Source organism: Thiomicrorhabdus immobilis (genome assembly GCF_021654855.1).
Taxonomy (GTDB): Bacteria; Pseudomonadota; Gammaproteobacteria; order Thiomicrospirales; family Thiomicrospiraceae; genus Thiomicrorhabdus; species Thiomicrorhabdus immobilis.
In genome coordinates, this window is sequence record NZ_AP024202.1 from 807,399 (window position 1) to 865,069 (window position 57,671).

At 41.7% G+C, this 57,671-nt stretch carries 49 protein-coding genes and 2 tRNA genes (2 of these 51 cut by a window edge); 35 read left to right on the plus strand and 16 right to left on the minus strand.

Annotated elements, in window-relative coordinates; all coding sequences use genetic code 11:
- Positions 1-2,620, minus strand: the 5' portion of a protein-coding gene (gene mutS, locus L6421_RS03530; protein ID WP_237263391.1) for a DNA mismatch repair protein MutS. The gene continues 5 nt to the left of window position 1, outside the view; only the first 2,620 of its 2,625 coding nucleotides appear in the window; the start codon lies at positions 2,618-2,620; its stop codon lies beyond the left edge, outside the window.
- A 175-nt stretch (positions 2,621-2,795) separates the two neighbouring features.
- Between mutS and L6421_RS03535 the strand changes: the two genes are divergently transcribed.
- From L6421_RS03535 to L6421_RS03580, 10 genes are all read left to right on the plus strand, one after another.
- On the plus strand, positions 2,796-3,278 hold the full coding sequence (locus tag L6421_RS03535) for a CinA family protein (RefSeq protein ID WP_237263405.1): 483 nt from the start codon (positions 2,796-2,798) through the stop codon (positions 3,276-3,278).
- 528 nt (positions 3,279-3,806) lie between these two features.
- Positions 3,807-4,835 (plus strand): recombinase RecA, encoded by a 1,029-nt coding sequence (gene recA / locus L6421_RS03540; RefSeq protein WP_237263417.1) that lies wholly within the window; start codon positions 3,807-3,809, stop codon positions 4,833-4,835.
- Positions 4,836-4,863: 28 nt separating this feature from the next.
- On the plus strand, positions 4,864-5,508 hold the full coding sequence (locus L6421_RS03545) for a regulatory protein RecX (protein WP_237263429.1): 645 nt from the start codon (positions 4,864-4,866) through the stop codon (positions 5,506-5,508).
- A gap of 130 nt (positions 5,509-5,638) precedes the next feature.
- Positions 5,639-8,230, plus strand: coding sequence for an alanine--tRNA ligase (alaS, locus tag L6421_RS03550; RefSeq protein WP_237263442.1), 2,592 nt, complete (start codon positions 5,639-5,641; stop codon positions 8,228-8,230).
- A 49-nt stretch (positions 8,231-8,279) separates the two neighbouring features.
- Entirely contained in the window at positions 8,280-9,506 is a 1,227-nt protein-coding gene (locus L6421_RS03555) for an aspartate kinase (protein ID WP_237263445.1), read from the plus strand.
- Positions 9,507-9,793: 287 nt separating this feature from the next.
- Positions 9,794-12,796, plus strand: coding sequence for an LVIVD repeat-containing protein (locus L6421_RS03560; RefSeq protein WP_237263455.1), 3,003 nt, complete (start codon positions 9,794-9,796; stop codon positions 12,794-12,796).
- A gap of 219 nt (positions 12,797-13,015) precedes the next feature.
- Positions 13,016-13,222, plus strand: a complete 207-nt coding sequence (csrA, locus tag L6421_RS03565; RefSeq protein ID WP_237263473.1) for a carbon storage regulator CsrA — start codon at positions 13,016-13,018, stop codon at positions 13,220-13,222.
- 187 nt (positions 13,223-13,409) lie between these two features.
- Positions 13,410-13,502: transfer RNA gene (locus tag L6421_RS03570), tRNA-Ser, on the plus strand.
- Between the two features lie 91 nt (positions 13,503-13,593).
- A tRNA-Arg gene (locus L6421_RS03575) sits at positions 13,594-13,670 on the plus strand.
- A gap of 170 nt (positions 13,671-13,840) precedes the next feature.
- Positions 13,841-14,662, plus strand: a complete 822-nt coding sequence (locus L6421_RS03580) for an amidohydrolase family protein (protein ID WP_237263492.1) — start codon at positions 13,841-13,843, stop codon at positions 14,660-14,662.
- Between the two features lie 118 nt (positions 14,663-14,780).
- On the opposite strand, the gene trpS is transcribed toward L6421_RS03580, so the two are convergent.
- The 5 genes from trpS to L6421_RS03605 all read right to left on the minus strand — a co-directional run bounded on the left by trpS (position 14,781) and on the right by L6421_RS03605 (position 18,630).
- Positions 14,781-15,791, minus strand: a complete 1,011-nt coding sequence (gene trpS / locus L6421_RS03585) for a tryptophan--tRNA ligase (protein ID WP_237263512.1) — start codon at positions 15,789-15,791, stop codon at positions 14,781-14,783.
- A gap of 139 nt (positions 15,792-15,930) precedes the next feature.
- Positions 15,931-16,377 carry a methyltransferase family protein gene (locus L6421_RS03590; protein WP_237263532.1) on the minus strand — a complete coding sequence of 149 codons (447 nt, stop codon included), beginning with the start codon at positions 16,375-16,377 and terminating at the stop codon, positions 15,931-15,933.
- A gap of 110 nt (positions 16,378-16,487) precedes the next feature.
- Positions 16,488-17,591 (minus strand): MBL fold metallo-hydrolase, encoded by a 1,104-nt coding sequence (locus L6421_RS03595; protein ID WP_237263542.1) that lies wholly within the window; start codon positions 17,589-17,591, stop codon positions 16,488-16,490.
- A gap of 19 nt (positions 17,592-17,610) precedes the next feature.
- Positions 17,611-18,021, minus strand: coding sequence for a hypothetical protein (locus tag L6421_RS03600; protein ID WP_237263544.1), 411 nt, complete (start codon positions 18,019-18,021; stop codon positions 17,611-17,613).
- Positions 18,022-18,039: 18 nt separating this feature from the next.
- On the minus strand, positions 18,040-18,630 hold the full coding sequence (locus tag L6421_RS03605; protein WP_237263555.1) for a TetR/AcrR family transcriptional regulator: 591 nt from the start codon (positions 18,628-18,630) through the stop codon (positions 18,040-18,042).
- A 296-nt stretch (positions 18,631-18,926) separates the two neighbouring features.
- On the opposite strand from L6421_RS03605, the gene pcnB reads away from it, so the two are divergent.
- The 6 genes from pcnB to L6421_RS03635 all read left to right on the plus strand — a co-directional run bounded on the left by pcnB (position 18,927) and on the right by L6421_RS03635 (position 24,412).
- Positions 18,927-20,360, plus strand: coding sequence for a polynucleotide adenylyltransferase PcnB (gene pcnB / locus L6421_RS03610; protein ID WP_237263565.1), 1,434 nt, complete (start codon positions 18,927-18,929; stop codon positions 20,358-20,360).
- 39 nt (positions 20,361-20,399) lie between these two features.
- Positions 20,400-20,885, plus strand: coding sequence for a 2-amino-4-hydroxy-6-hydroxymethyldihydropteridine diphosphokinase (gene folK, locus L6421_RS03615; RefSeq protein ID WP_237263584.1), 486 nt, complete (start codon positions 20,400-20,402; stop codon positions 20,883-20,885).
- A gap of 110 nt (positions 20,886-20,995) precedes the next feature.
- A complete protein-coding gene (gene panB, locus L6421_RS03620; RefSeq protein WP_237263596.1) occupies positions 20,996-21,787 on the plus strand; it encodes a 3-methyl-2-oxobutanoate hydroxymethyltransferase in 792 nt (263 codons plus the stop codon).
- Positions 21,788-21,932: 145 nt separating this feature from the next.
- Positions 21,933-22,778: a pantoate--beta-alanine ligase gene (gene panC, locus L6421_RS03625; protein ID WP_237263606.1), complete on the plus strand. Its 846-nt coding sequence runs from the start codon at positions 21,933-21,935 to the stop codon at positions 22,776-22,778.
- Positions 22,779-22,911: 133 nt separating this feature from the next.
- Positions 22,912-23,685, plus strand: a complete 774-nt coding sequence (locus tag L6421_RS03630; RefSeq protein WP_237263616.1) for a motility protein A — start codon at positions 22,912-22,914, stop codon at positions 23,683-23,685.
- Positions 23,669-24,412, plus strand: a complete 744-nt coding sequence (locus tag L6421_RS03635; RefSeq protein ID WP_237263632.1) for an OmpA/MotB family protein — start codon at positions 23,669-23,671, stop codon at positions 24,410-24,412. Before L6421_RS03630 ends, L6421_RS03635 begins: the two co-directional genes overlap by 17 nt.
- An 86-nt stretch (positions 24,413-24,498) precedes the next feature.
- On the opposite strand, the gene panD is transcribed toward L6421_RS03635, so the two are convergent.
- The 4 genes from panD to L6421_RS03655 form a co-directional block, all read right to left on the minus strand.
- Positions 24,499-24,897, minus strand: a complete 399-nt coding sequence (gene panD, locus L6421_RS03640) for an aspartate 1-decarboxylase (protein ID WP_237263642.1) — start codon at positions 24,895-24,897, stop codon at positions 24,499-24,501.
- Between the two features lie 227 nt (positions 24,898-25,124).
- Positions 25,125-27,914 (minus strand): phosphoenolpyruvate carboxylase, encoded by a 2,790-nt coding sequence (gene ppc / locus L6421_RS03645; protein ID WP_237263653.1) that lies wholly within the window; start codon positions 27,912-27,914, stop codon positions 25,125-25,127.
- A 203-nt stretch (positions 27,915-28,117) separates the two neighbouring features.
- Complete coding sequence (ppa, locus tag L6421_RS03650) at positions 28,118-28,645, minus strand: inorganic diphosphatase (protein WP_237263671.1); 528 nt, start codon at positions 28,643-28,645, stop codon at positions 28,118-28,120.
- Positions 28,646-28,858: 213 nt separating this feature from the next.
- Positions 28,859-29,830 (minus strand): class 1 fructose-bisphosphatase, encoded by a 972-nt coding sequence (locus L6421_RS03655; RefSeq protein ID WP_237263690.1) that lies wholly within the window; start codon positions 29,828-29,830, stop codon positions 28,859-28,861.
- Positions 29,831-30,115: 285 nt separating this feature from the next.
- Between L6421_RS03655 and thiI the strand changes: the two genes are divergently transcribed.
- Positions 30,116-31,552 (plus strand): tRNA uracil 4-sulfurtransferase ThiI, encoded by a 1,437-nt coding sequence (thiI, locus tag L6421_RS03660; RefSeq protein WP_237263692.1) that lies wholly within the window; start codon positions 30,116-30,118, stop codon positions 31,550-31,552.
- Between the two features lie 8 nt (positions 31,553-31,560).
- On the opposite strand, the gene L6421_RS03665 is transcribed toward thiI, so the two are convergent.
- Positions 31,561-33,081 (minus strand): MltF family protein, encoded by a 1,521-nt coding sequence (locus L6421_RS03665; RefSeq protein WP_237263695.1) that lies wholly within the window; start codon positions 33,079-33,081, stop codon positions 31,561-31,563.
- A 346-nt stretch (positions 33,082-33,427) separates the two neighbouring features.
- Here L6421_RS03665 and L6421_RS03670 point away from each other — a divergent pair, with 346 nt between their 5' ends.
- From L6421_RS03670 to rlmB, 3 genes are all read left to right on the plus strand, one after another.
- Entirely contained in the window at positions 33,428-34,840 is a 1,413-nt protein-coding gene (locus L6421_RS03670; protein WP_237263696.1) for a dihydrolipoyl dehydrogenase, read from the plus strand.
- Positions 34,841-34,959: 119 nt separating this feature from the next.
- Positions 34,960-37,287 (plus strand): ribonuclease R, encoded by a 2,328-nt coding sequence (rnr, locus tag L6421_RS03675; RefSeq protein WP_237263698.1) that lies wholly within the window; start codon positions 34,960-34,962, stop codon positions 37,285-37,287.
- A gap of 13 nt (positions 37,288-37,300) precedes the next feature.
- Positions 37,301-38,038 (plus strand): 23S rRNA (guanosine(2251)-2'-O)-methyltransferase RlmB, encoded by a 738-nt coding sequence (rlmB, locus tag L6421_RS03680; protein ID WP_237263700.1) that lies wholly within the window; start codon positions 37,301-37,303, stop codon positions 38,036-38,038.
- A 147-nt stretch (positions 38,039-38,185) separates the two neighbouring features.
- Here the strand turns inward: rlmB and L6421_RS03685 are convergent, their stop codons facing one another.
- Complete coding sequence (locus L6421_RS03685; protein ID WP_237263702.1) at positions 38,186-39,379, minus strand: PfkB family carbohydrate kinase; 1,194 nt, start codon at positions 39,377-39,379, stop codon at positions 38,186-38,188.
- 539 nt (positions 39,380-39,918) lie between these two features.
- On the opposite strand from L6421_RS03685, the gene fnr reads away from it, so the two are divergent.
- From fnr to L6421_RS03725, 8 genes are all read left to right on the plus strand, one after another.
- Positions 39,919-40,698: a fumarate/nitrate reduction transcriptional regulator Fnr gene (gene fnr, locus L6421_RS03690; protein ID WP_237263704.1), complete on the plus strand. Its 780-nt coding sequence runs from the start codon at positions 39,919-39,921 to the stop codon at positions 40,696-40,698.
- Positions 40,699-41,014: 316 nt separating this feature from the next.
- On the plus strand, positions 41,015-41,554 hold the full coding sequence (pal, locus tag L6421_RS03695) for a peptidoglycan-associated lipoprotein Pal (protein WP_237263707.1): 540 nt from the start codon (positions 41,015-41,017) through the stop codon (positions 41,552-41,554).
- A 99-nt stretch (positions 41,555-41,653) separates the two neighbouring features.
- Positions 41,654-44,296: an aminopeptidase N gene (gene pepN / locus L6421_RS03700; RefSeq protein ID WP_237263709.1), complete on the plus strand. Its 2,643-nt coding sequence runs from the start codon at positions 41,654-41,656 to the stop codon at positions 44,294-44,296.
- A gap of 32 nt (positions 44,297-44,328) precedes the next feature.
- Positions 44,329-45,774 (plus strand): penicillin-binding protein activator, encoded by a 1,446-nt coding sequence (locus tag L6421_RS03705; protein ID WP_237263711.1) that lies wholly within the window; start codon positions 44,329-44,331, stop codon positions 45,772-45,774.
- A 112-nt stretch (positions 45,775-45,886) separates the two neighbouring features.
- Complete coding sequence (locus tag L6421_RS03710; RefSeq protein WP_237263713.1) at positions 45,887-47,050, plus strand: hypothetical protein; 1,164 nt, start codon at positions 45,887-45,889, stop codon at positions 47,048-47,050.
- A gap of 14 nt (positions 47,051-47,064) precedes the next feature.
- Positions 47,065-47,319, plus strand: coding sequence for a hypothetical protein (locus L6421_RS03715; RefSeq protein WP_237263715.1), 255 nt, complete (start codon positions 47,065-47,067; stop codon positions 47,317-47,319).
- 51 nt (positions 47,320-47,370) lie between these two features.
- Entirely contained in the window at positions 47,371-47,928 is a 558-nt protein-coding gene (locus L6421_RS03720; RefSeq protein ID WP_237263717.1) for an LPP20 family lipoprotein, read from the plus strand.
- 72 nt (positions 47,929-48,000) lie between these two features.
- Positions 48,001-48,288, plus strand: a complete 288-nt coding sequence (locus L6421_RS03725) for a hypothetical protein (protein ID WP_237263719.1) — start codon at positions 48,001-48,003, stop codon at positions 48,286-48,288.
- Positions 48,289-48,406: 118 nt separating this feature from the next.
- Here the strand turns inward: L6421_RS03725 and L6421_RS03730 are convergent, their stop codons facing one another.
- From L6421_RS03730 to flgA, 4 genes are all read right to left on the minus strand, one after another.
- Entirely contained in the window at positions 48,407-48,994 is a 588-nt protein-coding gene (locus L6421_RS03730; protein WP_237263721.1) for a PilZ domain-containing protein, read from the minus strand.
- 165 nt (positions 48,995-49,159) lie between these two features.
- Positions 49,160-49,654: a flagellar export chaperone FlgN gene (flgN, locus tag L6421_RS03735; RefSeq protein ID WP_237263723.1), complete on the minus strand. Its 495-nt coding sequence runs from the start codon at positions 49,652-49,654 to the stop codon at positions 49,160-49,162.
- Positions 49,655-49,662: 8 nt separating this feature from the next.
- Complete coding sequence (gene flgM, locus L6421_RS03740; RefSeq protein WP_237263724.1) at positions 49,663-49,965, minus strand: flagellar biosynthesis anti-sigma factor FlgM; 303 nt, start codon at positions 49,963-49,965, stop codon at positions 49,663-49,665.
- 170 nt (positions 49,966-50,135) lie between these two features.
- A complete protein-coding gene (gene flgA, locus L6421_RS03745) occupies positions 50,136-50,870 on the minus strand; it encodes a flagellar basal body P-ring formation chaperone FlgA (protein ID WP_237263727.1) in 735 nt (244 codons plus the stop codon).
- A gap of 132 nt (positions 50,871-51,002) precedes the next feature.
- Here flgA and L6421_RS03750 point away from each other — a divergent pair, with 132 nt between their 5' ends.
- From L6421_RS03750 to flgF, 7 genes are all read left to right on the plus strand, one after another.
- Complete coding sequence (locus tag L6421_RS03750; protein ID WP_237263729.1) at positions 51,003-51,974, plus strand: chemotaxis protein; 972 nt, start codon at positions 51,003-51,005, stop codon at positions 51,972-51,974.
- Between the two features lie 10 nt (positions 51,975-51,984).
- Positions 51,985-53,337, plus strand: coding sequence for a hypothetical protein (locus L6421_RS03755; RefSeq protein WP_237263731.1), 1,353 nt, complete (start codon positions 51,985-51,987; stop codon positions 53,335-53,337).
- A 359-nt stretch (positions 53,338-53,696) separates the two neighbouring features.
- Entirely contained in the window at positions 53,697-54,098 is a 402-nt protein-coding gene (gene flgB, locus L6421_RS03760; protein ID WP_237263733.1) for a flagellar basal body rod protein FlgB, read from the plus strand.
- Between the two features lie 22 nt (positions 54,099-54,120).
- Positions 54,121-54,531, plus strand: a complete 411-nt coding sequence (gene flgC / locus L6421_RS03765) for a flagellar basal body rod protein FlgC (protein ID WP_237263735.1) — start codon at positions 54,121-54,123, stop codon at positions 54,529-54,531.
- A gap of 10 nt (positions 54,532-54,541) precedes the next feature.
- A complete protein-coding gene (locus L6421_RS03770; protein ID WP_237263736.1) occupies positions 54,542-55,234 on the plus strand; it encodes a flagellar hook assembly protein FlgD in 693 nt (230 codons plus the stop codon).
- A gap of 106 nt (positions 55,235-55,340) precedes the next feature.
- Complete coding sequence (locus tag L6421_RS03775) at positions 55,341-56,939, plus strand: flagellar hook protein FlgE (protein WP_237263738.1); 1,599 nt, start codon at positions 55,341-55,343, stop codon at positions 56,937-56,939.
- A gap of 315 nt (positions 56,940-57,254) precedes the next feature.
- Positions 57,255-57,671, plus strand: partial view of a flagellar basal-body rod protein FlgF gene (gene flgF, locus L6421_RS03780; RefSeq protein WP_237263740.1) — the 5' portion only. Its footprint extends 327 nt past the window's final position; only the first 417 of its 744 coding nucleotides appear in the window; its start codon is at positions 57,255-57,257; the stop codon falls past the right edge of the window.

Consider the following 57,671-nt stretch of genomic DNA (forward strand, 5'->3'; position numbering starts at 1 on the left):
TGTTTTTTAATGTGGCTTTAAGTTCGTATAACGCATCCAGCGCTTTTCTTGGCGTCAGCTCATTCGGATCAATCTCTTCCAAGAGTTGCTGTACTTTTTCTAAAGCAGGATTAGGTTGTACGCTAAACATATCAAACTGTTGAATGGGTTCTGCAACTGGACTCGTTTTTGTAGCGGAAGTTGCAGGCGGTGTAGCGTTTTTTTGAGTAACCGCTTGATTCTCCAGCTGGCTTAAATGCTGTTTAGCCAATTGAATCACATTTTGCGGTACACCTGCCAATGCCGCTACTTGTAAACCATAGCTTTGTGATGCCGGCCCGTCTTGTACTTGGTGTAGAAATACAATGCTGTCTTGATGCTCTATGGCGTCTAAATGTACGTTGATTGTGTTGTCAAAGCGTTCATTCAAAGTGGTGAGCTCAAAGTAGTGGGTGGCAAACAGGCAGTAACCTTTCACATTTTGCGCAATGTGTTCCGCAATGGCCCAGGCTAAAGCCAAACCGTCAAACGTAGAGGTTCCTCGACCCACTTCATCCATCAAAATCAACGAGTTTTCAGTGGCGTGGTGCAAGATGTTAGCGGTTTCCGTCATCTCCACCATAAAGGTCGATCGCCCCGAGGTCAAATCGTCAGACGCCCCTATGCGAGTGAAGATTCGGTCGATGGGGCCAAGTTCTGCTTTGTCTGCAGGTACGTAGCTGCCCATAAACGCCATTAAGGTAATCAAAGCCGTTTGGCGCATATAGGTGGACTTACCCCCCATGTTTGGCCCGGTGATAATGTGCAGTTTACGCGTTTCGTTAAACAAGGCGTCGTTGGGAATAAACGGCTCGTTGGAAACCGCTTCAACCGTTAAATGGCGCCCCTGTTCAATCATCAGGCCTGGTGAATCGGTTAAAACCGGACGTGTCAAATTCAAGCGTACCGCTTGTTGGGCTAGGTTGACCAATACATCCAATTCAGAAAGTGCGCTGGCACAGTTTTGCAGTTCCGCCAAATGTTCGTTGAGTTTTTCCAATAAGGCCTGGTAGAGCCATTTTTCACGTGAGAGCGCTTTTTCGCCCGCGCTTAAAATCTTATCTTCAAAGGTTTTAAGTTCTGGAATGATATAGCGTTCCTGGCCTTTCAAGGTTTGGCGGCGGATATAGTCGGCGGGCACGTTTTCACTTTGCAGTTTGCTGATTTCAATGTAGTAACCATGCACACGGTTATAACCGACTTTTAAGGTGGAGATGCCGGTGCGTTCTTTTTCACGTTGCTCCAAGGCTAATAGATAATCACCGGCTTCATTTTTTAAATTCCGCAACTCATCCAGTTCGGCATCGTAACCTGGGGCGATTACACCGCCGTCACGAATCAGAATGGGCGGGTTATCAATAATCGCGCACTCCAATAGTTCCGCCAATTCTGGAAAGGTACTCATCCTTGAGGCGAGTTCAGTCAGCTTTTCGGCACTGTTCAAGTTGGCGAGTTGCTGTTGAAAATCGGGCAGGGCGTTTAAGGTTCTGCCCAGGTGTAAACAATCACGTGGTCGAGCCGAACCTAAGGCCACACGGCTAAGAATACGTTCCATATCGCCGACTTGTTTCAAAGTGGTGCGCAATTCGTCGTCTTGGTGATTGGCTAAGATGGTTTCAATCGCATCTAGGCGTTGGTTGATGATCACGCGGTTACGTAATGGCTGGTTAAGCCAGCGTTTGAGTAATCGGCTACCCATCGCGGTGGCAGTGTGATCCAGAATCGCGGCCAAGGTGTTGCTGGTGCCTCCGGACAGGTTGGTGTCAATTTCTAGGTTGCGCCGACTGATCGCATCCAGCACCAAGGTGTCGGTGGTTTGATAAGTATGAAGGCTGGAAATATAAGTCAGGTCACTTTGCAACATGCTTTGTGCATAATGCAAAATCACGCCAGAAGCGCTGATAGAAGCCGTTTGGGTGTCGCAACCATAAGCCACTAAATCTTGGGTTTGAAAATGGGCGATTAAACGTTTACGGCAACTGGAAACATCAAAATGCCAGCTTGGATATCTCACCAGGCCTGGTCGTTTTAAAATGGCTTCTGGCAATTGCTCTCTAAATAAATCATCATCAGGCACTAACAGTTCAGAAGGTTTCAAACGCTCCACTTCCGCCAGTAATTGGTTAAGGGAGCTCAATTGGGTGGTTTCAAAACGACCGCTGGAAACTTCTAGATACGCTAAACCGTATTGGCTGTCTTGCTGGGTAATCGCCACCAATAGGTTTTCATGCCTGTCTTCTAACAGGGCTTCTTCAACTAAAGTGCCCGGGGTGATGACTCGCACCACTTTACGCTCAACCGGCCCTTTGCTGGTAGCCGGGTCACCCACTTGTTCACAAATGGCAACCGATTCACCGAGTTTAACCAGTTTGGCTAAATAGCCTTCTGCCGAGTGATGCGGAATGCCGGCCATAGGAATAGGTTCACCGCCTGACTTGCCTCGAGCGGTAAGGGTGATTTCCAATAAATCAGAGGCTTTCTTAGCGTCATCAAAAAACAGCTCATAAAAGTCTCCCATTCGGTAAAACAGAAGATGGTTCGGGTGCTCGGCTTTTATGGCTAAGAACTGTTGCATCATTGGGGTATGGCTGGTTTTTGTCATGGTGAGATCTATGGGCGCTTTAACTGTGGTTATTAGAATTTGAATAGAAACTAAAAAAGAGTATGCTATGGCTTATTAATAATGTATGCAAGGGCATTATTGGAAAAGGATGTTGAATTAAGGATAAGTTTTTCGTGTTTAAGGCTCTTGTGGCAGTGGCAAAGGATGGATTGAAATGAAGTTTGAAAGTTTGGTTTCCCAGGTTGGTAAAGCGTTGGTGGATTACGATTCCATGGTGGTTACGGCCGAATCTTGCACTGGCGGAATGATTGCAGAAGCGTTGACTTCAATTGGTGGAAGCACCGCCTGGTTTGACCGTGCCTATATCACTTATAGCTATGAATCTAAACGTGAGATGCTCGGCGTAAAAGAGATTACCATCCAGAAAAAAGGTGCGGTTAGCCAAGAGTGTGTTGAGGAGATGGCGTTGGGAGCGTTGCAGCAGTCCCATGCCAAGGTGAGCGTGGCGTGTAGCGGGATTGCTGGGCCAACCGGTGGCTCACCCGATAAACCTGTCGGAACGGTTTGGTTGGCTTGGGCGGTACAAGGAAAGCAAGAAGTGATTTCACAACGGTTTTTATTTGATGGCGACCGACAAGCCATTCGAGAGAAAACCACTGAAGCGGCTCTGATGGGAATCATGAAGTTGATCGCTTGATTCATTTGCCAGTTTGATAATTTCTTTTATAAATTCAGCAATTAATCGATGTGCATCGCTATTTAGTGACTAGGATTTGTATTTAATTTATGGGATAATTTATGGCTAACATTTCACTAGGACAGTTATTGATTCGCTCCTGGATAGATGTTGGTGTTTAAAACCCGCGAGAGATTCATGCGATATAGGGTTTTACAGTTAGAAAGAATTTGCTAAACCTTTGTTTTAGCCAAATATTTTGCCGTTGTTAACAAGGATTCTTGATGATGAAAAGGCGAGTTGGCGAGCAAGGGTTTTTTATTGGAAGCGCGAAAGTTAAGTGTTTGTGATAATGAAAAGATAAAACTTTTCAAAAGCTTGAAAAAAAAGTTTAGAAATGGTGTGAGATTGTGTTTCTAACTTTAGCTTTTTTAGGTAACGATAAAAAGCGAAAAAAGACTTAAAGATGGATACTGAAGATAGATATTGAATGATATCAATATTGAATAGATTTTATGTCTAAACATGCAACCAAAAGGATACCAGTAGATGGATGAGAACAAGAAAAAAGCATTAGATGCCGCTTTAGGCCAGATTGAAAAGCAATTTGGTAAAGGTTCAATTATGCGTATGGGTGACAGTACTGTGCCACGCGATATCGAAGCGGTTTCTACTGGTTCTCTTGGTTTGGATATGGCTTTAGGCATAGGCGGGCTACCTAAAGGCCGTATTGTTGAAATCTACGGTCCTGAATCATCAGGTAAAACGACATTAACGCTACATGCCATTGCTGAGATGCAAAAGGCGGGTGGCACTGCGGCTTTTATCGATGCTGAGCACGCTTTGGACCCTATCTATGCCGAAAAACTAGGGGTGGATGTGGATAACCTTTTAGTTTCTCAGCCAGATACCGGTGAGCAAGCGTTGGAGATTACCGATTCTCTAGTGCGTTCAGGCGCAGTGGATGTGGTGGTGATTGACTCGGTTGCCGCCTTAACGCCAAAAGCAGAGATTGAAGGCGATATGGGGGATTCTCATATGGGTCTTCAAGCGCGTTTAATGTCTCAAGCGTTACGTAAGTTAACCGCAAACATCAAGCGTACCAATACCTTGGTGATTTTCATCAACCAGATTCGTATGAAAATTGGTGTGATGTTCGGTAATCCGGAAACCACAACGGGTGGTAATGCGCTTAAGTTCTATGCTTCTGTACGTTTGGACATTCGTCGTATTGGCGCGATTAAGAAAGGTGATGAGATCTTAGGTAACGAAACTCGCGTTAAAGTGGTTAAAAACAAAGTATCGCCGCCATTCAAACAGGTTGAATTTGACATCCTTTACGGCCAAGGGATTTCTCGTGAAGGTGAGATTATCGATCTAGGCGTTAAAGAGAAACTGATTGAAAAGTCGGGCTCTTGGTATGCCTATAACGGCGCTAAGATTGGCCAAGGTAAGGATAATGTCCGCCAGTATTTGATTGATAATCCTGCGATTGCTGAAGAGTTGATGGACAAGATTAAAGTCGCGGTTATGCCAGCCAAAAAAGTAGCTGCAGATGTCGAAGAGTTTGTTGAATAAACTTCTTTAAGCCATCTTTGAATACGTTTTGAAAAGCGCGGAAGAGTTTTTAGCAGAGTTGGGATTGAAGTCGGGGGCGGATTTAGGATTAGATTCGCCTGCTGAGTTAACTTCGGGCCAAAAAACACCTCAAACAAACGGGCTTTTTGAAGCGGGCAGAATTGATGGCATAACAGTCGCTGACGTAGCGGAGTTAAGCCAAAAAATCGAAGCCAAAGCGGTGGCGCTTTTAGCGATGCGAGAGCATGGTGCAAAAGAGTTAAGGCAAAAGCTATTGACCAAGTTTCCAGAAACGCCTGAGTTGTTGGCGCAATATGCGGAACAACCAGGCCTGGTCAAACGGTTGGTGAGTGAGGTGATTGAACTTTGCCGAATGAATAATTGGCAGAGTGATGAACGCTACATTGAACAAGCGGTTCGCAATTATGTCGATAAAGGACATGGTCCGCAAAAGATTCGACAAAAGTTGCAGCAGACTTGTGATGATTCCGCCTTGATTTCAGCCGCTTTAGATTGGGATGAATCAGATTGGGCGGAATTGGCGCAGAGGGTTTTAGAAAAAAAATATGGCGACGCTAAAAAACCAGCGGAGCAAAAAGAGCAAGCACGGCGAATGCGTTTTTTACAAAGCCGTGGCTTTGCCCCAAGTACAATTTGGAAAGCATTTCGATAATGGTTGTTTAAAACGATTTCGTTCGGTTTTCCAAAACGTATTTTCAGCCAATTATCAGATTGACGGGTTGGCAACAAGACAGACAGTAAACAGATTTACAGAATTTATAAACTTTAAGGTTATTTTCACTATGACGAGTGCCGAACTCAGAAAAGCTTTTCTAGATTATTTCGTTAAGCAAAACCATACAGCAGTCCATTCCAGTCCTGTTGTGCCGGGTAATGATCCTACATTGTTATTCACCAATGCGGGAATGGTTCAGTTTAAAGAGACTTTTTTAGGTCAAGAGCAGCGTGAATATACACGCGCTACCAGTGTGCAGCGTTGTATCCGTGCAGGTGGTAAACACAATGACTTGGAAAACGTCGGCTACACTGCTCGCCATCATACATTCTTTGAAATGTTGGGTAACTTCAGTTTTGGTGATTATTTCAAACATGAAGCCATCAAGTTTGCCTGGGATTTCTTAACCAATGAACTGGGTCTGCCTGAAGAGAAGTTATGGGTGACCGTTTTTGAAGAAGATGAAGAGACGGCAGGGATTTGGTTAAACGAAATGGGCATCAGCCCAGAGCGTTTCTCGCGTTGTGGGGCTAAAGATAACTTCTGGCAAATGGGGGATACAGGCCCTTGTGGACCATGTACGGAAATCTTCTATGATCACGGCGCTGATGTTGCTGGTGGGCCTCCAGGTTCTCCTGATGAAGACGGTGACCGTTATATCGAGATTTGGAACCTGGTGTTCATGCAGTTCGACCGTGCTGCGGACGGCACCTTGACTCCGCTACCAAAACCATCGGTTGATACCGGTATGGGTTTGGAACGTCTTGCCGCGGTTATGCAAAATGTGCATAACAACTACGATATTGACCTGTTCCAGGCAATCGTTAAAAAAGCCGCAGAGTTGACCCATCAAACCGATTTAACCAACAGTTCGTTGCGTGTTATCGCCGACCATATCCGTTCTTGTGCATTCACTATCGTAGATGGTGTTTTACCCTCTAACGAAGGTCGTGGTTATGTGCTTCGCCGTATTATCCGTCGTGCGATTCGTCATGGTTATAAGCTAGGTATGAATGATGTGTTCTTCTACAAGCTGGTTCCGGTATTGGTCGAACAGATGGGTGAAGCTTATCCTGAATTGGCTAAAGAACAAGCCAATGTTGAACGTGCTTTAAAACTTGAAGAAGAGCGTTTTGCGGAGACACTTGAAAACGGTATGAAACTGTTGGAAGAGTATATTGCCGGCATGGATGGTTCGGTCATCGCCGGTGAGATTGCGTTTAAGCTTTATGATACTTACGGTTTCCCATTAGATTTGACCGCTGATGTTGCGCGTGAAAGAAACTTAACCGTTGATGAAGCTGGCTTTGAAAAATCTATGGAAGCTCAGCGTGAACGTGCACGTTCTGCCAGTAATTTTGCGGCCCAGACGACAGGCAAGATCGACTATTCCGGTGAAACTCAGTTTGTGGGTTATGACCGTGATGAAGCGGAAGCGAAAGTGATGGCGATCTTTGTTGATGGCACTTCGGTTGATTCTATTGCGGAAGGTACAGAAGCGGTGGTCATTTTAGGTAGAACACCGTTCTATGCAGAGTCAGGTGGGCAAGTTGGTGATACCGGAAGTTTAACCGAAGGGATGCATAGCTTTCATGTCAACAACTGTCAGAAGCAAGGTAAGACTTTCTTGCATATGGGCGTGGCGACTGCGGGCACACTTTCAGTTGGTCAAGTTTTAACCGCTCGTATCGATGTGAATGGCCGTCGTTCTTCTGAACGTAACCACTCGGCAACGCATTTGCTACATGCGGCCTTAAGAACTGTTTTAGGCACACATGTTCAGCAAAAAGGTTCTTTGGTTACGCCAGATAGATTACGTTTCGACTTCTCTCATTTTGAACCAATCAAACCAGAACAGCTACTTGAAATTGAAAAGTTGGTGAACCAGAACATTATGCTTAACAACCCTGTCGGCACCAATGAAATGGATATTGAATCGGCTAAAGAAAAGGGCGCGATGGCTCTGTTTGGTGAGAAGTATGGTGATGTGGTTCGTGTGGTTGATATGGGAGATTTCTCGGTTGAACTTTGCGGTGGTACCCATGTTTGTTCTACCGGGCAAATCGGCCCATTTAGGTTACTTTCTGAAACCGGTATTGCCTCTGGCGTTCGCCGTATTGAAGCGGTGACAGGTGAAGGTGCTTGGGCAGCCATTTACGAAGATGATAAGACGTTGTTAAATGTTGCGGCAACCGTTAAAGCGGATAAAAACCAAGTGGAAACCAAGGTTGCACAACTGGTAGCTGACCATAAAGAACTTGAAAAACAGTTTAAACAGTTACAGTCAAAAATGGCTTCTTCTCAGGGTGATGATCTTGCAAATCAGGCTGTTAAAGTGGGTGATGTGAGTATTCTTGCCGCTCAGCTTGAAGGCGCGGATGTCAATACTCTACGTGAAACGTTAGACAAACTGAAAGATAAATTAGCCCCTGCGGCGATTGTTCTAGCAGCGGTTGATGGAGACAAAGTGACCTTGGTTGCCGGTGTTTCTAAAGAAGTGACCGGTACATTCAAAGCGGGTGAGTTGGTTAACCATGTTGCACAACAAGTTGGTGGTAAAGGTGGCGGTCGTCCTGATATGGCTCAAGCCGGTGGTAAAGATCCAAGTAAGTTGGCAGAGGCTTTAGCGTCTGTTCAAGTGTGGGCTGAATCAAAATAATTGCGTTGATTGACCTCAGGGTCAAAATTAATATAAAGATATAGAAAAAATGGCATTAATTGTTCAAAAATTTGGCGGTACTTCGGTCGGAAATGTCGAACGTATCCAACATGTTGCAACACAGGTTGCTAAAAGTGTCAGTGAAGGTAATCAGGTTGTGGTTGCCGTATCGGCAATGAGTGGCGAAACCAACCGTTTAACGGCTTTAGCCCAAGAGATGCAATCTCGTCCATCTAAACGTGAAATGGATGTTTTATTAACGACCGGTGAGCAAGTGACCATCGCTTTATTAAGTATGGCATTGCAGGAAAGAGGTTGTCCGGCAATCTCTTACACGGGCTGGCAAGTTCCAATTACCACGGATAATGTTCACTCGAAAGCTCGTATTGAGAAGATTGATGGCGAGAAGATTCTGGCTCAGGTTGCTCAAGGTAAAGTGGTGGTGGTTGCCGGTTTTCAGGGTGTGACTACGGACGGTGATATCACGACTTTAGGACGCGGTGGTTCCGATACCACAGCGGTGGCTTTGGCGGCGGCTTTGAATGCCGATGAGTGTCAGATCTATACGGATGTGGACGGTGTCTATACCACCGACCCTCGTGTTGTGCCTGAAGCCAAACGCCTAGAAAGAGTCACTTATGACGAGATGCTTGAATTAGCCAGTTTAGGAGCAAAGGTTCTGCAGATTCGTTCAGTAGAGTTTGCCAGCAAATACAATGTACCATTAAGAGTATTGTCCTCCATGAAAGAAGGTGGCGGGACTTTAATAACCACAGAAGATAACTTTAAGGATAATGATATGGAAAAGCCACTCATTTCAGGAATTGCGTTCAGCCGAGATGAGGCCAAGTTGATGATTTTAGGTGTGCCGGATAAGCCAGGTGTGGCTTACCAAATTTTAGGGCCTATTTCTGATGCGAATATTGAAATTGATATGATTATCCAGAACCAAGGTGTGGATGGAAATACCGATTTCACCTTTACGGTTAGCCGTAATGATATGGAGCCGGCGTTTGAAATTCTAGAGGGCATTGCCACTCAGCTGGGTGCGCGTGAAGTTTTATCTGACGACACCATTGTTAAAATCTCTATGGTGGGTGTCGGCATGAAGTCTCACTCAGGGATTGCCAGTACTATGTTTAAAACATTGGCGGAAAATGATATTAACATCCAAATGATTGGTACGACGGAAATTAAAATTTCTGTGGTCATTGATGAGCCTAGTTTAGAGTTGGCGGTTCAATCGTTACATGAAGCGTTTGAATTGGATAAATAGACCGTTAATTTACTCGCTTGATTTAAAACCTGCTTCGGCAGGTTTTTTTATGCCTATAAAAAATAGAAAAATTGATTTTAAGTAACTTGGACTCAATTTAACCACTTGATGTGATTGGGAATTTAACTTTTTTTGCGGTAATATCTTAATAATAAATGTATTGTAGAAGTAAGAGGTGTATGCTGATTTTAAAATGATTAAACCTTAAAAGTGCTTTTTTAGAACGCAAATTGACCTGCATTATCACGCACTGAATAGGTTTGGCCTGTCGTCCATGGAGGGATAAAATGAAAAATGTGTTCTTGAAAAAGCCAATAAGAACCTTGGTTGCCATTGGTTCTGCTTTGATTATGTTTGTCTTTTTGTATAACGCCGGTTGTAGCGGAAGTGGAAGTGGTTCAGGATGGTCGTTATGCAACGTACCTCAAGAAGCTTCCTTAAGCTCTGCCACCCGTATAGGTGGGGCGACAACCAGTGTTGGGCTTTTCAGTAGTGACGATGCTGAATGGTCCCTTTTCAATATCGCCAATGAACTGAGGGCAACCAAAGTTGGTACGACAAAAGATACCGAATATGCGATCAAAGTACCTGGTTTAATTCGTGACATTGAGATTGTCACGCGTGACGATAAGCGTGTAGCCTTGCTTGCGATGGGTGATGAAGGGATTGCCGCTGTTGATATTACCGACCCTTCAGCTATGTCTGTAATCACCACGGTGAAAGTGAATTATTATCAGGATGGGATTAGTTGGACAGAAGGCGGCGGTGATGTTGTTATCGATAATGTCATTCAAAGTACACGAGGGCCAATTAGTTCTTTAGCCGTTTTTGATGATGGAAACCCTGATACGCCTTTGCAGTTGTTAATTGCTGACGAAGGTTATGGGTTACATAAAACCGCACTAGATAATCTGCTCGATGAAACAACTGGTAGAGAGCCTGATGGTACCTTGTTGGTGGAGCAGGAGGTTTATACCTTGCAATATGCCGGTGAGCAATCTTGGGGGGGACCAAAAGGGTTAACACTTTATAACGGTAAATTATTCGTTGCACAAGGTTATTTGGGTATGGGGATTTTTGACCCAATTAGCCTAGAGCAAGTCGGCCGTTACAATCTCTATACCGACACAACCGAAGCAAATAATGGTGAAGATTGGTTTATTGATATGGATCCCGTTGCGGCTGTTCAAACCGGCAATATCGATGCTTGTACCGGTATGCCGGATTTTAACCAAGCCAGTTTCGAAATTCAGCAGGTTTGGCATGGTGATGTGGTTGCCCCAACACCTTGGGCGGATTTTGAACGTTACGGAAAGCATTATTATGATGCGCGTAAAATCGAAGTTGCCACTTTCACAGGTGCTGGACCTGACAAAACAATCGCCTATATTGCCTATGGACTAGGTGGTTTAGTGGCGGTGGATGTCACGGGTTACGATACCGCGATTAGTCGAGACCCAGTGACCTGTAATCCTGTGGCTCCCGCTGCGGAACAAACGCCTTTTCTTGAGGCGAGTTATCTAGGTTATGTTCCAGCTCTACCTGCTCATGGACCTGATAAACAGACTGGAGAACAGTCACAAAGTCTTTTTCCTTACTTTGGTGTCGGAATGCTTAAAGAAGCAGGCGTTGTTGATGTTGAGGTGAATCTGGCTGATAACCAGGTATATTTCACTGACCATTTTGCCGGAATGATGGTGATTGGAAATGCGGATACACCAGAGGTGAATTGGCATGGATCGGCTGGTGAGGATTCCTATGACAATAACACTATCGGTGATTTAGGTGATCATTGGCCTGATTATGAATTTGTTACTTCATATGACATGACACCAGTACCTTTTGGTGAAGAAACCGCTCCCGCTTATATTTTTGAATCACCCATTTTACTGGCAACAGGCGAAGTAAGCGGGCATGGTAATGTATTGTCTCTGACGGGTTCTTTTGATGTTGCAAATTCTGGAAGTGTCGATGTTGTAGCGGCCTCTGGAGGTGGTGGTTTAAGCTTTATCGATGTTGCTCTAGGCAATACGCCAGCGTTTGAAGTGCCAGTGCATTTTGCGACAACGAATGAAGTTGGCGCGGCTGCAGATGGTAGTGCGAGTCAAGAAATCAATATTGGCCATACAGAAGGTTTGACGGCGTATGGCAGTCATCTATATTTGGCGGATGGACCGCATGGTATGTCTATTTGGAAAATAGCCGATCAAAACTGTGTTGCAACTGATGATGTGCATTTAATCGCCAATACGTTACAGAGTGAGTATCCGGTCAAGATAGATGATACTTTAACCATCAACCCGACACCACATGCTCACGATGTTATTTTAGATGCCGTAAGCGGTTCGGCGTTGGTGATGTCTCAAAGTCGCGGTTTACGTCGAGTCAACATTTCCGAGTTAGGAACGGCGGGAGCCCCCACGTTGCTTTATCCAAATAGTACCGATATTTTTGAGCATAATATTGATTCTGGAAATGTAGTCGATTTCTTGAAAATGCAGGACCATGTATATGATGTTGCATTAAAAGGCTCATTGGTCTTTACCGCTGATGGGAGTAATGGTTTGACGGTATATGACCTTAGTAAGGATCCAACTGATGCAACCAGTGGCTATATCGTAAGCAATTTGGGTGGCGATGTTGATTCTCAGCCAAATCTCGGTCATGCAACAGGTGTTGCCTTATGGAAAAATGCCGTAACCTCAAAAGAGTATGCTTTTGTTGCAGCGGGTCAAGCCGGTATTGGTGTGGTGGATGTTACTGATCCAAATAATATGATTTTAATCAAAGTCTTTGAGCCGATTAAAATGGAAGACGACCATGTTGGTAAGGCGGATGGAAAAAGTGTCGCGGTCAAAGTGGTCGGTAACTATGTCTACTTCACTTACGATAGTTTCGGTGTTGTTGTATATCGGACTGCCGATTTGATTGCCCCATTGATAGAAGGTACTGATCCAAATCAAATTTGGACTCTTGGTGGTGGCGGTGAAGACCAGCGTCCAAATGCGGTAGCACGTTTCAAACTTCAAGATCCTACCTTGTTTGGACTGGTAGATTTAGTCGGATGGGCTGGCGGTGCCGCAGGTATGGATGTTGTCCAAGTTAATGGTAGAAACTTGTTCTATATTGCGTATGGTGACGCAGGGGTTATTAAAGTCGATTGGAGCAATCCAGCAGCACCTGTGTTGTTACAGCACACCAATACGGTTGGCTTTGCATACGATATTGATGTCGTGAATGGTCGAGCTTATGTGGCTGATGGAGGGGGAGGTTTATTACTTCTTAAATAAAACCTTGTCGCTTCTGATATAAAAACCTGCTTCGGCAGGTTTTTTTGTCTAAGTTACCTGCTCATAACCAAATAACATTGTATTGAATATTTTATTATGCTGAATATTTCCAAGAGAAATATTAGTGTTTACTTATTTGCAGGAATAAAGATTATTAATTATGCGTATCAGTTAAAAGTTCTATACTAGACAGACAAACGTATCTTATAGGAAAGCATGATGTTGGTTTTAACTCGAAGAGAAAGTGAATCACTGATTATAGGTGGTAACATCAAGCTGACTATTTTAGCCGTAAAAGGTGGGCAAGTTAGGGTGGGGATAGAAGCTCCACAAGAAGTTTCGATTCATCGTGAAGAGTTGTTGCTGGATGACTGTGAAACAAAAAATAGCCTAAACGAAAATCGTTCCAAAATCGCTTCAGCATGAAGTTTGTCTAAGTTTTTGTCTATTTTTTAATTTTTGAATAAAGTTACCAGGTTTGCCAAAGGTAATCTCTTATGCGTTTTCTAAGCGAACGCAAAGCAAATACTTCACTGGCAAGAAATAAAAGCAAAAAAAACTAATTCAGCGTTTACAATGGGCTGTTAACCTTGTATTATACGCGACAGAAATTGGAGACGTGGCCGAGAGGCTGAAGGCGCTCCCCTGCTAAGGGAGTATAGGGTTTGTAGCTCTATCGAGGGTTCGAATCCCTCCGTCTCCGCCATTTCTAACCTTGTTTTGAAGCGTTTTAACAAAACTGTAAAATTAGAGTTGACACCTAGCATTTTAGCTCTATAATACGCCTCAACAACAAAGCGCCCGTAGCTCAATTGGATAGAGTACTCGGCTACGAACCGAGCGGTTAGGGGTTCGACTCCCTTCGGGCGCACCATTATTCAAAAGCCTCGTTAGTGAAAACTAACGGGGTTTTTTTATGTCTAAAATTCTGTTTTGCCGTTTCAATGTTGTCTTGTCATCAATTTTGCTAAACTAAATGCTATTCTTACCAGGCCTGCTAGGTTTGCAATTGCCTTAAATTAAATAACAGTGAAAGGTTTTGTTGTGATAAAAATAATCATTTTTTCCGTGCTGTATCTCTTTTCCACATTTGCTCAAGCTCAGCAATTTTTATTTGATAGTCACCTGCATTATGGCGGTGAAGATGTCAAACAGTTCACTCCTAAGCAAATAATCAAAATTTTTGATCGTAACCACATTAAGTATGCGGTGGTTTCCAGTACGCCTAACCAGGGTACCGAGAGTTTATATGCCTATGCTCCCAACCGTATCATCCCTTTTTTAGGTTTGTACCAAACCTTGGGGGATAAGCGTGACTGGATGTATGATGAATCGGTTGTTGCCAGAGTGGAAGAGGCACTTAACAGCGGCATTTATCGTGGTTTAGGTGAGTTGCATATTTTTGCCAAAGATAGAAAAAGCCCTGTTTTAAGACGTATTGTTGAAATCGCTAGCGAACGTAACTTAATGTTGCAGGTGCATGGGGATGCTGAAATTTTAGATGAAATATTTAGTCTTGCTCCAAATGTTACGATTTTATGGGCTCACTTGGGAACAAGGCCTGAACCAGAGTTTTTACGAGGGGTATTAACAAAATATCCACAAAACTTATTTATCGATACTTCAGTTAGAGATAAGCAGTTATTGGAAAGTGGTGAGCTTACCGATGACTGGAAAAAATTGTTTATAGACTATCAAGACCAGTTTACGGTCGCTGTAGACACCTTTAGTGTTAACCGTTGGAATACGTTTGATCTAGTTGTTCAAGATATTCGTTCTTGGTTGGCAGATTTACCAGACGAGGTGGTTAGAAAGCTGGCCTATGATAATGCCTATAAGTTGTTCTTTAATGAGAAGGTGGATTGAATTTTCTGTCGCCAATTGACCAGGCCTGGTCGTTCTGTTTTTTAAGATGAATCAAATGCAAAAAAGCCCCGCTAAAACGGGGCTTTTTTATGTTTAAATCAATATGGGGTGTTAAGGTTTAAGGTAGAACAAATCCAATCGCTTCATGCACTCTTTTTAGGGTTTTTTGCGCTTGTTCACGAGCGGTTTCAGCACCTTGTTTTAAAATGTTACGTAATTCGGTTTCTTCACTGCGAATTTCATGGAAACGTTTTTGCATAGGTTCCAAGTAATCAACCACCAGTTCTCCCAACTCGACTTTTAGATGACCATACATTTTGCCTTCAAAATGGGCTTCTACTTCAGGAATGGATTTACCACTAATCACCGAATAGATGGTCAGCAGGTTTGATACACCTGGTTTATTCTCTAAATCATAACGAATTTCTGAGCCTGAATCCGTCGTGGCTTTTTTGAATTTTTTAATGATGGTCTTAGGGTCATCCAAAAGTGCAATGAAATTACCTTTGTTCTCATCTGATTTTGACATTTTTGATAAAGGGTCTTGCAGGCTCATAATGCGCCCACCAGAAGTCGTTGGTGGAATAAATGGTTCAGGAATCTTAAAGAGTTCTTTATCGAAGCGGTTGTTGTAACGTGTCGCTAAGTCACGCGATAACTCCAGGTGTTGTTTTTGGTCCGCTCCAACTGGAACCATCTCTGTTTGATAGAGCAGGATATCCGCAGCCATCAATACCGGGTAGTCAAAAAGTCCCACATTGATGTTTTGCGAGTTCTTTTGCGACTTATCCTTAAACTGGGTCATGCGGCTCAACTCACCCATATAAGTAGAGCAGTTTAATATCCATGCAAGTTCAGAGTGTTCTGGCACATGTGATTGAATGAAAATGGTGCTTTTATTAGGGTCGATACCGGCCGCTAAATAAAGAGAGACAAAATCTAAACTACGGTTATAAAGCTCTTTTGGGTCTTGTTCAACGGTGATGGCATGCATATTCACCAATGAAAACAGGCAGTTGTAGTCATCTTGCATCTTCACCCAGTTTTTAATTGAGCCAATGTAGTTGCCAATCATTAAATCGCCAGAAGGTTGGATTCCGCTAAATAGGGTCGGTTTAGAGTTTGTCATAGGTACTTTCTTTTTGTTGTATTGAGTTCATCAAAATTTAATGGAGGGTATTTTCGCATTTTCTAACCGGAATAACTAGCTGACAAAGGAGGAAACAACCCGGCCTGGTAATCTTTGATGTTTAGATTGCAATGTGTGGTTACAAAACAAAAGGGATGATTTTTTTGGTCTTTTTCTGGTATTCCGCATAATCGGGTAAGCTGTCAACCAACAAACTCTCTTCATAACTCAGCTTGATGAATAGAATAAAACAAAGCGAGGTGTACACGGCTAAAGCAATCCAGTCAATTTGTATCAATACGATGGGGAAAAAGAATAATACAATTGAAAAATACATGGGATGGCGTATGTATCGATAGGGTCCATGGGTAACGAGTTCAATGTCGGGCATGGGGTCGGGGATGATATTGAAATGACCTAGGTGCATGGTTTGTACTGCCCATAATCCGATAAATATGGCGACAGCTTGTACCAATAAAACCATATAGTTGAAACTAAGCGGCAGCATTAATAGCAGTATGGCAATCAATGTAAATTGAAAAAACACTAAACTAAAAGAGATTGCAGGATGTTTGATATTTGTCATGGCAACTAAGGTACTCTTATAGGTTTTGAAAACGCCCACTTAATTGAAGGCGTCTTCTATTTTACATGTAATGCCTGCGGGGTCTATCAAAAGGCTTTATTCAAAACTTTTTATTCAAAACTCTGCCCTAAATCCTCGCCCACCATTTCTTTATAGATATGGGCGGCATTGTTTTTATGGGTTTGTTCGAAGACAGGGCGATCCTGATAGGCGGATTGATCAATCTTTGCCGTGTCTTCAATGCCGCCTCCGGCTTCAATAATGGCTTTAACCTCTTTATGCATGAATTTCAAATAATCATAGGTATCTTGTTTTACCTTTGCCATATTGGTTGGGCTACCGTGGCCTGGGATGATTAGGACATCTTTTGGCATGGTGTTCATAAATTTTTCAAAGGTTTTAGCCCACTTCTGGGTGTCGGTATAAGAGAATAATGCCAGCATCCTATGGTTATAGGCTAAGTCACCAGGTAATACGATATTACGGCTAGGTAGGTAGACTATGGTGGAACCTGGGGTGTGACCTGGACCGAAATTCAGGATTTGTACGGTTTCTCCGCCACCGACGTCGACGGTCATTTTGTCTTCAAAGGTAGTGAATTTATCGGAGACATCTCGGGCGGTTTCGGTTATTTCATGTCCGACACGGTCTCCCCAGCTTTTCTTGATAAAAGGATAACCATTATGAAAGTCCCGATTAGCGACATCGTGTGAATATAAATTCTTAACACCTTGGTCTACCCAATAGCTTGCTCCTAAGTAAGCATGGCCTTGACTGTTCTCAACCGCAACCCATTTAACAGGTTTGTCGGTGATTTTTTTTATTTGCTGATGAAAGGAGTAGGCGACGGCTGGATTTGGGCCAGCGTTGAACACAAAAACGCCATCTTCAAAAATAATAAAAGTGAGGTTGTTATTCAAACCAAAGTTGCTTGGGTTGTGCCAAATAAGGCTGCCTACTATCGTGTAAACGCCTTCGGCGACCTTGATCGGTTTTGGAAGTGCTAAAGGTTTGCCGATGTATCCCACGCTTTTCTGGGTTTGTTCAACATCTTTATAATAAGCCTGGATACTGTTGGAAAACTCTTGGCCTCCAGGAAAACTTTGCATCTCTTTGCCATAGGTTTCAAAGCTTTCTATATAAACATCAGAAGCAAAGGTGGCTGAAGAGTTGATGGTTATGAGCAACGCACTTATCAATGTAGATTTTTTCATAATGGATTTCCCGTTGAGGTTATGGTTGTGCGGCGTGTTGGACACTGCCGTTTACCGGTTTTGAGAAAAAGGTGTCTTTAACCAAAGTTAAATTGAATGGTTTTGTGCTGTTCCAGGGCATTAATGACATAAACCGGGCGAGGAAACAGTAGTTGCCAACGACCATGGCTGTAGTGCCGATAATCTGTAAATAAAAGATAAAAAACAGCGGAGGGTATAGCGCGATGATCAACAGTAATAAATAGGCAATCCTGACCTGGACGGCAAAATTTTTAATCTTCGGAGTTAGCCAATAAAAATGTATGACTTGAATCAGATTGAAGGCAATTGCCCAATATAGGGCTTGAGGTTCAATGGCAACACCGATGATGAGTAGGATGTCGGTAATTGCCCAATATACCCAAATCAGGTTTAAGTTTATGGAAAACATTGTATGCTCCTAATTTTTTTAAATGGTTTTGGCAATACTGCGCCAGCTGGTTTTTGTGATGCTTTCAAGGTAGTTTGGTAGCGGTTGCTCCAGCATGTTGTCCAACCCTAATTGAATTAAACGCATGACACCTCCAAAACTGCTGGCTGCGGCGACCATTAGATCCATCTCGATAAGTTCACCTTCATCCATGCCTTGTTGAATGACATCCCTTAAGTTCAAGAAAGGTTGAGATGAGCAAATGGGAGGTAAATTGGGTAAGAACTCTTTATGACGGGCATTGAGGATGAACTGCATCGCTTGAGGATGTTTATGGGCAGTTTCTATCATCCACCTAGATAGCTCGTAAAAACGGTCCCAGCTTGAATTGTATTGATTGAAAATGGCGGTCTGTTCACTTTCAATTTGTTCCAGTAACGCTTGCATTAAGGCTTCCGCGATAGCCTCTTTATCTTTGAAGGCATGGTAGATTGAGCCCGTGCTCACACCTGAATGTTTTACCAGGTCAGGAATGGAGGTGTTGAAATACCCTTTTTCCATAAATAGGTCGAGGGCGCTATTGAGCACTTTAAGTTTCGCTGAGCTTAGTTGGTTGTTCACTATATACATGTATTAAAACCTTTGTCTTTGACTCAAGAAAAGTGGGGGTGTTTGTTTTGGAATACTTATTCTAGAATTTGTATTCTAATTTAGTTTGTGCGTTATTTCAAAACAAAATAATCAATTCATTCCACTGTTTTGAGATATGGGTTGGTACGTTCAGGAATGTTTTAATTCATCTGTATTGGGTAAAGTGTTGTTTTGTAGGTCGTTTAGTTGTTTTAAATGTATCTAAAGCTTTGAACTTGGGCTAAAAGTCGATAGAATGGGGTTTTATTTTGTGAACACACGTCTAAACACACTCTATGCAACGAATTATTCGTAAAATCAGCGCCTTTTTCTCTAGGGCAAAACAGATTCCTGAACTTGGTTCAATAGGAAAAACTTCTCCCGTCATCGTTAAACGCCAGAAACATGGCATCTCTCGTAAGCAAATTGATAAATCCGCTTTAGATGTTTTGTATGGTTTAAAGCGCGGTGGCTATGACGCCTATTTGGTTGGCGGTTGCGTTCGCGACTTATTGTTAGGTCTCGAGCCGAAAGATTTTGATGTCGTCACGGATGCAGAACCTGATCAAGTTAAGAATGTCTTCAAACAGCGTTGTCGTTTGATTGGCCGCAGATTCAGATTGGCCCATGTTCGCTTTGGGCGAATGATGATTGAGGTGGCTACCTTTAGAGGGCAAGGCGATGGTGACGGCCGCAAAGACCGTTTTGGCCGTAAGGGGCGATTATCTGGGCCGGCTCGAGAAGTCGATGATAGCGGCCGTCTATTAAGAGACAACGTCTATGGAACCATCGAGGAAGATGTTTGGCGTCGTGATTTTACCGTCAACGCGCTTTATTACGATATTAAGACCTTCTCTATCACGGATTACACTGGTGGTCTTGACGATATCAAGAAAGGTCAGCTACGCCTAATTGGTGACCCGGAAACCCGATATCGTGAAGATCCGGTGCGAATGATTCGTGCGATACGTTTTGCCTCTAAATTAGGGTTTAAAATTGAAAAACATACTGAAAAACCGATTGTTGGATTAGCGCCATTATTGCAAGATGTGTCTAATGCTCGAATGTTTGAAGAGGTCTTGAAACTGTTCCATAGTGGTGTTGCGGTTGAAGTATTTGAAAAACTTCGTCATTATGGTTTGTTTGAACACCTATTCCCATTGACGGAACAAATCCTATCTGAAGAGAAAGACGGTTTCCCGCGTATGTTAGTGATTGAGGCTCTGAAAAGTACAGATGCTCGAATTCAAAGTGGTAAATCGGTCAATCCGGCATTTCTCTTTGCGGCCATGCTTTGGGAGCCAATGCTACAACGCAAACAACATTTTTTAGATGAAGGTTTCGCTCATCAAGATGCTTTTTATGCGGCTTGTAATGATGTGATTGAGCAGCAAATCAAGCGTACCGCTATTCCTAAGCGTTTTACTGCACAAATGCGGGATATTTGGAACTTGCAACATAGATTGCCAAAACGTCATGGCGATAGAGCGCAGAAAATCATTGAGCATCCTCGTTTTAGAGCGGCTTATGATTTTATCGGGGTTCGAGCGGCCGCCGGTGAGACGGAAGTGCAATCTATTTTTGACTGGTGGACAGTTTATCAAGAAAAAGATCCTGTTGAACAAGTGGCTTTCGCAAACTCAGTTGAAAAACCTCAGCGAAAAAAACGTGTCCGTCGCAATCGCAACTTTTATCGTAAAAGAAGCCAGTCCGGTGAAGATAAATCATAAGGCATGCCAAGTATGCTTTACGTTGTGTGAGTGATGGTTATGACAACAAAGAGAGTCTATATCGGATTAGGAAGTAACTTAGCCGATCCTGTCGAACAACTGAATATCGCTCTTGAGTCAATTGCATCACTACCTGCAACCCAGCTTATTCAAACCTCTTCCTTTTATGGCTCCAAACCTTTGGGGCCGCAAGACCAGCCTGATTTTATCAATGCGGTTTGTGAAATACAGACCGAGCTAACACCTGCCGATTTACTCAAAGAGTTGCAAACTATCGAATTAGAGCAAGGGCGTATTAAAAAACGTCACTGGGGTGAGCGTTTGATTGATTTGGATATTTTATTATTTGGAGAAGAGGTGATTGATACCCCTGACTTGATTGTGCCTCACTCTCAAATAACGTTGCGAGATTTTGTGTTAATACCGTTGGCGGAAATTGCACCAGGCCTGGTGATTCCGCAAAAAGGTGAGATTTCTGAATTGATTTCTCAGCTCCAAGAGTCCTATTTAATGACGGTGAATTAAGTTTTACGGTTAAAATTCTCTATAATATGGCTCCATTGAAAACATTGACCTGCAAATTCATTTAATCTTTGGATTTAAGACAGGTTCTTTAACTCCATTTAGGAAAACTTATGGCTATCACGCTTTCAAAACTTAAGAAGATGCATCAGGACAATTCTAAAATTGTTTGTTTAACCGCATATGACGCAAGTTTTGCACACTGGGTGGCTGAAGCGGGGGTTGAGGTGATTTTGGTAGGTGATTCATTGGGGATGGTTGTGCAAGGCCATGCCACCACTTTGCCTGTGACCCTGGATGAAATGGTTTATCACACTCAGATGGTGCAGCGGGGTAATCAGCAGGCCTGGTGCATTGCAGATTTACCTTTTATGAGTGATACCACGGTTGAACAAACCCTGCAGAGCGCGGCTCGTCTTATGAAAGAGGGTGGAGCCAATATGGTCAAGCTGGAAGGTGGTGAGCGTGTGCTTAAAGCCGTCGCTGCACTTTCTGCTTTAGGTATCCCAGTTTGTGGTCACTTGGGTCTATTACCACAATCGGTTGAAAAGTACGGTTATAAGGTTCAGGGCAGAGATGACGCTTCTGCACAACGCTTGATTTCAGAAGCAAAGTCCCTTGAGTCGGCAGGTGCTGAAATGTTGGTTTTGGAGTGTGTACCTGCAAGCTTGGCGAAAAGTATTACCGAGCAGTTGGCTATTCCGGTAATCGGCATTGGCTCAGGTAAGGATACTAGCGGTCAGGTATTGGTTTTAAACGATATGCTGGGCATTACCGTCGGCTCATCGCCCAAGTTCTCTAAAAACTTTATGGCTCAATCGGATTCTATTCAGCAAGCGTTGGCAAACTATGTGTCAGAAGTTAAGTCTGAGCAATTCCCTGCTGAGATGCATTTAGTGGGTTAAGCCAGAAATTAAATTGAACTCGCTTTTACTAAAGTAGCTTCGGTCTCTAGCCAGTTATTCTTAGGGTTATTTATAGGCGTTTTCTTTCTTCAGTCTCCTTTTCAGTTTTAATCTTTTTATCATTTCATATTAAATGTAGGTTTTTATGCAAGTTTTTGAACAAGTTCATGCATTACGTAAGCAGGTTGCGGAATGGAAAAAATCAGGTCACTCGGTAGGATTTGTCCCTACCATGGGGAATCTACATGATGGGCATTTAAGCTTGGTTAAAAAGGCGCAGCAAACTTGCGATAAGGTAATTGTCAGTATTTTTGTAAACCCGATGCAGTTTGGCCCCAATGAAGATTTTGATAGTTATCCTCGCACATTTGAAGCCGACCAATCTAAATTGGCCAAAGTGCAGGCGGATGCGGTCTTTTATCCAACCGTAGATGAGGTATATCCTAAAGGTCTAGGGCAGACCCAAGTCTGTGTGCCCGCCGCTATAACCGGGCTTTTAGAGGGGGCGGAGCGCCCTGGGCATTTTGATGGTGTTACCACCGTCGTTTGCAAATTGTTCAATATGGTACAGCCGAATACGGCATTTTTTGGACAGAAAGACTATCAGCAATTAGCCGTCATCAAGACCATGGTTGAAGATCTATCGATGCCAATTGAAATTGTGGCCGTGCCTATTGCTAGAGATGAGGATGGCTTGGCTTTGAGTTCGCGTAACCAATACCTTTCTGAAGAACAGCGACAAGTTGCTCCAAAGTTATTCACTGTTTTACAAGATGTTGCCGTTGCGATCGGTTCCGGCAATGGTGATTTTGATGCCTTATGCCAAGTGGCAACAGCACGTTTAATGTCGGAAGGTTTTGATGGGGTTGACTATATTAAGGTTTGTCATGCAGATACCTTGCTTCCCGCTCATGAGAGTGATGGCGGCAAAGTCATTCTCGCGGTCGCACGGCTAGGTAAAACCAGGCTTTTGGATAATATTTTGCTTTAACACCTAATGGGTTTCGAAAATTGTAAATAGGCGGATTATATAGCTCTTTTTGCAATCAAAAGGAAATGGTTTCTTCTTACAGCTTGAGAAGTTTGTTCTAAGTTTTTATAACGTAATTTAACTGAATATATTTATGAGTTTTTCAACTTTGATTGGTTTGGTGGCCGGGATTACCATTGTGTTGATTGCAATGGCGATGGGTTCGTCCATCTCTATGTTTATCAATATACCAGGGCTGATGATTGTGGTTGGTGGTACGGTTGCCGCAACCATGATCCGCTATTCCATGGCTGATAGCTTTAAAGCGATAGGTATGTCTTTCAGTGTATTAAAGGTCAATTCTGAAGTGAAAGATTTCAATGAGTTGGTTGATATCACCGAGGACTTGTTGAGATTGGTGCGCAGTAAGGGGGTTTTGGCTATGGAAGGCTATGAGGTAAACAATAGCTTCTATAGCTCAGGTGTACGCATGCTGGTTGATGGCTATGCTTTGGAGCTGGTTAAACAAACCTTAAAAGAGAAAAACAAGCTACTGGTTGAAAAGGCAGAAACCAGTGCGGGTGTGTTCCGTTCGATTGGTGAGGCTGCTCCTGCATTTGGGATGATTGGTACTTTGGTCGGTTTGATTCAAATGTTGTCTAATTTGAGTGATCCGTCTGCTATTGGGCCGGCTATGGCGGTAGCGATGCTGACCACTCTATATGGTGCCATGATTGCCAACTTGATGGCATTGCCAATTGCGGACAAGATTGAATCTTGGGTGCAAAATGAATCTGACCGAGAGATGCTTATTATCGAAGCGATTGAAAGTATCGGGCAGGGGCATAATCCCTCGGTTATGCGTGATTTACTGGCGCCATATCTGCAGATCAATAGTAAGGCCAAGGGTCGTGGCGAAGAAGGTTAAACCCTGTCCAGCCTGGCTGGCTACTTTTGCGGATTTAATGTCATTGCTGATGGCGTTGTTTGTGCTGTTGTATGCAATGTCGAGCACGGATATCCCCAAATATAAAGCCGTGGTCGAATCATTGACGGAAACCTTGGGTAATGGCAGTGAGTTATCGCCAGAACAGAAACAGTTTTTTGAATCATTGTTATCCACTGAAAAAGCCTCTGAGCAGGTAGAGCCACCAGCCGCTCCTGTTGTGCCGGAAGAGGTCAGTGTGGATAATCTGAAGCCCTTGTATGATAGTTTGATCGAGACCTATTCCGAAGCAGGGAAGAAAAGCGAAATTAAGATTGATTATGATGTTGAGAGTAATCAAATCAGATTGATTTTTCCTGAGCAGATAGCATTCGACCCTGGGCGTGCCGACCTGAAACCCCGTTTTGTTGAGCTGTTAAGAAAGTTTTTTGCTTTCAAAGATGAAAAGGTGGCTTTGCAAGTCGTTGGGCATACCGATAGTCGTCCAGTCTCTGGAGGGCGTTTTAAATCCAACTGGGAGTTGTCGAGTGCAAGGGCGGCTAGTGTGATTGAGCAGTTGGTTCAAGATCGAGCTATTAGGCCTGAGCAAGCACAAGCAATTGGTTTGGCTGATACCCAGCCGGTATCCTTGGGGGATACAGAGGTCGATTATGCTAAGAATCGTAGGGTGGAGATATTGATCGCTCCAGAGAGCTCAAGGCCTAGATAGCTGTTTGAATACATTTAATGTGATTGTTTTGAAAATAAAAAAGCTGACTTAAAGTCAGCTTTTTTGGTCTTAAGGGTTAATAAAGATTAACTGGCTTTAGACATGTCTACCGTTTGTGTCGGAATCGTATTGCGTGTATGCGTGATTTGATTGTTCTCGTCAAAGTAGACAAGTTTGGGTTTGAAGTTATCAGCTTCTGCCTCATCCATCGATGCATAAGTTGCAATAATCAACAAATCCTTTGGGTTTGCTTTATGAGCCGCAGCGCCGTTTACAGAGATGATTCCACTATGATCTTCTGCACGAATCGCATAGGTTGTGAAACGTTCACCGTTATTGATGTTATAGATTTGGATTTGTTCGTATTCTCGAATCCCTGCCACTTCTAATAAGTGACCATCGATTGCACATGAGCCTTCATAGTCTAGCTCAGCATGTGTGGTCGTCACACGATGTAGTTTCGATTTTAGTAGCGTTACTTGCATATAGTTCTCTTTAGCTCGAAAAATGGGATCACCATTACTCAGTTTACGGCAGATTTTTAACCCTAAACAGCGAAAATTAAGTTTGGGCTGACTATTATACTGTTATTTTCATAAATTTCTAATTTTAAGAAATTTAGTTTATATAACGATTAAATTTATTAGTATAAATAAAAAACCCCACTCGATGATAGTGGGGTTCTTTGTTGAGGGTAAAGGCTTAAACAGTATTAACCTGTATTTCTCATACCCGCAGCAATGGCATTGATGCTGTTTAGAAGAGGGGTTAGCCATACTTCACGCTCTTCTTCAGTAATATCCGTAGATTTATAGCGTGATAGTAAAGCAATTTGAATATTGTTTAATGGCACCAAGTACGGATTGCGTCTTTTCAGGGAAAGTGCAATGGTCGGTGTTTCCGCCATTAAGTATTCATTGCCGCTGATTTCCAGAATACGGCTTACCGAACGTTTGTGCTCTTCAGCAATCATATTGTAGATTTTCTGTGCAACTTCTTGGTCTTGACCTAATTTGCTGTATTCTTTACCAATCGTCAAATCCGTCTTGAATAAAGCCATCTGAATATTGCTGATTAACGCTCTAAAGAAAGGCCAATTTTCATGCATCTCTTTAAGTTGTTCATCACCATGTTCTTTAATCCAGTTATCCAAGGCGTAACCTGTACCTTGCCATGCAGGGAAGGTAAGACGAGCTTGCGCCCAACCAAAAATCCATGGAATCGCACGAATAGAAGACTTGGATAAATTGCCTTTCTTACGGTGAGAAGGGCGAGAACCAATGTTCAGCAATCCAATTTCAGTTACCGGTGTAGCTTCATAGAAGAATTCGAAGAATCCTTTTGTATGATCCGTTAGTTCGCGGAAGCTATGCTCACCATCTTTGGCTAATTTAGCCATAGATTCAAGGTATTCCGGCTTGTCTTTAGTGATCGATTGAACCAAACCGGTACTGGCTTTCATCAGGCCTGTTACACCTAAAGAAAGTTCATACATCGCTGTTTCCGAGTTGCTGTATTTGTAAGATAGAACTTCACCTTGCTCAGTAAACTTGATTGAGCCGCGAACCGTTCCGGTTGGCTGTGACAAGATGGCAAAGTGAGTCGGGCCTCCACCACGACCAACCGTACCACCACGGCCGTGGAATAGACGGCAATCGACTTCGTGAGCGTCAGCCAGTTTCATGATCTGTTGTTGAGCTTGGTATAGGCTCCAGGCCGATGAAAGATTACCACCATCTTTAGCAGAATCAGAGTAACCCAGCATAATCTCTTGCTGATTGCCTGATGCTTTTAGAAGGGCTTTATAGGTGTTGTTTTCAAATAGCGATTGCGTTACTGGCACAATGTGTTCTAGATCTTCAATCGTCTCAAATAGAGGGGAGATCTGAATATCACAGTAAGGTTCGCCAGCGTTATAACCTGCCAGGCCTGCTTGGTGTGCTAAGAACAACACTTCCATGACATGGCTCGCTTCATGGGTCATCGAAATGACATAGTTATTGAACGCTTTTGGACTAATCTCTTTACGCATTTCACGAATAACATTGAAGACCTCAAGCACTTCTTTTGTCATTTTGTTCAATGCAAGATGTTGGGTATCGATGATAGTGGCTGAAGCGACATGTTTCGCTAATACTTCTAAGCGCTCAGATTCACTTAGGCTCATATAATCGATATCTAAATGTGAAAGCAAGTCCGCAACGGCATCGCTATGCACATTCGATTCTTGACGAATATCTAAACGCATTAAGTAGAAACCAAAGGTTTTAACTAAACGAATCAGGTCTTGAAGTTCTTCATTGGCAACATTCTCATCGCCATGATTGCATAAGGAATCATAGATTAACTCTAGGTCTTCAAGCAATTCATCTTCAGAGTGGTAAGCAAAAGGGCTTTTTTCGATAGGGGAGTCATCCAGCCAAGCTTCAATGTATTTGATGTTCTGCTTTAAACGGCCTTCCATCAGATAAAGGAAACGACGATAAGGCTCATCTTTGAAACGTTCTGAGCGTTTTTTGAATACCGCTTTGATCAAGTCGGCATCGACAATCATCGAACGATTGATGATCTCTTGCGAGATATTGCATAGGTAACGAGAGTGAGTCAGCTTAGAGCTTAAATCAAAGATACGTTTCTGATATTCATAGATGGCCGCACGGCTTTGTAATAGAAGTGCTTTGACGGTTGTATCATGGGTAACAAATGGGTTGCCGTCACGGTCACCACCAATCCAAGAACCAAATGTTAAGAAGTTTGGCGTTTCAATCTTATCGTCTGGGTAGTGTTTAGCTAAAGCTCTTTCCATGTAGTTATACACAACCGGTACCGCATCGAACAGCGATTTACGGAAATAGTAGATACCGTTGCGAATCTCATCTTCAACCGTTGGTTTTTGACGACGCACTTCATCTGTTTGCCAAAGTACTTGAATTTGAGATTCTAATTGCTGGTATAGCGACTCTTTAACATATTCATTGTTATAGGTATCGGCTTCGTTCAGTGTGCCGATATCCAAGAAAATTCTTCTTAGATTGTCCATTACCGAACGGCGTTTTGATTCCGTTGGGTGAGCGGTGAAAACTGGGATATAGTGCAGTTTATTAAGTAGTTCTTGCACTTGCGAGGCATCCATACCTTGCTCTTTGAACTCGCCAACGGTATTGAGCACAGAGCCTGTCCATAAAGGGCCATCTGACTTTAATTGGCTTTGTCTTTCATGGTATTGGTGCTCTTCTTCAGCCAGGTTGACTAAGCTGAAGTACAGGTTAAATGCACGGATAATGAGGTTAAGTTCATCGGCACTGCGAGATTCAATGAATGTCTTAAGTTCTAAGCGAAGCTCCGGGTCATCATTTTTTTGCAGGGTGATATAGCCTTTACGAAGCTTTTCAACTGCATTATAAGTTTCAACACCTACTTGCGAAGTGATGACTTTTCCTAGAATGTTACCTAGTAGTTTGACTCGCGCTCTTAACTGCTTATCACGATTTTCAGCTGCCATTTTTACTCTCAGTTTTCTAAAACAAAATTAGTGAGCATTATAGCAGATATTTTTGATGATTTAAGCAAGCCCGCGCTAATTAAATGCTCTAGAGGGGCTTTGTGAGGATTGTTTTTGTTGGGGATTTTACGATGGGCATAAAAAAGCCCTCATAAAAGAGGGCTTTGAATAATGATAACCATCCACTTTATAAGCAGAAACTATTATTTTTCTTGATAACTCTTAACGCCGTTCAAGATTTCTTGACGAGCTGCTTCTACATCGCCCCATCCATCAACCTTAACCCATTTTCCTGGTTCAAGGTCTTTGTAGTGGCTAAAGAAATGTTCTACTTGTTCTTTTAAAAGCGGAATATCTTCCACTTTTTCAATTTTAGAGTAGATTGGTGATAGTTTATCTACCGGTACAGCGATAACTTTTGCATCTTCACCACCGTCATCCGTCATTTTGAAAATGCCGATTGGACGACAGCGAATGACAGAACCTACCATTAGAGGGTGTGGTGTGACCACTAAAACATCAACTGGGTCACCGTCATCAGATAGAGTGTCATTGATGTAACCGTAGTTAGCAGGGTAAGACATGGTTGCGCCTTGAAGACGGTCAACCCAAACCAAGTCAGTATCTTTGTCTACTTCATACTTGATTGGTGCCGCGAATGCTGGAATCTCGATAATGACGTTAACGTCATTAGGAACGTCTTTACCTGCTGGTACTGCTGAATATCCCATGTTTTAATTTCCTTTTGTCTTTACCACGAAGACACGAAGACACGAAGAAATCAAGGTGTGAATCGGTCAGTGGTATTTTATTAGAGTGATTTTTATCGTTTTTATAACGCAAAACACCCGCATTAATTCTCCGTTTAAACAGCAAAAACTTCGTGTCTTCGTGCCTTCGTGGTTAACTTTTGCGGGTGTTGTTCGAATTGCTATAAGATTCGATTATTTGTTGTGGTATGCAACCACTTTAGCAACTTCGTTTTTAGAACCTAGAACAACAGGAACGCGATCGTGGATACCTTGTGGTTGAACATCCATGATGTCCATACGACCAGTAGAAGATGCACCGCCAGCTTGTTCAACAATCATTGACATTGGGTTACCTTCGTACATTAAACGTAGTTTACCTGCTTTTGAAGGGTCGCGGCTGTCGTATGGGTACATGAAGATACCACCACGGATAAGGATACGGTGAACTTCAGCAACCATTGAAGCAACCCAACGCATGTTGTAACGCTTACCTAGAGGACCTTCTTCACCTTTTAGGCAGTCATCAATGTACTGCTTCATTTCTGGTTCCCAGAAACGCTGGTTAGACATGTTGATTGCGAATTCTGCAGTTTCTTCAGGAATTTGTAACGCAGCTTTAGTTAAAACGAATTCACCGATATTAGTATCTAAAGTGAATAGGTTAACGCCATTACCTGTTGTCATAACCAATAATGTAGATGGTCCGTAAAGAACGTAACCAGCAGCTACTTGGTTGCGACCGTTTTGAAGGAATACTTCTTGGTTGTCGCCAGATTGATCATCTTTAGCTTCTAAGATAGAGAAGATAGTACCAACAGAAAGGTTTACGTCGATGTTTGAAGAACCGTCTAATGGATCGAAAGTGACTAGGTATTTACCACCAGCGTGACCAGCAATTGTGTAATCTTCTTCTTCAGAACCTACACCACGAACGAATTTGTTTGCAACTAGGATGTCTTTTAGAAGGTCGTTAGAGATTACATCTAACATCTTTTGCGTTTCACCTTGAACGTTTTCGTCTTCCGTCGCGCCTAAGATACCAGCTAATTCACCTTGACCTAATTTGTATGCGATGTCTTTACATGCAACCATTACGTCTTTGATAACTAGCTCTAGTTCAGCATTTACGCCGTCGTTAGATAGTACTTGATCTAATCTTTTCATCGAGGGTCTCTCTGTATTAAATTGAAATTGTAAACTTTTTAATTTTAACATGCGTACGGTATATATATCAATTGAATATCGCCATAGATGTTTTTTGATTTCCTTGGATAACGGAGTTACCAGGCCTGGTGAAAGCGTACAGAATCTCATCATGCAGTCTAAAAGCATTGTCGTTACTGTTGTACAATAAGCGAGATGAAAGAGACGGTTATTCACTGTTTAGCTTGATGGAACTGTTTCATAATGTTGTTATTAAGAATGTTGAATTTGTAAAAAGAGTTAAGAATGAAATTTATTGTTAAGTTATTTCCCGAGATCATGATTAAAGGTGGTCCTGTTAAAAAGCGCATGATCAGTATGCTTCATGATAATTTGCGTACCTTGCTTTTTAGAATCGATAACTCAATTGAAATTAAACGTTTTTGGGACAAGATTGAAGTTCAGGTTGATGACCAGTATGTCAACGCAGTTCGCAAAGTGTTACAGCAAACACCTGGGGTCGAACAGTATCTTGAAGTCGTTCAGTACGAAACAGGTGAAGATTTGAACGCTATTGCTGAAAAAGTCGCTTTTCATAAGTTGGATTTAATTGACGGTAAGACTTTTGTGGTTAGGGCAAAACGCAGTGGTGAACATTCGTTAACTTCGTTTGAAATAGAACGTTTTGTCGGTTCATATATGTATGAGCACGGTAATCCTAAAGGGGTTGATTTGCATAAGCCCGAGGTGAAAGTCGAGTTTGAGTTAAACCAAAACACTTTGAATGTGATCACTAAACGTCAACCAGGCCTGGGCGGTTTTCCTATCGGTTTGCAAGGCGAAGTTTTATCGCTTATGTCTGGTGGTTTCGACTCCACCGTTGCCAGTTATTTAACGATGAAACGCGGTATTAAAACCCACTTTATCTTTTTCAACTTGGGGGGGGCGGCTCATGAGGTTGGTGTTAAACAGGTTGCGCTCTACCTTTGGAGTCAATTTGGCGCTTCCCATCGGGTGCAATTTATTTCAGTGCCGTTTGAAGGGGTGGTCGAGGAAATTTTCAGGTCGACCCATGAAAGTTATATGGGCGTGACCTTAAAGCGTCTTATGATTATGGCATCAGAAAAAATAGCCGATGTAATGGGGATTGATGCCTTGGTCACGGGAGAAAGTGTCGCTCAAGTGAGTAGTCAGACTTTGCGTAATTTGGCAGTGATTGATGAGGTATCTAACAAGTTGATTTTACGCCCTTTGGCTACCATGAATAAGCCGGAAATCATCCAGATAGCGGATAGCATCGGTACCCGTGAATTTGCGGAAAACATGCCAGAATATTGCGGCGTGATTTCAAAGAACCCGGTTACCAGCGCTTCTTTTTCACGCATGGAAAGGGAGGCGAAACGCTTCAATTATGAGGTGTTGGAAGAGGCCATTGAGCGCTCGATTACGATACCGGTAGATAAAATCATTGAAGATGTGAATGCGGCCGCTCCTGTAGAGGTGGTGAATACACCAGGAGATGCAAAGGTGATTGATATTCGCAGGGAGTCTGAGGCGACCCATGACCCTTTGCCAATCGAAAATATCAATATTCCATTTAATGAATTGAACCGAACGTTTAAAAAGCTGGACCAATCTTTCCAGTACGTTCTGTATTGTGAGAAAGGTGTGATGAGTCAGTTGCATGCCCAGTATTTAAGAGATGCGGGCTATGATAATGTCAGAGTCTATCGTCCGTTATAAAGAACCATTCAGTTTTGTGGTTCTTGTAACTCTTTAAGTTCTTTCAGTTCCATAAAGGTATCGATTTTCTGCTCTTTTAACTGATGCTTTTTCTCGGCCAACTCTTTAGAAAGTTTGAGGGCGATTTTCGTCTTTTGAATCTTGGTTACATAGTTTACGGTTTCTTGACCGATTTCTTGTCTTGCCATCACCTCTACATTGTAGTGCCATTTATGCGGGTTTAATCCCCTGGATTCAGCCATTCGCTGAAGCTTACGGATTCGTCCGGGTCCTGCATTGTAGGCGGCAAGAGTGAAATTGATTTTGTCTTCCGGTGAGTATTCGGGTTTATCGAAGTAAAAATCTCTAATAAAGGCCAGATATTTCACGCCAGCCAAAATGTTGGTTTCCAAATCATGGATATTGGGGATGTTCACAATCTTAGATTTTGCTGTAGAGGGTTTGATTTGCATTATCCCGACAGCATTTGCCCTGCTTACCAGGTCTTGTTTAAAGCCCGACTCTTGATAGGCTTGAGAGGCAATCAAATACCAGTCAAAATCAAAAAACTCCGAGTATTTTTCAAAATAATACTGTAAGCAAGGGATTTCATTTAAGGCATTCAATGAAAGGGGCTGCTGGATCCAAAAAGGGTTTTTAAAATATTTTTTGTAAAGGCTGTTGCCTAAAAACTTACCAGGCCTGGCGTATTTCTTAATAAACTCATTTAAAGCATGTTTCAAATCTGGCAGGTTTTGATTGATTGCCCATGCGATATTGCCACCATGATGAAAAATAAAATCATCTTGAACACGTAACTCGTGAAAAATGTTTTTGTAAATTTCAGCGATGTGGCTGTCTACAACGGTGTATTCAAACAGTCCTGCATTCACCATTTCCAATAAATCCTCGGCTTCAAGCAACGAGTCGGCTTTGATGATTTCTATCGCAGGCAAACCTAACCGTCCAAGTGCTTGGTTCATGCGCTCAAGATGGATGATGTAGCTGCTGTTAGAAACGACAATGATCTGTTTTCCAGAGAGTTCTTGAAGAGTGGTTGGTTCTGGATTGTTTTTATTGGAAACCAAGACTTCTTGTACGTCTGTAATGTAGGGTTCGGTAAAGTCGATATAGTTTGCGCGTTCAGGGGTGATAGTCAAGCCAGATGCCGCTATATCACCGTATCCGGCTTTCAAGTCTGGCACGAGTCGTTCAAATGGTCGCGCTAAAAATACAATGTGGGTTTTATAACGTTCTTTTCTCGGGCCACGATTTATATACTTCTCAAACTCTTTCATCAAATCGTGTTCGATTCCTCTATCGCCCCGGGTGGTATGAAAAAAGTTGGTGCGGTTGTAGCTGACAAGTACTCTAAGAATGCGCCGCTCTCTAATTTGTTTCAAGTCGCCAATAAAAGGTTGGTTGATTCGTTCGCTGATGGTTTTAGCTTTAGTTTCTGCAGACGCAGGTTGGCTTAACAGTATAAGCAATACAATCGCTATACCTGAGAGTAAGGATAAAGGGGTGGTTAAATAGTTCGACTTGCGCAAAAGTCAATCCTGGTAGATTTGATTGGACTTATTCTAGTGGAGTTACAGCGGGAAGAAAACCCAAATTTTTTTTGCTTAGCAATTAGTCGAGTTTGCTGATTTATACTTAGGGTTTTAGTTTGACTCAAAATAAACTGTTTTAATTAGGGAACCCAGAATAAAAAAGACATGGCGGCTCAAATCGAAATGTCACAAGTATTTCATGATAGGAGATTGGTTTTGGGTTATCTTTTAAACAAGGGGTTTAATCCCAAGTTCTTGATTTGAGTTAATGCAACGATAATTGAGGTGAAGGATAATTTTTACAACAAGACGAATCATTGCACAGAAATATTTGGAGAAGCGTATGCGAAGAGTTAAATATGCCATTTTAGGCGCAGGTACTTCTGGCCTAACGGCAATGGGAGCGATTCGCAAGCAAACCGATGATTTCGTGTTAATCAATGGCGGACCGCTTGGTACTACCTGCGCTAGGGTGGGCTGTATGCCATCTAAAGCCATGATCCAGTCTGCAAATCTCTTTCATAAACGTTTGATGCTGAATGAGTTTGGTGTTCAAGGGGGCGAAAAGCTGGAAATCGATAGTCAGCATGTGATGCAGCGGGTTAGGCGTTTACGAGATCGTTTCACCAATGGTGTGAAAACCAGCTCAACAGATGGTTTGACTTCTGAGCAATTCATTGACGGTTATGCAAAGTTTATTGCGCCTAATCAGCTCGAGGTAAACGGCGAAATTATTTATGCGGAAAAAATTATTATTGCAACAGGCTCAAGGCCTATCGTGCCTGGGCCCTGGCAGGTTCTAGGTGATAAGCTGTTAACCAGTGACCAGATTTTTGAATTGGCCGAATTACCAAAGCGTATTGCTGTGGTTGGCTTGGGGATTATTGGTTTAGAGCTTGGGCAAGCATTATCCCGTCTGGGGGTTGAGGTTATGGGTTTTGAGATGCTTGATGCTGTTGGGGGACTGGCAACTCCAGTTGCAATTGAAAAAGCGATTGAGTTGTTTTCAAAAGATTTTCCGATACACTTAGGCACGCCTGCTCAATTAGAGAATACTGAAACCGGTGTTTTGGTCAAGGTCGGTGGTGGATTTTTCGAAGTCGATGCCGTGCTCGCGTCCTTGGGGCGTCGTCCTAATATTGACTCGCTTGATATCGAAAAGACGGGTGTGACCCTTAATCAAAAGGGAATGCCTGATTTTAATATCAATACCATGCAAATAGAGGATAAACCGCTGTTTATTGCCGGTGATGTTAATGGTTATCGTCCGATTCTGCACGAGGCGGCTCATGAAGGCAAAATTGCCGTGAGTAATGCGATGAATTATCCGGATGTGAAAAAATATACGAGAAAAACACCTTTAGGTATTGCGTTTACTGACCCAGGGATTGGTTTTTTTGGGATGTGTTATCGAGATTTGGATTTGGAAAATACCGAAGTCATCGATTTTCATTTGGAAAGAAACAATGGCAGGGCCATCGTTATGGCAGAAGATCATGGTGTGATATGTCTGTTTGCCGATAAAACAACACGCCGATTGGTGGGTGGTGAAATGCTGATGCCACACGCTGAACATTTAACGCATTTATTAGCTTGGGCGGTTGAACAGCAAATGAGTGTGTTGGATTTGATAAAAATGCCCTTCTATCACCCAGTGTTGGAAGAGGCGGTTCAATCGGCGCTTTATAAGCTTTATTCCCGACTTTACTCTCAAGAAGAGAGGGGAATCGAGGCAGAGTTAACAGTAATAAAATAAATCGTTAACTATTTGTTATAATAGCGCCAATTTTTTCAATTAACGCTCTGGAATTTATCACTTAGTGGAGTTTATTTAAGTGCTAAAAGAGGGGGCGTTTTCAATTTTAGATGGTATTCGTGAGTAAAGAAAATACATCGGGTCAACAGGATCCACATGCACAGCGTGAAGCTGATAAGTATGAAAACCCAATTCCAAGTCGTGAGTTTATTTTAGAAGTTTTAGAAGAAGCGCAAAAGCCTTTAAGACTCTATCAGGTGGCTAAGGCCGTTGATGTTGATGAAGAGGACGAAGAACGTTTTGAAGCCTTGTCGCGTCGTATGAAAGCGATGGTTCGAGATGGTCAATTAATTCGTAACCGCCGTGGTGCCTTTGGTTTGCTGAAAAAGATGGATCTGATTAAAGGTCGTGTTTTAGGGCATCCAGACGGTTATGGCTTTTTAGTGCCTGATGAAGGTGGTAAAGATCTTTTTCTTTCTGAAAAAGAGATGCATAAAGTTCTACACGGCGACATCGTTATTGCTTCCGTTATTGGTGAAGACCGTCGTGGTCGTCAAGAAGGCGCGATTGTTGAAGTCACTGAACACAATACCCAACAGGTGTTGGGCCGTTTAAACCATGAAGATGGTTTGTCATGGGTTCGTCCAAACAATAACCGCATTACCCAAGATATTTTCATCCCTAAAGATGGTTTGCTGGAAGCTAAAGAAGAGCAAGTCGTATTGGTGGAAATTCTGCATCAACCTTCGGCTCGTTCTGGGCCTATCGGTAAAATCATTGAAGTAGTTGGCGATTATATGGCCGCTGGAATGGAAATTGATTCTGCCATTCATGCTTATGGAATTCCAAATGATTGGTCTGATGAATTGATTGCTGAACTGGAAAATATTCCTGATGAAGTGGTTGAAGCGGATTTAGAAGATCGTAAGGATTTACGTGGGCTTCAATTAGTTACCATTGATGGTGCGGACACCAAAGATTTCGATGATGCGGTTTTTGCCAAACGCCGTAAAAACGGTTGGCGTTTAGTGGTGGCGATCGCCGATGTTTCACATTACGTGAAACCGGGTACGGAGTTGGATAAAGAGGCATATAAACGTGGTAACTCGGTTTACTTCCCACAGCGTGTTGTGCCAATGTTGCCATCTAAGCTTTCCGATGGCCTTTGTTCTTTAAATCCACATGTTGACCGTTTATGTATGGTTGCCGATTTAATGATTTCCGAGGACGGTAAGTTAGAGAAAAGCCAATTCTATCAAGCGGTAATGAATTCTAAGGCGCGTTTAACCTATAACCAGGTTAACGATATGCTTACCAATGAAAAGTCGGAATATCGTGAAGAATTTGCTGAGCAATTATCCAATGTTGAAGAACTTTATAATTTATATAAAGTACTGAAAGTCGCGCGTGCCGAACGTGGTGCTTTGGAATTTGAAACTACAGAAACACGCATGGTGTTTGATGAAGACCGCAAGATTCAGGAAATCGTGCCGGTGGTTCGCAACGACGCTCACAAACTGATTGAAGAGTGTATGTTGATGGCTAACGTAGCAACCGCTCGTTATCTGAAATGGCATAAAATGCCAATGCTTTATCGTGTGCATGAAAAACCAATGGAAGAGCGTCTGAAAAATTTAAGAACGTTCCTTGGTGATTTTGGTTTAACCCTTGAGGGTGGTGATGAGCCAACCGCACATGATTACGCCGATGTTGCCGCTAAGGTGGAAGGCGAACCGCATGAGCATTTGGTGCAAACGGTATTGTTGCGCAGTATGAACCAGGCGGTTTATCAGCCTGAAAATAAAGGACACTTTGGTCTGAATTATGAGCATTACGCTCACTTCACTTCACCGATTCGCCGCTACCCTGATTTATTGATTCACCGTGCGATTCGCCATGTTTGGAGTAAGCAGGGTGTTGAGAAGTTTGATTACACGGAAAATCAAATGGTTGACTTGGGGCAGCACTGTTCTGATACAGAAAGACGTGCAGATGAAGCGACTCGTGATGCGGTTACCTTCTTGAAATGCGAATTCCTATCTCACCGTATTGGTGGTGAGTATGAGGCCGTGGTTTCAGCAGCAACCAATTTTGGTCTGTTTGTTGAGTTGCAGCCGTTGTTTGTTGAAGGTTTAGTGCATATTACCGAATTGGGTGAAGATTACTTCCATTACGATAATGCGCGTCACTGCTTGAAAGGTGAACGTACTGGTAAGGTTTATCGTTTAGGTGATCGTATTAAAGTTCAGGTGGCTCAAGTGAATCTAGATGACCGTAAAGTGGATTTACGTTTTATTGAAAGCTTAACTGAACATGCTGAGCCAGCTGTGAATGCAGAAGATAATGATTCAACGGACGCTGAAAAGCCAACTGAAGAGAAAGCGCCACGTAAGAAACGTTTCTACCGTAAAAAGAAACGTTCTGGCTCAAAGCCTAAAGCGGATTAGGGGCTAGTTCAACATGAAACAAGAAGTCATTTATGGTTTGCATGCGGTTGAGAAGTTTATCAAGCAATCTCCACAGTCGGTTTACACCATCAGCTTTTTAAAAGGACGATTAAATAACCGTCAACAAGCTTTGCATGATCAAGCTAAGCATTTGGGATTGAATCTTGAATTAGTCAGTAAATCAGCATTCAATAAGATTGATGGCAATCATCAAGGGGTTATGGCAACGGTCGCCAAGCAGGCCGATTTAACCGAGTCTGATTTAAAGAACTTGATTGAAGAAACCAGTAATCCGCTTTTTGTTTTTTTAGATGAGGTTCAAGACCCACATAATTTAGGCGCCATCCTAAGAACCGCGGATGCGGTTGGTGCACATGCCGTTATTATTCCTAAGCATAATTCTGTTGGCATGAATGCTACGGTACGAAAGGTGGCTTCCGGTGCGGCGGATAATGTTAAATTGATTGTGGTTTCTAATTTGGTTAGAACCATGAAAGAGATGCAGCAGGCGGGAATGTGGATGATTGGTTTGGCGGGTGAAACCGATCAAACCATCTATGACCACGACTTAACTGGTTCAATCGGCATTGTCATGGGTACGGAAGGAAGTGGCTTACGTCGCTTAACCAGAGAAGCTTGTGATCACTTAGCTGCCATCCCAATGATGGGTGTGGTTGAGAGTTTAAATGTGTCTGTTGCCACTGGTGTGACTTTATATGAAGCATTTAGACAGAGAAAAATTAAATCTTAAATTGACTGTGAGCATTTGTGTAATGCATTAATCTACTGATTGATCTTACCGATGCTAGGGTTGAAGCCTCTATAAAGTCACCAGGCCTGGTGACTTTATAGAGGCTTTTTTAATTGTAGTTCTACTAAATCTTTAGGTGTTTAGAGTTCAAGCCGTATAGATATCGCCATTTTCATCAACTTTCACACCAACTTTTTTCAGCGATTCATCCCAACAAGGGCCATCGATACATAGGCCGTCTTCAATATTGAAATAGGCGTCATGTACCGAGCATTTCATGGTTTTTTCAAACGGGTTCACATCAATCTTATAAGCCTCGTCTAAAGGCACGTCCTGATGTGGACAGTTGTTTAAATAACAACGAACACTGTTTTCATATTTGATGAGTACCAACGACTGGCCAGAATCGCTGGTGACCACCATGGTTTTAGCATTGCTCAGCTGTTTCATGTTTGCCAGCGGTTTGCTGTTAGGACGTTCTTCAAGCAGATTGTCCAGGCCTGGTTGTTGGCATTTTTTGGCAGCGAGTTTATTAGCAAAAATGACGGCATCTTTTAAGTTGTTCTTTTCTATCAAAGAGTGGATTAGGCCTGCATTGAAGGTATCTCCTGCCGCTAATGTATCTATGATTGGGCTAACGTTTTCAGCCTCTATGTGTTCGATAGCGGCGTTGATTGGTTTAAACCAAACCCCTTGCTCTCCCCAGGTACAGACCATGTTGACATTGTGTGAGCTTAGGCTTTCAAGTAAAGCTTGGCCGTTTTCAAACCCTTTGGCTGTTGCATAGTGGTGGGAGAAAATCAGTAGGTTGACGCTGCCAAATAAGGCTTCGATACCTTCTCTAGGTTTTTCCACTTCTAGGGAGATTGGCTGGTGGGTTAAGAATGTTTTGGCAATATTCAACATGCCGGGTAATTGAGAGGTATTGCGGCCTTCAAAATGTAACCAGTCGTACTCCTCAATCTCAATTTTGGCAAAAAAATCAAAACTGATTTCAGGCAAATCTCGGTAGTGAACAATAGTACGGTGACCATTTTGGGCGTTTATTGTAACATAAGACGTGGGTGTACGGCCTTTGATGAACTTTTGGGTATGCTCAGTAGATATATTGCGGGCGTTTAAACCAGAAATAAGCTGCTTGGCTTCACTGTCAGCGGCTACCGTGGTGCAGATGTCGGTATCGTGTCCTAATTGGTTTAATACATATAAGGTATTGTTTACGTTGCCACCAGTTTCTATATGTTTACTTTGAGCGCGTAATTCTTCATCTTCTAAAGGATGGTGGTCGACAGTTAATATGACATCGAGCACGGCATTTCCGATACCTAAAATTTTTGACATAGTCATTTCCATCAATAAATTAATTTTTAATAGCGTTGCTAAATTCAACAAGAAACCGCTACTTCATTTAGTGGTGGAATTCTAACATAGCCGTTAAAACCTTGCTTTGACTTGTGTTTTTTTAATAAAAGTGAATAAATCGAAAAAAAACTTGACAAGGTAATAGGCTAACTTAAATTTTAAATGCTATAAAAAGGTTTAATTGTTTAAAGTATCTGGTTGAAATTTAAGTGTTATATGTAATATTTATAGGGTAATCCATCTGAGTGTTTTTTTGACAGTTCTTTTCCACAAAAGCTGTGGATAACTTTGTGTGTAAAGTTGATAAATGTTGCTTAAGTTCTTTATATTAGCTAAAAAATATTAAACTGCCTAAAATTTAAGCAATTGTGTTGTTCGTTAAATTTCGTATGTAAATTGGTTAAAATTAATAGCCTTATAAGTACAATATAAGTAAATAAATATTAACTAAAGATGACAAACAAAATAAAAGCGATACAATCAACAATATAAAATAAAAATAAAAATAAAAAATTCGATTGAATAATCGTAACGAAAAAATTCATTGGGCTATTATGAATGAAATGAAATCTGCATTTAACGCAAGTTGTTTTAATTGTGGTTTGCAAAAAATATGTTTTCCTACCGGTTTACTAAAGACAGATATTGATCGTTTAGATGATATCGTTGAACGAAAATCACCACTCAAAAAAAACCAACACCTTTATGAAGCTGGTCAAAAGTTTACTTCTATCTTTGCCATTAGAGCAGGAGCGGTAAAGCTTTACTCTTACTCTGATCTTGGTGAGGAGATTGTGCACGGCTTCTATTTGCCGGGTGATGTCGTTGGGTTTGATGGTTTGATAGAAAATGCCTACCTATACAATGCTGTGGCCCTGGATAGTACAAGTGTCTGTAATTTACCATTTGATCAGTTGAGCGAACTCTCTCTTAAGATTCCTAATCTTAATCAGCAAATTTTAACGGTGATGAGCAAAAAGATGCATGATGGAAGAATGCATTCTGAGTTACTGATTAAACGTAATGCTGACCAAAGGGTTGCACAATTTATTTGGAATATGGCCGAACGTTATAAAAATCGTGGCTACGCTTATGATGAATTCCGCTTAAGTATTTTACATAGGGATGTTGCCTTGTATTTAGGGTTAACGCCTGAAACGGTTTCACGCATTTTGGCTAAGTTCAATGCCGATCATATCGTCAGTTGGAAAAAGAAAGAAGTCATTATCTATAACGAGAAGCTTCTTAAGAACATTGCTGGTATAAGCAGTTGTGAGGTGTGCAAAGAAGCGGGCTGACAACATTAAATGCACAACTGTTAGCTTAATTGATTTCAATCAATAAGCCTTATCCATTGCTGTGATTTAATGAACCCATGAAAACGTTTGTAATTGGATTTACGTTTTTCATAATGTAGCCCGCTTACCCGGCTTTTTAGCCGGGGTCTTTTTGACTCTTCCTCGAGTTAAATTCTTTGAGTTTATTTAAATTTTGTAAAATTTGAATGATGTCGAAAAACTAAAATTATTTTAAATTCGCAACCCAACAACCAGTGTTTTTAATATAATTAGCTGTATCACAAAATATTAATTTTTTAATTTAGGAAATAAGGCCATGTCTTTCAAAAGCATTACACAATTATTTTTAGTTGGTTTTTTAGGTTTCACATTAGTCGGTTGTAGTTCTACTCCTAAAACAGATTCAGATAGCAGTAATAAAGATGTGGCAACAAATCAGGTTGATGCGGATATTGAAGCTGCAAAAAGAGCGGCTGCAGAGCGTGCGGCTGCAGACTTGGAAGCTAAGAAAGCTGAACTGAAAGCGGCTATTGATGGCAAAGTGGTTCATTTCGATTTCGATATGTCTGAAATTCGTCCAAGTGACTATGCGTTAATTAAAGCACACGCCGATTATATGTCTTTAGTTCCTGGAGCTTCTTTGACTGTTAGCGGTTATTGCGATGAGCGTGGTACGCGTGAATATAACTTAGCTTTAGGTGAGCGTCGTGCAAATGCCGTTCAAAATGCATTGGTTGCAGAGGGTGTAAGTCCTAGCCGTATTAACGTGATCAGTTTCGGTGAAGATAACCCGGTTGATGAAGCACATTCTGAGAGTGCTTGGGCAAAAAACCGTCGCGCTGAGTTTTCATACTAATTTATAATTAGTAATCTAGCATGATTTAAAAGCCTTTCTGTTTCGGCAGAAAGGCTTTTTTGTTTTAATAATATGAGTTTTAGTTTGTTTGAGTTGAATATGAAAAATGATACCCCTGTAGAACATTATCTTAAAGATTACCAAGCACCTCATTTTGAGGTTGAATCCGTTTTTTTAGAGTTCGATTTAGCTCCCCTAAATACCCAGGTAACCAATACCCTGAAGGTTAAGAATTTGTCGCAACAGCCAAAAATGGTTCTGGATGGTGAAAACGTAAAGCTGGTTTCCGTCTTTCTGGATGGTCGTGATTTGACCGCGCAATGTGAGCAGGGAAAAGAAACGTTAACCATTCCCACCTTAGGCTTGGATCAATTTGAGTTGAAAATTGAAACGGTAATTGAGCCTCAGAACAATACGGCTTTAGAAGGGCTTTATCGAACGAGCGGTAATTACTGTACTCAATGTGAAGCGGAAGGTTTTCGAAAGATCACTTATTTTTTTGATCGTCCCGATGTTCTGACATTATTTACCACTAAAATCATTGCCGATAAGTCTGAAAACTCAGTATTGCTGTCCAATGGTAATCTGATTGAATCAGGTGAACTTGCGGATAACCGTCATTATGCTGTTTGGCAGGATCCTTTCAAAAAACCATGTTATTTGTTTGCCTTGGTTGCAGGGAATTTAGCTTGTGTAAAAGAGGTTTATCATAGCGCGGATGGTCGCGATATCGATTTAAGAATCTACGTCGAGCCTAAAAATATCGATAAATGTGAACATGCTATGGATTCGCTGATTAAGTCGATGAAATGGGATGAGGAGCGATTCGGTTTAATTTACGATTTAGATATTTACATGATTGTCGCTGTTGATGATTTCAATATGGGGGCAATGGAAAACAAAGGGTTGAATGTATTCAATTCCAAATTTGTCCTCGCCAAACCTGATACAGCCACAGACGTTGACTATGAAGGTATCGAAGCGGTCATCGGGCATGAATATTTCCATAACTGGACAGGGAATCGTGTTACATGTCGTGATTGGTTCCAGTTGACGCTTAAAGAAGGTTTAACGGTCTTTAGGGATCAGGAGTTTACTGCAGATATGCTTTCGCCTGCAGTTAAGCGCATTGAAGACGTCAAACGTTTGCGTACGAATCAATTTCCTGAAGATGCCGGACCTATGTCGCATCCTATTCAACCACAATCCTATATTGAGATGAATAACTTCTATACCATGACGGTTTATGAAAAGGGAGCTGAAGTGGTTAGGCTTTACCATACCTTATTAGGTGAAAATGGCTTTAGAAAGGGTATGGATCTGTATTTCTCTAGGCATGATGGCCAGGCGGTTACCGTTGAAGACTTCAGAAATGCGATGGCAGATGCGAATGGTGTCGATTTGGCACAAATGCATCAGTGGTACTTGCAAAGCGGTACGCCAATATTGTCGGTTGCAACCGATTATGATGCTGGGTCTAAATTGTTTACGTTAACCCTGTCGCAAAGAATTCCAAAGCTAGAGGGTGGGTTTAAGCCAATGTTAATCCCGGTTAAGATGGCGCTGTTTTCAGAAGAGGGTGCTTCTTTGGCTCTTAATGTTGCCGTAGAAGATAGAGATAACATCGTCATTAATGGTTCAGAGGGGCTTTTAAAGTTAACGGAGACAACGCAAAAATTCAGTTTTGAGCAGGTTGAGAGCAATCCTATTGTTTCCTTATTAAGAGGCTTTTCTGCCCCGGTTATTCTTGAATATGAACAGAGTAATCAAGATTTGGCTAAATTGGCCAGCTTTGATTCAGACAGCTTTGTGCGTTGGGAATCGATGCAAACTTTGGCGTTAAGGGAGATTAAGCGTAATATTTCTAACTATGAAACAGGGCAAAATCTGCAAATCTCTGACTACTTCGCTCAGGCCTTTGCCGGTGTTCTAGCCGATTCGACTATTGATAAGGCTCTAAAAGCACTTACGTTAACTTTACCTGATTTAACCTATATCGGTGAGCAGTATCAGCAGATGAATGTTGATGCGATATATCATGTGCATCGCTGGCTAAAACAAGAACTGGCAACTCAGTATGAGGGTCAATTCTTGACTATCTATGCAGATTTAAATAAGTCTGAAAAAGTCTATCGATATCAAAAAGAGGATATTGCGAACCGTAAACTAAAAAATCTATGTTTGCAGTATTTAATGTTGCTACCCAATCAAATTCAGCTCGGTGCAGAACAGTTTACACAGAGTTCCAATATGACGGATGTTTTGGCAGCGCTAGAAAGTTTATCCCATACCGATAGCCTTGAGCGCCAATCTTGCTTAAATGCATTCTATGATAAGTGGAAAGAGGATACGTTGGTTTTAGATAAATGGTTTAGCTTGCAGGCGGGGTCACATCATCTTCATTCCTTAAGCCATGTAAAGGAGCTGGTTGAGCACAAGGATTTTGTTTATACCAATCCAAATAGGGTAAGAAGTGTTTTGGGTGTGTTTGGACGTTTGAATATGCTAGGTTTTCACCAGGCCAGTGGAGAGGGTTATCGTTTTATGGCTGAACAAGTTATCAAGCTCAATAGAATTAATCCACAAGTTGCCGCTAGGATTGTTGCGCCTTTCACCCATTGGAAACGATACGATCAACAGCGTCAAGATATGATGAAGCAGGCTTTACAACAAATTTTAGAGAGTGAGAACCTTTCAAAAGATGTATATGAAATTGTGTCAAAATCGCTAAATGCAGGTTGAAAATTCTCATTAAGTATATTGGGTTTACAGATATGAAAAAAATTCATCTAGCTCTAATCGGAATAGCGTTAAGTTTGCCGATGGCAAGCTTTGCCTATGCTGAAGGGGAGTGGGATGATTTTTTTCGGGATAGTAAGCCAAGAAGCTTGCTAGATGTTGGTAAAACGAAGCCATACGTTGAGAATACCCCTGCTAAAGAGAGGCATCTTCAGCAAGCAAAAAGGCTTGATCAAGAAATTTTAATCTTACGTGCTGAGATGTCAAAAAAAAATGGTGATCAAAAGCAAGTTGCCCAGTATCTAAAAGAACTTAAAAAACAGTATATTATTCCGGCTTTCCAAAATAGAGTGGCGGAACTCGAAAAGTATTTGGCATCGGTGCCTAAACCGTCGTTATTGTCGTTCTTTTCTTTTTCCAAAGACATTGTGTTTCCTATGCAAGATCCACAAGCTGTGGTGGCGATTGTTTTGCCAACCAGCGGGCGTTTTCAACAGGTTGGGCTTGAGCTGCAGAATACCTTGCAGCGCGGGCTTAAACAAGCGGGGTTTAAGGGTAAGTTAATCGCTCTAGATTCGGGGCTATACTCATCGGCTTTTGAAATGTGGGAGGTTCTAAAATATTATGAACCCGACTTTATTTTTGGCCCATTGCAGAAAGAACGCATTCTGCAATGGCAACAGTTGGCGACCGGGGTATCGACTTTATATTTCAATGAAGTGGGTTCATTGTCTTCTTCTGAATATAGTCTTTCCCCTAGTAAGCAAGCTGGGTTGGAGCAGGTCTTCCAAGTTTTAAATCAAGCACAGTATCAAAAAATACTGGTTCTTAAAAACCGTGACGATGTTTCCGAGCAATTGGAGCAGGCTTTTCACCAGGCCTGGTCACAATTTAATAACCCTAATGATTATCATGTGCAAACCATTGATAAAACCGTTGGGCAAGTCATTGATGATGCTTTACACTCGCAAAACTCAAAAGAGCGTCACCAATGGTTACAAACGGTATTAAGACAGCCGTTGGAGTTTGAACCGAGGGCTCGTAAAGATATTGAGGCAGTAATCTCTTTTGTTCCTGAAAATCAAGCAATTCAAATTGCGCCTTATCTACACTTTCTATCTTTAAATCAAACCATTACCCATATTTGGTACCCGAGTAAAACACCCAGCCAATCCTATTTGAGTGCAAACAGAGATGCGTGGGTGCAAACGTTTGCAATTCTTCCCTTATTTTTTTCAAGCGAATTTTTAAAAAATCAAACCTCAACAACATCAATTGAAAAAAATGGCCTGTTTCATGCTTTAGGAGAAGTGGCGATAGAGATTGTCAAAAATCCGAGTGAGTCTTCAAAGGTCGACACCTTGGTGGAAAGTGCATTTGGAACCTATGTTCGAGATGCAAATGGACAATTTTACCTTTTGCCAACTGTTTATTGGGCAGACAACGGTGTTTTTGAAAGATTTACTATTCAATCAGAATAATAATTTTCAATCTTAAAATCTTTTCTGCCGCAATTACAAATCCACTTTTATTGATTAATTTGACTGGTTTTCTATTTGAATTTTTCGATAAAAGTTTTTAAGGAATGACTGAGTGGCTATCCAAGACGATACATTTGATCCCAATGACCTAGAAAGTATTGATGCTTTATTAGATGAGGCTGAGTTAGAAGCGGTCTCTGATAATTTAGATGACGATATTTCAACTGATGAGGCCGAGTCATCCGCAGGAGGGGCTGTTGCCGATATTCCTGATGTTGATGAATCCATCGATTTCCCTGATGATTCGGATGGTTTTCTGGATTCATTGGATGATTTGGAGCTTGATGATGAACCTAAGGTGGTTGATGTTTCTACTCCTAAGGCTCAAGAAGAGGCGTCAACCAATATTGATAAAAAAATGGCTGAAAACAATCCAGCAGAATCAAGGTTTGAAGCTGTTCCAGATGCAGACGATTTTTTAGCAAAACGTGCAAATGCTCAAGTAGCACAAAATTCCAATATGGCGGCAAAAGATATGGATTCTATAAAAAAATTAATCATTATTTTTGGATCGATTTTGAGTGTACTGGCATTGGCCGGTATCGGTATCGGAGTGTGGGGGGCTTTATCGGCTTCGTCAGCCGGCATGGATGAAGAAACCCTGTCACTCATCGAATCAATCAAGGTGGCTTCTGAACAAAATAGTACAAGTATTCATGAAGTTGATAAAACCGCACAGTCGGTTGAGAAAAAGTTAGATGCAATCAATTTTCAGATAGAGCAGTTGGTTGCCGATATGGCAACAAATACCGGTTCATCCAAGGTGGTTGCTAAACAAGAGGTGATTGATCCTCTTGGATTGGGGGCGCATCCAGTAGCGCATGATGCAGGAAATGTCGCCAAAGATACCCATGGTGTTCCTGTGGCTCATCCTGTCGTACCAGAGCCAGTGGTAACGCATACAAATGTTGTCGCGTCACCGTCAATGGTCGCCGAGAATCCAGAATTAATGAAAAAAGTGACATCGGTAAATGACAAATTAATTAAAGCCCAACGCCGTATTGACGAGGTGAATAGTCGCGTTAAAAAAATACAAGATCAGTATCAGGCTTTGATTCAAAGTATTAAAACCGTTGAAAAACAAGTTTTGGTGGAACAGGCTGAAAAGGCCGAGCAAGTCGCTAAAGAAAATGAGAGACAATCTAAAAGCCGATATCAGTATTCGGCACCTGATGGTGGTTTTTATGACCAATCGGTAACGGATTCTTATCCATAATTTAGTGTTTAGATATGAATATGAAATGGTACGGTCTTTTATCAATTATTACGGCGGTTGTTTTCTTGAGCGCCTGTAGTTCTCAGCCGGTACAGAGTTTTAATCGTGCGGTGATTCAGATAGGTGAAAATGTCGGTTTAGTGCATTATTCGACAATGAAGGTACCGGATTATTATTCGACTAAACAGTTAGAAAAGAAATACGAATTAGGCACTGTGTATCGTGTGAACGATATCGACTGTTCGCAAGCGGCAAAAGATTGCCAGTAGAATTTTTAAGTCAATAAATTAAGTTTTGAGTAAATAGTGGAGTATAAAACCATGAAGAAGACATCATTTTTAATTGCTGGAGTAGCAAGCACTTTAGTTCTGTCGGGTTGTTTGCAGACTAAAAACGATGAGCCACAAGCCGTACAAGTACATCATGTACCGATGGTTGAATCTCAGGGAGCTGTTTCTAAATCAATCGCCACTCCTGCTCCTGTACAAAAGCCTGAGTTATTGAAAGTAACCGGAATTGGTTATGGTGCAGAAAGTACTTTTGCCGCCTATACATCGGGTCAACGACGTTTAATGGCGATTCGTTCATCTAAACTTGACGCTTACCGAGCATTAGCAGAACAGTTGTATGGTATTAAAATTGATAGTAATACTTCTGTATCAACCTTGACCGCCAAGAATGATAGCTTTAGAGCGCGAGTAAATGCCGTTGTTAGAGGCGCTAGAGTCGTGAGTGTGACGCCAATGGCAGATAATAACTATGAAACGGTTTTGGAAGTCTATGTGGATAAAAAATTCTTTGAGGAAGCTTTTGTTTATACAGCATCTAAAGCGGCTGCGGTAGAGCCTGAACAGGCTTATAAAGTAAGTTCTTACTAAAAGATTTGCTATAGGAATTACCAGGCCTGCTAACTTGCTAGGTTTGATAAAACTTATGGATTGAGGCGATATATGATTTTTAAAAAAGTCTTTGTAGCGACAATTTTATCTTTGTTTGTTTGGCAAAGTGTTGCTGATGCAGCGAGTATTAGTACTCGTGTAAGAATTCTAGAAAGCAAGGTTGCCAAACAGGACAAGCAAATTAAAGCGTCCGAACAATCACAAAAAAATAGTGAAGCTAAGGTTGATAAAAGTTTAGCGAAGATGCAAGCTTTGGAGAAGAAATTGTCAAAGCTCTTAAAAGAAGATGGTAAGGAAAAAACGGCAGAAAGAGCGGATAAGCGTTACGCTTTTCCGTAGAGTAAGTGTTTTTTATTCCATTTATAAACTTAATACTCAAATACAAAAAAGCCTCAGTAAATAACTGAGGCTTTTTTGTATTCTATGTCCCGTAATGTTGTTTAGAATAGATATAAGATTATTTGTTGTGTTGTTCTTTGTTACGGTTTTTCTGGGCAAACTCAATCTCTTTAGCTTGAATGAAGTAAACCAGTTTACGTCGATCATCTTCAGATAGAGATTGATATGATAATGCAATTGTAGAGCCTTCAGAACCGTCGGCAAGAGGGGTTACACTCACAACATCACAACGTACCAAGATGGGGGATTCATTTTGCAGTGGCTTGATAAGTAAATCAACTTTATCCGTTATTTTCACATCTTCTTCTACATCTATCGCAATGCCGCCACCACTTAAATTAACTAAGCGCTGTGGAATGGCTCGGCTAAGCTGTTTTTCATCGATGGTTTGCAATAGAAAATTGATTTTACTATTCATGGCAGTCAGTGCTGAAGCCAGTAGCGAACTTTTTTGATTGATATGAGAAATTACCTCATTGATCTGAGCGTCTAGCTGAGACAAGTTCTCCATAAAGTATTCTTCAATATACTTCGCATCTGGAGTGCTTGGTAATGCCGTTTCAATAGCTTGTTCTAACGACAATATACGATAGCTACAAGGCATGATGACATCAATTCGGTAGTAAGAGCGTTGGTCTTTACGCATAAATATTCTCTCTAATCACGATGGTTGAGGGATTAGCCTCGTTTGAGTTTTATTCTGTCTTATTATGAAACTTTCATAGTTTATACAAATAAAGAAACGAATGAAAACTCTTTGAAATTATCATTAAAATTTAAAAATAATTATAAGCAGAAAATAAGCCAATAATTAGGCTTTACCTAAAGAGCTTTGGTTACCAGATTGGGTTTTTTCGCCACTTGATCCATAAAGCTTTATATCTTGTTTGTGCTTGCCTGAAATCAAATCTAGTGCGTGTTGGTTGATATTACTGAGCATTTGAATTGACATGCCATTTGCTAAGTTTTTATCGTGGCATTCTTGAACTAGGGAAATTAAAGCTTGAGTTTGTTGTTGTAGATCTTTAGGAAGGGTCTTGAATAGTTGAGATTCAACGAGGGTGTTTAGATTTAAACCGCTTTTTTCTAAATTGAAATTTAACGCTGAGGTTTCTGAATTAAGCTTGTCTGCCAACTCTTGTTTATTGGCCGTGGTCTTTAGAATTTGATCAGCTAAATTTTTTCTAATGGATTCAGATTCTAAATCAAGCTGTTCTGAAAACTTCTTTAAAAGACGAAGTAATGACTCTGTTTGTGAGGAAAACAGTTTTAAATCAAATTTAACTTCGTCTGAGGTAGGGTGCATTTTCTCAACTAGGCTTTGGCAAATAAGGCTTCAGTTTGAATTAACTTTTCAGCGATTTTCTGCGAATCGATTTGATAAGTACCATCAGAGATTGCAGCTTTGATTGCGGCAATTCGTGCTGAATTATCAATCTGAACATCTTGAGATTTTGCTTCAAGCTCTCGAGTTTGTGATAAAACGTCCGTTAAAGTAACCCTGTCTACAGAGTTTTTAGCTGTGCTTGCTCGTCCATCAAGCTCTTTAGTCGGCGTTTTTAACTGGTCGTTGGCACGACTAGTCATCACACTGTTTGTTAAATTTTTAATATCCATTTTTTGGCCTCACACCTGATATTGCTGACATTTTAACAGCATTGTTACCGTTTCTACTATATGTATCGGCAAAATATTAAAAGCTTTAGCTAAAAAGTTAATTTTTTTTTGGTTAATTTTTATTACAAGTAGCTTGTTTGCAAAATACGTTTTACTGTCAATTTTTTGGCTTATGGAACTAATACCGTATTCGGAGCAATAACTATGCCTTTAATAGTTTTTTGCGAAGAGCTGTTTTGTATTGGAACTTGTTCATCAACTACGCCATTTTTTAATGCCGTTCCAGTTGTTTTTACTTCGATTCCACCTATGCGCGTGACTATGTTGACTTGTTGGTTTTTAAATACCCAATAAGGTGGTTGCAAATCACGAATTCTTAAAATCTGATTGGCTGGAATCGCTTTTTTGGCACGCATTCCAACCGCCTTTGAAGCATTTATCATGCTACCAGAAGGGATTTTTTTATAGTGAACAAGCTCTTGTTTAACATCTCCTTCTTGTATAACGGCCTTTTTTAAAATTCCTTTAGTTGAAATCACAACAGGTTGCTTGCCGTCAACGGTAACGGGAACAAAAACCCGCCATTTCGGTTGTAAGCAAATTGCACTTATTGTCATCCTTCCGGCAATGTTATCTAGGTTTTTATCTTCAATTTGAATCGCGGTTTGACAGCGGCCCAATTTGATTTCAGGCGAGAGTTTTCTTAATTGAATTGTTGGTTCAAAAAGTTTTTGGTCAATTTTTTGCTTAACGTGATTAATAACTAATTGATGGATTTCATCTACAGATTGAAAAGAAGGATTTCCCGTTGGAGATTGGGTCTCTTCTGTATTGGCATGGGTTTTCATGTTTACTGATAAAAACAGTAATGAGAGTAGTGTGAATAGATAGATCGATTTTTTCATGTTGACAGTCTAACATGAGTGCAAATTGCTTTTAAAGGACTGTTGTAATTACATTAGTCTAAGTAAAATTCAAAAATGCTTAGATTGATTGGTAGAATGCATAACGATAAATGGAATTAAGGTGGCGTTAACATGTCGAGCTTTTTAAAAGGTGTTGATCAAAGGACTTCTTTGGCAGGTATGAACCGAATGGAGCTGTTGCTTTTTACGATTAAAGGGCAGCAACTGTTTGGCATTAATGTATTTAAAGTTCGTGAGGTTATTCGAACGCCACATATTTCGGTTGTTCCTAAGTCGGATTCTAGAGTGGTTGGGGTGTCAGATATTCGAGGTCAGACCATGCCAATGATTGATTTGGCTAAGGCTTTGGATTTGGAGCCTATTGCACCGGAAAATTATTCCAACAGTTTGACCATCGTTACCGAATTTAATAGCTCTGTGCAGGGGTTTTTGGTGGAGGATGTGGATCGCATCGTGCACTTACGTTGGGAAGATATTTTGCCTCCTCCCGATAGCCTGTTGAATGTGAATTATTTAACGGGGATTACTCGAGCACAGGATCAAATTGTACAAATCGTCGATGTTGAAAAGGTATTGGCTGAGGTTTCGGGGCTGAGCAATGAAATGTCGGATGAGTTCATTGAGCAGAATGTTTCTAAAACGGCAAATCAGAATTTCTTTGTGCTTGGTGCCGATGACTCTTCCGTGGCTCGTAACCAGTTGAAGCATATTCTTGAAAAGATGGGGATTGCTAATAAAATTGTAAATAACGGTAAGCTTGCGTTGGAGTTTTTACAGAAATGGGCCGATGATGCGGAAAAAGGTATTTCACCCAGGGTTTCCGACCGGGTGCTGATGGTGATTTCCGATATCGAGATGCCGGAAATGGATGGCTATACTCTGACAACCAGTATTCGCAAGGATGAACGCTTGAAAGACTTGTATGTGGTTTTGAACTCTTCGTTAAGTGGTGGTTTTAATGAGAGCTTAACGGATAAGGTTGGCGCAAATGTGTTTTTGTCAAAGTGGCATTCGGATGAGTTGGCCACTATCATTGTTCAGCGAATTGATGAAGTCACTCACGCTTCTCATAAGCAGGCTTAGAGTTTTTCCGATGCGATTTTTTTTAACCTCAGTTTTCATTTCATCGTTGCTTGTTTCATATTCTGCAATTTCAGCGGAAATCGAAGCGGAGTGTATCGACAATCCCAATTCGCCTGTCATGTGCGCTGAACCAAGTTATGTTGAGGAAAAATCCGATAAGCGTGCTGCTAAAGAGCCGCAGCCAACTCAGAAACCCAGTTTCTCCGAACAAGCTCAGTGTGTTGTGGTTAAAGGAATTGCCTCTTCTAAAGATGTGAGTGAGGCGTTTGCTAGAAAAATGGCGATTCGAGACGCGTTGCAGCAAGCCAGTTTGAAAAATAATGTTGTCGTGAAAACCGACCAGTCGGTAGAGGCTTATCAGCTGACTTTGGACAGCGCTCGCTTTACCTCGTCGAGTAAGGTTAAAAGTTTTACGGTTTTAAAAGAGGGGTTCGAGGAGCCGGAAGATAAGTACGGAGCAACTAAAAAATCGCCGTTAAATTATGAAGTGACTCTGAACGTCTGTTTAACTGAAGAGCGCGGTGTTTGTCCAAGCTTGCCGGGTAATCAATATCAACCGCGTCTGGCTATTGCCCCAGTGGTTTTTGCGCATGCGAACCAGGCGAATGACGTTTCTAATCTTTTGAATGGCTATCAGCTAGAGCTTGAAAGACGAGTGCGTAATCAAGGTTATAAAAACTACACTTTATTAAATCAAGTCGTCGATCTTCAGCCAAACATTCAGGTTTCACCCAATTTAGATCCAGAACTAATTGCCGTGCTTAGAGATAAAACGGGCGCTCAGTATCTATTGTTGACCGTGATTCGTTCGATGTCCGCTCATGCTGAAAGTGGACTGAAAAATGATGTTAAGCGTTTCTATAATTTAGAAGTCAAGCCAAGTAGTCGTTATATTGAGACAGATTGGTATATGGTCGATTTGATGCGTAATGAGATTGTACATCAATCACGTGGTGGTTTTGATGTGGAAGGAAATGTGACAGTAGGTCGAGATAAGCCGTTTGGATCTAATGCTTTCTTTGCAACGGATACCGGTAAGGTTTTTCATGCGTTACTGGAGCAAGAGGTTACCGATGCAATCGATTATCTGCACTGTAAACCTTTTGAAAGTGAAATAATCGATGTCCGCGGTGAAGAATATATCATTTACCTGAATGCAAGTTCTGGCGCAAAAGTAGGGGATGACCTTGCTGTTTACCACCGTACAGGTAGGCCGGTTCGTTTTAACGGTTCGCTGTTAGGTAGCGATTTTGTTCCTGGTGCGTTTTTAAAGATCAAACGCATTATGCCAAGATTTGCCGTTGCCGAACTTACCGCCAAGAAAGGGTTGGTTCAAGTGGGGGATGTGGTTAAAACCTGGTAAGCCTATGTTGTAATCTATCGTTATTCTTTCTAAAACCCGCCTCTGAGCGGGTTTTTTTATCGCTATTTGATTGTGATTCTGAAACCGACCAGGCCTGGTCGATTCCAAAATCTATTTTCCAACAGTTTGATTTTAATCTGTATTTCTCCTTTGTTTTTGCTAGGTGGCAATTTTTTCCTCTTTTTTACTAAAGTTTTCAGAAATCGGCCGATAACTGACGTTTTTTAAAAAACTTTAGCCTGTTTTTAGGTAAATGCGATAAAAAAATGAATTTTGGCATTGCAGTTGCTAATTCATTCTCAAATATAAAGAGGTGTCAAAGAACACACATATTGAATTGAACCAGAAGGGAAATAGTGATGGCAGAATCGATTTTTGGCATACATGAACAAGCCTTGAAGATAAGAACCCAGCGAGCGGAGCTTTTAGCTAATAACTTGGCTAATGCCGATACGCCCAATTTTAAGGCTAAAGATCTTGATTTTAGAAAGGCTTTGCAGGATGCAAGCGGCCAACTAAATAGCAATGATCAGATGAAGATGGCAAAAACGAATTCTGGTCATATTGAAGGGGATGCTTTTTCGTCAACATCTCGTTACCTGATGTATAGACAGTCCACACAACCTTCTTTAGATGGTAATACCGTTGAGACACATATCGAGAAAGCCCAGTTTATGGAAAACGCCATGCAGCAACAAGCTACTTTGGAATTTATAAACGGCAAAATCTCAGGTATTCGCGGCGCACTTCGCGGTGAGTAAATTCTAGGAAGGGGACATTATTATGTCAATGTTTAAAATTTTAGATATTTCAGCTACTGGGATGCATGCGCAAACGGTGCGTTTGAACACCATTGCCTCAAATATGGCTAACGCAGATAGTGTGAGTTCTAACAAAGATGAGACGTATAAGTCTAAACAACCGGTCTTTCAAACAATCTTAGAAGGTAGTATGAACGAACCTTCTGGTGGCGTTAGGGTTAAAGAGATTGTAGAAAGCCAGGCACCGTCAATCATGGAGTATAACCCTAATCACCCTATGGCGGATGAGAAGGGCTATATCTATAAACCTAATGTTAATGTGGTGGAAGAGATGGCGAATATGATGTCGGCTTCTCGTTCATATGAAACCAATATCGAAGTCATGAATACGTCAAAGCAATTGCTGTTACGTACCATCCAACTAGGTAAATAAGGAGTAGGTTATGGCTGATTATTTCCCAAATGTGACCTCAGGCAATACGGATTATGTCCAGGCCTTACAGCAGTCGACTAATCCTGGTGATTCTGCGCCAAGTAATGTTATGGGGCAGGCGGATTTCTTGAGATTGTTGACCACACAATTGCAAAACCAAGACCCTTCTAAACCAATGGATCCGACGGCATTTGTAACGGATTTAACGCAAATGAGCCAGCTTGAGGCGACAACCAAGATGAATGAATCTATCTTGGCAATGACGGCAAGCTTTCAAAATATGCAGACGATGCAGGCGGCTTCGATTATTGGTAAAAACGTCCAGGTTACCGGTGAAGATTTTTCCCATACTCAAGGTCAAAGTTCGCAATTTAGGTTAAATAGCGAGCTTCCTTTAACAGATGTCACGGTTGTGATTAGTGATGAGTATGGTGTTGTTAAAGAGTTGAATGTGGCTGATATGTCGGCCGGCGAAAAAACCATTGATTGGAATGGTTTGGATAATGTCGATGTTAGCCGTCCAAGCGGTGTTTATTCATTGACCGCTTATGGCACGGATGCCAATGGTGAACTACAGTCTATAGATACGGTTGTAGGTTCAAGGGTGAATTCAGTGGGTGTCAACAGTGATGGCAGTATGACGTTGACTTTGGCGACCGGTGAACGCGTTTCGATGGATACGGTTAGAGAAATAAGTGGTTGATTGGCTCAAATGCCAAACAGTACTTAAACACAATACAAAATTTTAGTTTTCACAATGAGTTCGCATAGAAAACGAGTCTCACAAGGAAAATCACAAGGAGAATATCATGGGTGCATCATATGATTTAAATGCATTAAGTGGAATAAACGCCGCATCAAGTGGTTTAGGCGTAATTTCAAACAACTTGGCTAACTCGCAATCTGTTGGATTTAAAAGCTCTAGAACGGAATTTGCCGACTTGTTTTCAGGTGCTCAAAACTCATCAGGGAACGGGGTTCGTGTTGCATCTATTACTCAAGATTTCAGTCAGGGTACAATCAATGGTACTGGGCGTGAGTTAGATATGGCGATTGATGGGGAAGGTTTTTTCATCTTGCAAGACCAAACCGGTAAATACGACAATGTTTATACTCGTAACGGCTCATTCAAACTCGATAAAGATGGGTTTTTAACGACTCAAGAAGGAAATCAGGTTCAGGGTTATCTTTTGAATGAAGCCCTATCGACTGAAACGGTTCCTGTGTTTGAAACCACGTTGAGCTCAATCGATTTGGATGCACTTAACCGTGAGCCTCGTGCAACCGATGAGATGACGTTTGATATTAACTTGGATGGCCAAGAGGTTAATAATTCCGATCCTACCAATACGGATGGCGCCACGAACTCAATCGGGATGACGGCTAATCTAAAAGCACTTGTTGACCCTGAAAATACAGGTCCTTATGCAGGTTTTCCAGATTTTTCAACCAATAAGATCATTCATGATTCATTGGGGGGCGAGCATCGTTTGACCACTAACTTCTATAAACGTGATGTGGTTAATGATACTTCGGATATCGGTCTGAATCCGGATGGTACCTATATCACCGATGGTACTGGTACAGGCGTTAAGTATACGAGTTGGATCGCCCAGTTGACGGTTGAGGATTATGATGACGCAACCGGTACTTGGATTACCAGTGGACATCAGGCTGATCCTGTAACCGGTGCTTTAGTCACAGATGGAGCGGGTAATAACCTTGCGGGTGCGATATTCGAATTGCGCTACGATACTAGCGGTAACCTGATTGATGTTCGTCGCCCAGAAGATGCAACTTTAGATGCGGCGATAGGGCATGATGACGACCACACTCCTCTGCCTGATGGCACAGCAGGTGCGGGTAATGATGGTTGGGTTTCAACCGGTTCTCTACCTGAGTTGAGTTTCGTCATCGATAATCCGTTAACCGGGGCGACAGATCCATTGGGAAGTTCAGATGGCACCAATATCAGCATATCTATGGACTTTAGGGATATGACCCAGTTCTCGGGTTCTTATAACCTTCGCGGTGTGACACAAAACGGTTTCAAAATCGGTGACTTGGTCGGTTTGAGTACCGGATTGGATGGAACGATTGAGGCGCGTTATTCAAATGGCCGTTCGATTCCTGTCGCTCGATTAGGTGTGGCCAACTTTTCAGATAAAAATGCGATGGAAAAGTTAGGTGCGCAAACCTATGCTGAAACCTTTGCTTCCGGTACTGTTCAGTTGGGTAGTCCGCAAGAAAATGGATTTGGTACGATTCAGGCGGGTTCTCTAGAGTATTCAAACGTGGATGTGGCTGGAGAATTGGTGAATATGATTCAAACGCAAAGAACTTACCAAGCCTCTGCTCAGGTAATCTCTACCTCGCAAACATTAACGCAAACTATTTTAAATCTTTAATATTTTTTACTTTTTCTGGTCTTGCCGGCAACTTTTTGCCGGCTTTTTTATATCTGATAAACCCCTACTTATAAGCTTATCGGCTCATTTCTGAATTCTTTAGTCATCATTAATGTTGTTTTTGGCATAGTCTCTGCTAAACATCCTGTGAACGAAAATAGCGTGTCAATTTTTAGACAATTCGCTAAACACACAAGGGAAACACAAGCGAGCGTAAGACTCATTTATATAAGGTGTTTCAAAAAACGGGATGAAAGTTTGTTCAGCTTTTGTCCCATCTTTGATTAGAGATCAAATTATCCTGGAGTAATTGTCATGGATCGTATGTTGTATATCGCAATGAGTGGTGCCAAAGAGGTGATGTTGTCGCAAGCCAATAACGCTAATAATTTGGCTAATGCAAATACGGACGGCTTTAAAAAAGATTTTAATGTTTTCAGAGCCCAGCATGTACAAGGACCGGGTTGGGAATCTAGAGCTTATTCATTGGATGAAAGGCCTGCTACCGACTTTACCGCAGGTGCGATTAAGGTTACCGGTAGGGATTTGGACATTGTCACCAAACAAGATGGGTTTATCGGTATACAAGCTCCCAATGGGGATGAAGCTTACGTTAGAACCGCAAGTATGCAGATTCTTGAAAATGGTGACATGGTCGATGTAAAAGGTAATCCGATTCTGAATGAGAGTGGCACGCCAATTAATGTACCTCCTGTGAAAACAATTACCATT

Excerpts from the sequence above, each read along its gene's own strand:
- csrA (WP_237263473.1), top strand. The coding sequence starts at position 13,016 with ATGTTGGTTTTAACTCGAAGAGAAAGTGAATCACTGATTATAGGTGGT.
- L6421_RS03600 (WP_237263544.1), bottom strand. The coding sequence starts at position 18,021 with ATGTTTTCCATAAACTTAAACCTGATTTGGGTATATTGGGCAATTACC.
- thiI (WP_237263692.1), top strand. The coding sequence starts at position 30,116 with ATGAAATTTATTGTTAAGTTATTTCCCGAGATCATGATTAAAGGTGGT.
- pcnB (WP_237263565.1), top strand. The coding sequence starts at position 18,927 with ATGCAACGAATTATTCGTAAAATCAGCGCCTTTTTCTCTAGGGCAAAA.
- folK (WP_237263584.1), top strand. The coding sequence starts at position 20,400 with ATGACAACAAAGAGAGTCTATATCGGATTAGGAAGTAACTTAGCCGAT.
- pepN (WP_237263709.1), top strand. The coding sequence starts at position 41,654 with ATGAAAAATGATACCCCTGTAGAACATTATCTTAAAGATTACCAAGCA.
- L6421_RS03655 (WP_237263690.1), bottom strand. The coding sequence starts at position 29,830 with ATGAAAAGATTAGATCAAGTACTATCTAACGACGGCGTAAATGCTGAA.
- L6421_RS03605 (WP_237263555.1), bottom strand. The coding sequence starts at position 18,630 with ATGTATATAGTGAACAACCAACTAAGCTCAGCGAAACTTAAAGTGCTC.
- L6421_RS03725 (WP_237263719.1), top strand. The coding sequence starts at position 48,001 with ATGATTTTTAAAAAAGTCTTTGTAGCGACAATTTTATCTTTGTTTGTT.
- L6421_RS03590 (WP_237263532.1), bottom strand. The coding sequence starts at position 16,377 with ATGACAAATATCAAACATCCTGCAATCTCTTTTAGTTTAGTGTTTTTT.
- recA (WP_237263417.1), top strand. The coding sequence starts at position 3,807 with ATGGATGAGAACAAGAAAAAAGCATTAGATGCCGCTTTAGGCCAGATT.
- flgN (WP_237263723.1), bottom strand. The coding sequence starts at position 49,654 with ATGCACCCTACCTCAGACGAAGTTAAATTTGATTTAAAACTGTTTTCC.
- panD (WP_237263642.1), bottom strand. The coding sequence starts at position 24,897 with ATGCAAGTAACGCTACTAAAATCGAAACTACATCGTGTGACGACCACA.
- L6421_RS03715 (WP_237263715.1), top strand. The coding sequence starts at position 47,065 with ATGAATATGAAATGGTACGGTCTTTTATCAATTATTACGGCGGTTGTT.
- L6421_RS03770 (WP_237263736.1), top strand. The coding sequence starts at position 54,542 with ATGGCTGATTATTTCCCAAATGTGACCTCAGGCAATACGGATTATGTC.
- alaS (WP_237263442.1), top strand. The coding sequence starts at position 5,639 with ATGACGAGTGCCGAACTCAGAAAAGCTTTTCTAGATTATTTCGTTAAG.
- trpS (WP_237263512.1), bottom strand. The coding sequence starts at position 15,791 with ATGACAAACTCTAAACCGACCCTATTTAGCGGAATCCAACCTTCTGGC.
- L6421_RS03670 (WP_237263696.1), top strand. The coding sequence starts at position 33,428 with ATGCGAAGAGTTAAATATGCCATTTTAGGCGCAGGTACTTCTGGCCTA.
- L6421_RS03535 (WP_237263405.1), top strand. The coding sequence starts at position 2,796 with ATGAAGTTTGAAAGTTTGGTTTCCCAGGTTGGTAAAGCGTTGGTGGAT.
- panC (WP_237263606.1), top strand. The coding sequence starts at position 21,933 with ATGCAAGTTTTTGAACAAGTTCATGCATTACGTAAGCAGGTTGCGGAA.
- pal (WP_237263707.1), top strand. The coding sequence starts at position 41,015 with ATGTCTTTCAAAAGCATTACACAATTATTTTTAGTTGGTTTTTTAGGT.
- L6421_RS03595 (WP_237263542.1), bottom strand. The coding sequence starts at position 17,591 with ATGAAAAAATCTACATTGATAAGTGCGTTGCTCATAACCATCAACTCT.
- L6421_RS03750 (WP_237263729.1), top strand. The coding sequence starts at position 51,003 with ATGTCGAGCTTTTTAAAAGGTGTTGATCAAAGGACTTCTTTGGCAGGT.
- L6421_RS03560 (WP_237263455.1), top strand. The coding sequence starts at position 9,794 with ATGAAAAATGTGTTCTTGAAAAAGCCAATAAGAACCTTGGTTGCCATT.
- flgB (WP_237263733.1), top strand. The coding sequence starts at position 53,697 with ATGGCAGAATCGATTTTTGGCATACATGAACAAGCCTTGAAGATAAGA.
- L6421_RS03685 (WP_237263702.1), bottom strand. The coding sequence starts at position 39,379 with ATGTCAAAAATTTTAGGTATCGGAAATGCCGTGCTCGATGTCATATTA.
- L6421_RS03705 (WP_237263711.1), top strand. The coding sequence starts at position 44,329 with ATGAAAAAAATTCATCTAGCTCTAATCGGAATAGCGTTAAGTTTGCCG.
- flgM (WP_237263724.1), bottom strand. The coding sequence starts at position 49,965 with ATGGATATTAAAAATTTAACAAACAGTGTGATGACTAGTCGTGCCAAC.
- flgC (WP_237263735.1), top strand. The coding sequence starts at position 54,121 with ATGTCAATGTTTAAAATTTTAGATATTTCAGCTACTGGGATGCATGCG.
- ppc (WP_237263653.1), bottom strand. The coding sequence starts at position 27,914 with ATGGCAGCTGAAAATCGTGATAAGCAGTTAAGAGCGCGAGTCAAACTA.
- L6421_RS03720 (WP_237263717.1), top strand. The coding sequence starts at position 47,371 with ATGAAGAAGACATCATTTTTAATTGCTGGAGTAGCAAGCACTTTAGTT.
- L6421_RS03755 (WP_237263731.1), top strand. The coding sequence starts at position 51,985 with ATGCGATTTTTTTTAACCTCAGTTTTCATTTCATCGTTGCTTGTTTCA.
- rlmB (WP_237263700.1), top strand. The coding sequence starts at position 37,301 with ATGAAACAAGAAGTCATTTATGGTTTGCATGCGGTTGAGAAGTTTATC.
- panB (WP_237263596.1), top strand. The coding sequence starts at position 20,996 with ATGGCTATCACGCTTTCAAAACTTAAGAAGATGCATCAGGACAATTCT.
- L6421_RS03555 (WP_237263445.1), top strand. The coding sequence starts at position 8,280 with ATGGCATTAATTGTTCAAAAATTTGGCGGTACTTCGGTCGGAAATGTC.
- flgA (WP_237263727.1), bottom strand. The coding sequence starts at position 50,870 with ATGAAAAAATCGATCTATCTATTCACACTACTCTCATTACTGTTTTTA.
- L6421_RS03730 (WP_237263721.1), bottom strand. The coding sequence starts at position 48,994 with ATGCGTAAAGACCAACGCTCTTACTACCGAATTGATGTCATCATGCCT.
- ppa (WP_237263671.1), bottom strand. The coding sequence starts at position 28,645 with ATGGGATATTCAGCAGTACCAGCAGGTAAAGACGTTCCTAATGACGTT.
- L6421_RS03630 (WP_237263616.1), top strand. The coding sequence starts at position 22,912 with ATGAGTTTTTCAACTTTGATTGGTTTGGTGGCCGGGATTACCATTGTG.
- L6421_RS03775 (WP_237263738.1), top strand. The coding sequence starts at position 55,341 with ATGGGTGCATCATATGATTTAAATGCATTAAGTGGAATAAACGCCGCA.